Here is a 54,577-nt window from a genome sequence, read left to right as displayed (position 1 = left end):
CACGTCCCTGGCGATCTGGTACTGCCTGACCAGGCGGCGGCCGAACAGCAGCGGGTCGTCGGCGCCGAGCGCCACGGGGACGCCCGCCCCGAACAGCCGCCTGACGGGCACGGCCGCCTCGTCGGGCGCGACGCCGAGCGAAACGTTGGAGGACGGGCAGACCTCGCAGGCGACCGATTGCGCGGCAAGGCGGTCGACGAGCAGCGGATCCTCCGCCGAGCGGACGCCGTGACCGAGCCGGCTCGCGTGCAGCACGTCGAGGGCCGCGGTGACGCTCGCGGGACCCACGAGTTCGCCGGCGTGCGGTACGAGAAGCAGCCCAGCGCGTTCGGCGATGCGGAAGGCCGGCGCGAAGTCGGCGGCGGGGCCGCGCCGCTCGTCGTTGGACAGCCCGAACCCGGTCACGCCCTGGCCGGCGAACTGCGTGGCGAGCCGGGCCAGCGTCCGCGCGTCCATCGGGTGCCTGGTCCTGTTGGCCGCGATGATGATGCCGATGCCGATGTCCGCGGCACGGGCCGCCTTGGCCGCGGCGTCGAGCAGCAGCTCGGTGAAGGCGGTGATGCCGCCGTACATCGAGGCGAATCCTGACGGGTCTGCCTGCAGCTCGAGCCAGCCTGACCCCTCGGCCCGCTCGTCCTCGGCGATCTCCCTGACGAGCCGGCACAGGTCGTCGGGGGTGCGCAGCACCGATCTCGCCGTGTCGTAGAGGCGCTGGAAACGGAACCAGCCCCGTTCGTCGGCGGTGGACAGTTGCGGCGGCCATTCCTCGGTCAGCGCCGCGGGCAGCGACACTCCGTGCGTCTGGGCAAGCTCGACCATCGTCGAGTGGCGCATGGCGCCGGTCAGATGCAGGTGAAGATGAGCCTTAGGGAGTTCGGCCAGATCATGCGCCATAGTCGATTATCGCAGGGGGGACGACCCCGCGGGCCCCGATAGCGGGGGCCCGCGGGAGCCCTGAGCTACTTCGCGTCCGCGAGGAGCTTGGCGATCCTGGTCACGCCCTCTTCGAGGTCGGCGTCGCCGAGCGCGTAGGACATGCGGAAGTACCCGTCGGTGCCGAACGCCTCACCGGGTACCACCGCGACCTCGGCCTCGTCGAGGATGATGCTGGCCAGCTCGGACGAGGTCTGCGGCCGCTTGCCCGCGACCTCCTTCCCAAGCACGCCCTTGACGCTCGGGTAAGCGTAGAACGCGCCGAGCGGCTCGGGGCACACCACGCCCGGGATGTCGTTGAGCAGCCGCACGATGGTCTTGCGGCGGCGGTCGAACGCGGCCCGCATCTCAGCCACGGCAGACAGGTCGCCGGACACCGCGGCGAGGGCCGCGACCTGGGACACGTTAGCCACGTTTGAGGTAGCGTGCGACTGGAGGTTGGTCGCGGCCTTGATGACGTCCTTCGGGCCGATCATCCAGCCGACCCGCCAGCCGGTCATTGCGTACGTCTTCGCCACGCCGTTAAGCACGACGGTGCGGTCCGCGATCTCCGGCGCCTGGACCGGGATCGAGGAAAACTTGGCGTCGCCATAGATGAGGTGCTCGTAGATCTCGTCGGTGACAACCCAGATGCCCTTGGCCGCGGCCCATTCGCCGATCGCCTTTACCTGCTCCGGCGGGTAGACCGCGCCGGTCGGGTTGGAGGGCGAGACGAACACCAGCAGCTTGGTGCGGTCAGTGACGGCAGCGTCGAGCTGTTCGACGGAGGCCAGGTACCCGGTGGACTCGTCGGTAGGCACCGTCACCGTCACGCCGCCGGCCAGCGCGATCGCCTCGGGGTAGGTGGTCCAGTACGGGGCGGGCAGCAGCGCCTCGTCGCCCTCGTCGAGCAGCGCGGCGAACGTCTGGTACACGGCCTGCTTGCCGCCGTTGGTGACGAGCACCTGGTCGGCCGTGACCGCGTAGCCGGAGTCGCGCAAGGTCTTCGCGGCGATGGCCGACCGCAGCTCGGGCAGGCCGGCGGCGGGCGTGTACTTGTGCATCTTGGGGTCGGCGGCAGCGCGCTGCGCCGCCTCGACGATGTAGGAAGGAGTCGGGAAGTCGGGCTCGCCGGCGCCGAACCCGATGACCGGCCGTCCGGCCGCCTTCAGCGCCTTGGCTTTCGCATCAACGGCCAGGGTCGCCGATTCGGAGATGGCGGACACGCGGGCCGATATTCTCGTGGTTGGCATGCTTCCATGGTGTCACCTCCGGTCTGGCGCCTACCAACTGGTTTGCAACTTGCGCCTTCGGTTCGACGCAGGAGCGGGTTCGGCATAGACTCTGGGGGTTGCACCCGAAGGGCAGTAGCTCAATTGGTAGAGTTCCGGTCTCCAAAACCGGCGGTTGGGGGTTCGAGTCCCTCCTGCCCTGCAAGTGCGGACAAGCTGGACCGCGCGGTCCTGCCCTTCCGTGCGTGATTTATCCGTTTAGCGCTGCAATAGGTGAGGACATGGCGACCCAGACGCGAGGCCAGAGCGCGGAGCGCCGGAGCGGGTCCGGGGCTGCTGCCAAGCAGGACCGGACTTCGCCCGCCCTGTTCCTCCGGCAGGTGGTGGCGGAACTCCGGAAGGTGATCTGGCCGACCCGCAATGAGCTGGTGACCTATACGGCTGTGGCCCTGGCGTTCATCATCTTCATGACCGTCATCGTCACGAGCCTGGACTACGGGTTCACCAAGCTGTTCTTCTGGGTCTTCGGCTAGCGCCGTACCGGGACGGCGGCGTAATTCGCGCCACGTGCACCTAGCGTGGCACGATGATCACTGGGGCCCCTTGCTTGGCATGCTGCCGGGCGGGCGCTGGCCCAAGCGAGAATACTGAGGAGTGAGTGACCGTGCCCGAGTCCCAACTGCACAGCGATGTCGATGCGGCGGCCGGGGCAGTGGAAGGGGAGGCTGCCGAGATGATCGACGAGACTTCCGGTTTCGCTGACGATCCCGCTGACGAGCAGCTCGCCGCTGATGAGGCGGACGACGCCGCGGCAGAGGTCGCGGACACTGGGGTTGACGACGCTGGCGAGCCCGAGCAGCTTGACCCTGTCGCCGAGTTCACTCGCGAACTGCGCATGATGCCGGGCGACTGGTACGTGGTGCACTCGTACGCCGGATACGAGAACCGGGTGAAGACGAACCTGGAGAGCCGTATCACGTCGCTCAACATGGAGGATTTCATCTTCCAGATCGAGGTGCCCACTCACCAGGTGACCGAGATCAAGAGCGGCAAGAAGCAGACGGTCAACGAGAAGGTGCTCCCTGGTTACATCCTGGTCAGGATGGACCTCACCGACGAATCGTGGGCCGTGGTCAGGAACACGCCTGGCGTCACCGGATTCGTGGGCCTGTCGAGCAAGCCCTCGCCGCTGCCGCTTGGCGAGGTGGCCTCGCTGCTCGCTCCCGCGCCCGCCGAGGGCAGCCCGGCCGCCCAGGCGGCGGCCGCCAAGAAGACGTCTCCGGAGTACGAGGTCGGCGAGTCGGTTACCGTTATGGACGGGCCATTCGCGACGCTCCCGGCGACCGTGAACGAGGTCAACTCGGTCACGCAGAAGCTCAAGGTGCTCGTGTCGATCTTCGGCCGTGAGACGCCTGTCGAGCTGTCGTTCGACCAGGTCTCCAAGATCTGAGAGGAAAGTTAGGCACAATGCCGCCAAGAAGGAAGAAGATCAGCGCCGTCGTCAAGGTGCAGCTGCCCGCTGGCGCGGCCACCCCGGCGCCGCCGGTCGGTACCGCCCTCGGTCCGCACGGCGTCAACATCATGGATTTCGTGCGGCAGTACAACGCCGCCACGGAAGCCCAGCGTGGCAACATCATCCCGGTCGAGATCACGATCTTCGAAGACCGGTCGTTCACGTTCATCACCAAGACGCCGCCCGCGCCCGAGCTGATCAAGAAGGCCGCAGGCGTCGACAAGGGCAGCAAGGAGCCGCACAAGACCAAGGTCGGCACGCTGACCTCGGCGCAGCTCCGGCAGATCGCCGAGACGAAGATGCCCGACCTCAACGCGAACGACATTGAGGCCGCGAAGAAGATCATCGCCGGCACTGCCCGTTCGATGGGCATCAAGGTCGAGGGATAAGAGAAACGGTTGCGGGCGAGAGTCCGCGGCAACCGTTCCTCATAGAGTCTTTCAAAGCAGCAAGTGGCAGGGCCTCGCGCTGGGTCCCGATGACCACGACCTCCACGTCAGGAGTGCACTATGAAGCGCAGTAAGGCGTACCAGAACGCCGACCAGAAGATCGACCACGACAGCCTGTACAGCCCGGGCGACGCGGTCGAGCTGGCCAAGAACACGATCGTGACGAAGTTCGACCCGACCGTCGAGGTGAACCTCCGGCTAGGCGTCGACCCCCGCAAGCAGGACCAGATGGTCCGCGGCACCGTCAACCTGCCGAACGGCACGGGCAAGACCGCCCGGGTGCTCGTGTTCGCCACCGGTGACCGTGCCGAGGCCGCGCGTGCGGCCGGGGCCGACTTCGTGGGCTCCGATGACCTGATCGAGCAGATCCAGGGCGGGTTCCTCGACTTCGACGCGGTGGTCGCCACCCCGGACCTGATGGGCAAGGTCGGCCGCCTCGGCCGGGTGCTCGGTCCGCGCGGCCTCATGCCGAACCCGAAGACCGGCACCGTCACCCCGGACGTGGCCAAGGCCGTGACCGACATCAAGGGCGGCAAGATCGAGTTCCGCGTCGACCGGCACGGCAACCTTCACTTCATCATCGGCAAGGCCTCCTTCGGCAAGAACGCGCTGCTCGAGAACTACGCGGCCGCGATCGACGAGGTGGTCAGGCTCAAGCCTGCCGCCGCCAAGGGCCGTTACCTGAAGAAGATCACCTTCACCACGACCATGGGCCCGGGCATCCCGGTCGACCCGAACAAGACCCGCGGCTTCCTCGACGAAGAGGCTACGGTCGCGTAAGGCTCGTGACTTCGCAGCGGCGGCGTCCCGTACGGGGCGCCGCCGCTGTCGTATATAGTGGACTCTGCCGAAGACCGCTGGATGCCAGTTCGCTGGCCGAAGGTTCCGTACGGACATCCCGCGCAGGTGACCATGTAAGCCTCAAATCCCAGTTAAGCGCGAGACCCCCGCTGCGGGTCAGCTGACTAGGGTCTGTCGCCCCGTGTGCATCTGCGCCCGGGGCGTTTGTCGTCTTCGGGCACACTCCCGTCGCCCTCGGGCGACACCGGGGGGTACGGGGGTCGACCCCCTGGAAGATAACTGCGACACATGGGAAGGAGGCTCATGGCAAACGCCGAGAAGACAGCCGTGATCGAAGAGCTCGCGAGCAAGTTCCAGAACTCGAGCGGCGCTGTTCTCACCGAGTACCGCGGCCTCACGGTCGCCCAGCTCAAGGAGCTGCGCGGCGCTCTGCGGGGCAACGCGACGTTCAACGTCACGAAGAACACCCTCGCGAAGGTCGCGGCGACGCAGGCCGGCGTGGGCGACGAGGTCGCGTCACTGCTGGTCGGGCCGTCCGCGATCGCGTTCGTCGACGGGGATGTCGCCCAGGCCGCCAAGGGCCTGCTGGACTTCGCCAAGGCGAACCCGCTGCTCGTCATCAAGGGCGGCGTGCTCGATGGCAAGGCGCTCACCGCGGCCGAGATCGGCAAGCTCGCCGACCTGGAGCCGCGCGAGGTGCTGCTCGCCAAGCTGGCCGGCGCCATGAAGGCGTCGATGGCCGGCGCGGCAGCGACGTTCAACGCGCTGCCCACGCAGATGGCGCTGCTCGCAGACGCGCTGCGCGCAAAGCTCGAGGCTGGCGCGCCGGCTGTGGCTGAGGACACAGCGGCGGCTCCGGCAGCGGAAGACACGCCTGCTGACGACACGCAGGCCGAGACTCAGGACTAAGGAAAGAAGGGAAAACGATCATGGCGAAGCTCAGCAGCGCTGACCTGCTTGACGCGTTCAAGGAGATGACCCTCCTTGAGCTGTCCGAGTTCGTGAAGGCTTTTGAGGAGACCTTCGACGTCAAGGCTGCCGCGCCGGTCGCGGTTGCCGCCGCCGGTGGCGGCGCGGCCGCCCCCGCCGAGGAGGCCGCCGAGGAGCAGGACGAGTTCGACGTCATCCTTGAGGCCGCTGGCGACAAGAAGATCCAGGTCATCAAGGAGGTGCGCACGCTCACCAGCCTGGGCCTGAAGGAGGCCAAGGACCTGGTCGACGGCGCGCCGAAGACCGTACTTGAGAAGGTCAACAAGGATGCCGCGGAGAAGGCCAAGACTGCCCTCGAGGGCGCCGGCGCTTCCGTCACGGTCAAGTAGTTCCACCGCTCCGCTAGCCCTCCGGGGCTCCGGGGGTCATTCCCCGGACTAGCGGAGCGTGACGCGCTGAACGCCGTCCGGGAACATCCCGGGCGGCGTTCGCGTTGGAGCTGAACAGAAATAGAAAGACCGGCAACGGCGTGCCGGCTGGGCTGTCCCGTGACGAGCGGGAATAATGGTCGTACCCGGCAACGTTGTCAGCTACACCTGCCCGCACCTGTGGCATCGATCACGCGGGAAACGTGCGTATACGCGGCGGTTTAGGCTTGACGTTTGGTCTCCGACAGGAGATGCTGCGAAGCAAGGTGAACCACATACAGGCGTACCGTTGACAGGCAGTGCAGTCTTAGACTACACTGGCTATTTGCGCTGCACTCTCTAACGTCCTCGGTGCCTTCTCTGCCTCTCCGGCAGCCTCTATGGGGTATTGCCGTGGGGCGTTTGGCGTGCGTGCGGTGATAGTTCCGCGACAAGTTCGGAAGGACCCCTGTTGGCAGCATCGCGCAGCGCCTCCGCCACAAATCTTGGTCCAAACCGCGTGTCCTTCGCGCGAATCAGTGAGCCTCTGAAGGTTCCGGATCTGCTGGCCCTGCAGACCGAGTCGTTTGACTGGCTGCTCGGCAACGAAAAGTGGAAGGCGCGTATCCAGGCCGCCAAGGAAGCCGGAAGCAAGAACATCGCCGAGCAGTCCGGCCTCGAAGAGATCTTCGAGGAGATCAGCCCGATCGAGGACTTCTCCGGCACGATGTCCCTGTCGTTCCGCGACCACCGGTTCGAGCCGCCAAAGTACTCCGACGAGGAGTGCAAGGACAAGGACATGACGTACTCCGCGCCGATGTTCGTGACGGCGGAGTTCATCAACAACACCACCGGTGAGATCAAGAGCCAGACGGTCTTCATGGGCGACTTCCCGCTCATGTCCCGCAAGGGCACGTTCATCATCAACGGCACCGAGCGTGTGGTGGTCAGCCAGCTCGTCCGTTCGCCAGGTGTGTACTTCGACCGGCAGGTCGACAAGACCAGCGACAAGGACATCTACTCCTGCAAGGTGATCCCGAGCAGGGGCGCGTGGCTCGAGTTCGAAATCGACAAGCGCGACAGCGTCGGTGTGCGCATCGACCGCAAGCGCAAGCAGTCGGTCACCGTGCTGCTCAAGGCCCTCGGCTGGGACGACGCACGCATCCTCGAGCGCTTCGGCGACTACGAGTCGATGCGCGCCACCCTGGAGAAGGACCACACGGCGGGCCAGGACGACGCGCTGCTCGACATCTACCGCAAGCTGCGCCCGGGCGAGCCGCCGACGCGCGAGTCGGCGCAGGCGCTGCTCGACAACCTGTACTTCAACCCGAAGCGCTACGACCTGGCGAAGGTCGGCCGGTACAAGGTCAACCGCAAGCTCGGCCTCGAGCAGCCGATCCGTCAGGGCACGCTGACCGAGGAAGACATCGTCTCCACGATCGAGTACCTGGTCAGGCTGCACGCGGGCGAGGAGGAGCAGGCGCGCGGCGAGCGGACGATCGTCATCGAGACCGACGACATCGACCACTTCGGCAACCGGCGGCTGCGTACCGTCGGCGAGCTCATCCAGAACCAGGTCCGTCTTGGCCTTGCCCGGATGGAGCGCGTGGTCCGCGAGCGGATGACCACTCAGGACGTCGAGGCGATCACGCCGCAGACCCTGATCAACATCCGCCCGGTCGTGGCGTCGATCAAGGAGTTCTTCGGCACCAGCCAGCTCTCGCAGTTCATGGACCAGACCAACCCGCTGGCCGGGCTGACGCACAAGCGCCGCCTGTCCGCGCTTGGCCCAGGTGGCCTGTCTCGCGAGCGGGCCGGGTTCGAGGTGCGCGACGTTCACCCGTCGCACTACGGCCGGATGTGCCCGATCGAGACGCCTGAAGGCCCGAACATCGGCCTGATCGGGTCGCTCGCGTCGTACGGGCGGGTCAACCCGTTCGGCTTCGTGGAGACCCCGTACCGCCGGGTCGTCGACGGGGTGGTCACCGACGAGGTCGACTACCTGACCGCCGACGAGGAAGACCGGCACGTTATCGCCCAGGCGAACACGCCGATCGGCGCCGACGGCCATTTCGCGACCAACCGGGTGCTGGTCAGGCGAAAGGGCGGCGAGGTCGACCAGATCCCGCCGGACGAGGTCGACTACATGGACGTGTCCGCACGCCAGATGACGTCGGTCGCGACCGCGATGATCCCCTTCCTCGAGCACGACGACGCCAACCGCGCGCTCATGGGGTCCAACATGCAGCGGCAGTCGGTGCCGCTGCTGCGGTCCGAGGCACCGCTCGTCGGCACCGGCATGGAGTACCGTGCCGCCACCGACGCGGGCGACGTGATCCTCGCGGAGAAGGCCGGCGTGGTCGAGGAGTCCTGTGCGGACTACGTCACCGTGATGAACGATGACGGCACGCGGACCACCTACCACATCCAGAAGTTCCGCCGCTCTAACCAGGGCACCTGCTTCAACCAGAAGCCCATCGTGGAGGAGGGGCAGCGGGTCGAGGAGCGTCAGGTCCTCGCCGACGGTCCCTGCACCGACGAGGGCGAGATGGCGCTCGGCAAGAACCTGCTCGTCGCGTTCATGCCGTGGGAGGGCCACAACTACGAGGACGCGATCATCCTGTCGCAGCGCCTCGTCCAGGACGATGTCCTCAGCTCGATCCACATCGAGGAGCACGAGGTCGACGCCCGCGACACCAAGCTGGGTCCTGAGGAGATCACTCGGGACATCCCGAACGTCTCCGATGAAGTGCTCGCCGACCTCGACGAGCGCGGCATTATCCGGATCGGCGCCGAGGTCGTCAACGGCGACATCCTGGTCGGCAAGGTGACGCCCAAGGGCGAGACCGAGCTCACGCCCGAGGAGCGCCTGCTGCGCGCAATCTTCGGCGAGAAGGCCCGCGAGGTCCGTGACACCTCACTCAAGGTGCCGCACGGCGAGGAGGGCAAGGTCATCGGCGTCCGCGTGTTCACCCGCGAGGACGGCGACGAGCTTCCGCCCGGCGTCAACGAGCTGGTCCGCGTCTACGTGGCCCAGAAGCGGAAGATCACCGACGGCGACAAGCTGGCCGGTCGGCACGGCAACAAGGGCGTCATCTCCAAGATCCTGCCCGTGGAGGACATGCCGTTCCTCGCCGACGGCACGCCGGTCGACATCGTGCTCAACCCGCTCGGCGTACCCGGCCGTATGAACGTCGGCCAGATCCTGGAAACCCACCTCGGGTGGGTGGCCAAGACGGGCTGGCAGGTCGAGGGCGACGACGAAGAGTGGAAGGGCAGGCTCCGCGGCATCGGCGCGGACGCCAGCGAGCCGGACACCAACGTTGCCACCCCGGTCTTCGACGGCGCGCACGAGGAGGAGATCACCGGCCTGCTCAGCTCCACGCTGCCTAACAGGGACGGCGACCAGATGATCGGCTCGAGCGGCAAGACCAAGCTGTTCGACGGCCGCACCGGCGAGCCGTTCAAGGACGCGATCTCTGTCGGCTACATCTACATCCTCAAGCTGCTGCACCTGGTGGACGACAAGATCCACGCCCGGTCCACCGGCCCGTACTCGATGATCACCCAGCAGCCGCTCGGTGGTAAGGCGCAGTTCGGCGGCCAGCGGTTCGGTGAGATGGAGGTGTGGGCTCTCGAGGCCTACGGCGCCGCCTACGCCCTGCAGGAGCTGCTCACCATCAAGTCCGACGACGTGCTCGGCCGCGTGAAGGTCTACGAGGCCATCGTCAAGGGCGAGAACGTCCCTGAGCCCGGCATTCCCGAGTCCTTCAAGGTGCTCATCAAGGAAATGCAGTCGCTCTGCCTCAACGTGGAGGTGCTGTCAAGCGACGGCGCCGCCATCGAGATGCGGGACACCGACGAAGATGTCTTCCGCGCAGCGGAGGAACTCGGCATCGACCTGTCGCGGCGTGAGCCGAGCAGCGTCGAAGAGGTCTGACTTCCGAAGGGGGAACTCACACAGTGCTAGACGTCAACTTCTTCGACGACCTTCGCATCGGGCTCGCTACCGCCGAGGACATCAGGCAGTGGTCGCACGGCGAGGTTAAGAAGCCAGAGACGATCAACTACCGCACCCTCAAGCCGGAGAAGGACGGGCTCTTCTGCGAGAAGATCTTCGGTCCCACCAGGGACTGGGAGTGCTACTGCGGCAAGTACAAGCGTGTCCGGTTCAAGGGCATCATCTGTGAGCGCTGCGGCGTCGAGGTCACTCGCGCCAAGGTGCGCCGTGAGCGGATGGGGCACATCGAGCTGGCCGCGCCTGTCACGCACATCTGGTACTTCAAGGGCGTGCCGAGCCGTCTCGGCTACCTGCTCGACCTCGCGCCGAAGGACCTGGAGAAGGTCATCTACTTCGCGGCGTACATGATCACCTACGTGGACGACGAGGCACGGCAGCGTGACCTGCCGTCCCTCGAGGCGCGGATCACGGTCGAGCGGACTCAGCTTGAGCAGCGCCGGGACAACGACATCGAGACCCGGCAGAAGAAGCTCGAGGCCGACCTGGCCGAGCTCGAGGCGCAGGGCGCCAAGGGCGACGCGCGCCGCAAGGTGCGCGAGTCGGCCGACCGCGAGATGAAGCAGATCCGCGACCGCTCCGCCAAGGAGATCGACAGGATCGATGAGGTCTGGTCCAGGTTCAAGGGCCTGAAGGTTCAGGACCTTGAGGGCGACGAGATGCTCTACCGCGAGATGCGCGACCGGTTCGGCCGGTACTTCCGCGGCGGCATGGGCGCGCAGGCCATCCAGGACCGGCTCGCTACGTTCGACCTGGACGCAGAGGCCAACGACCTGCGCGAGATCATCCGCACCGGCAAGGGCCAGAAGAAGGCCCGCGCGCTCAAGCGGCTCAAGGTCGTCTCGGCGTTCCTGAACACCAGGAACAGCCCGATGGGCATGGTGCTCGACTGCATCCCGGTGATCCCGCCGGACCTGCGGCCGATGGTCCAGCTCGACGGTGGCCGGTTCGCGACGTCCGACCTGAACGACCTGTACCGCCGGGTCATCAACCGGAACAACCGCCTCAAGAGGCTCCTTGACCTGGGCGCGCCCGAGATCATCGTGAACAACGAGAAGCGGATGCTCCAGGAGGCCGTGGACAGCCTCTTCGACAACGGCCGCCGCGGCCGCCCGGTCACGGGCCCAGGCAACCGTCCGCTGAAGTCGCTGTCCGACATGCTCAAGGGCAAGCAGGGCCGGTTCCGCCAGAACCTGCTCGGCAAGCGAGTCGACTACTCCGGCCGTTCGGTCATCGTCGTCGGCCCGCAGCTCAAGCTGCACCAGTGCGGCCTGCCCAAGCAGATGGCGCTCGAGCTGTTCAAGCCGTTCGTCATGAAGCGGCTCGTCGACCTGAACCACGCGCAGAACATCAAGTCCGCCAAGCGGATGGTCGAGCGCGCCAAGCCGGTCGTGTGGGACGTGCTCGAAGAGGTCATCACAGAGCACCCGGTGCTGCTCAACCGGGCGCCGACGCTGCACCGCCTCGGCATCCAGGCCTTCGAACCGCAGCTTGTCGAGGGCAAGGCCATCCAGATCCACCCGCTGGTCTGCACCGCCTTCAACGCGGACTTCGACGGCGACCAGATGGCGGTGCACCTGCCGCTGTCCGCCGAGGCGCAGGCCGAGGCCCGGATCCTGATGCTGTCCACCAACAACATCCTCAAGCCGTCCGACGGCAAGCCGGTGACCATGCCCACCCAGGACATGATCATCGGGCTCTACTCCCTGACGCTTCTCGCAGAGGACGTGACCGGTGCCGGGCGGGCTTTCTCCAGCATGTCCGAGGCGCAGATGGCCTACGACAGGGGCGAGCTCGACCTGCAGGCGCGGATCCAGATCCGGCTGACCAACGTGGTCCCGCCGGAGGGCGCCGAGGTGCCGGAGGACTGGCAGCCAGGCCAGCCGCTGCGGATGGAGACCACGCTCGGCCGCTGCATCTTCAACGAGACGCTGCCGGCGGACTTCCCGTTCGTCAACTACGGCGTCGGCAAGAAGCAGCTCACCGTCATCGTCAACTCGCTCGCGGAAACGTATCCGAAGGTGCAGGTGGCCGCGGCGCTCGACGCGCTCAAGGACGCCGGCTTCCACTGGGCGACCCGCTCGGGCGTGACGATCGGCATCGAGGACGTCGTGGCTCCGCCGAACAAGGCGGCCATCCTTGACGGCTACGAGCGCCGCGCCGACAAGGTGCAGCGCGAGTACGAGCGCGGCCTGATCACCGACGACGAGCGCCGTCAGGAGCTCATCGAGATCTGGACGCACGCGACCGCCGAGGTTGCCCAGGACATGGAGAACGCCTTCCCGGCCACCAACCCGGTCTGGATGATGGTCAACTCCGGCGCCCGTGGTAACCCCATGCAGGTCCGGCAGATCGCTGGCATGCGTGGCCTGGTGTCGAACCCAAAGGGCGAGACGATCCCGCGCCCGATCAAGTCCTCCTTCCGCGAGGGCCTGACCGTGCTCGAGTACTTCATCTCCACCCACGGAGCCCGCAAGGGCCTCGCCGACACCGCCCTGCGGACTGCCGACTCCGGGTATCTGACGCGCCGTCTGGTCGACGTCGCGCAGGACGTCATCGTCCGCGAGGAGGACTGCGGCACCGACCGCCGGTTCCCGATGCAGATCGCGGAGAAGGGTGCCGACGGCACCCTCCGCAAGCTGGACAACATCGAGAACACCGGCACCGGCCGTAGCCTCTCCGAGGACGTGGTGGGCCCGGACGGCACCGTGCTCGCGCAGGCCAACGACGACACCACCGAGTCGCTCATCGAGCAGCTCGTCGAGGCGGGCGTCGAGATGGTCCGGGTGCACAACGTCCTGGTCTGCGAGGCGAAGGTCGGTGTCTGCGCCAAGTGCTACGGCCGCTCGCTTGCCGCTGGCAAGCGGGTGGACGTGGGCGAGGCGGTCGGCATCGTCGCCGCGCAGTCCATCGGCGAGCCCGGCACCCAGCTGACGATGCGTACCTTCCACACCGGCGGTGTGGCGGGTGCCGACATCACGCACGGCCTGCCGCGAATCACCGAGCTGTTCGAGGCCCGCATCCCCAAGGGCATGGCTCCGATCAGCGAGGTGGCCGGCCGGGTCAAGGTCGAGGAGACGGAGAAGACCAGGAAGATCGTCATCGTCCCCGACGACGGTGCCGACGAGGTCGCCTACCAGGTCCCGATGCGGTCCCGGCTGTTCGTCCAGGACGGCGGTCACGTCAACGTCGGCGACCAGCTCATCGCCGGCGCGGTCAACCCGCACGAGGTGCTCCGCATCCTCGGTTCCCGCGAGGTGCAGAAGCACCTGGTGGCCCAGGTGCAGGAGGTCTACCGGTCGCAGGGCGTGTCGATCCACGACAAGCACATCGAGATCATCATCCGCCAGATGCTCAAGCGGGTGAACGTCCTGGAGTCCGGCGACACCGAGATGCTGCCGGGCGAGCTGGTGGAGCGGCTGCGCTTCGAGGAGCAGAACCGCGCCGTGGTGAACGACGGCGGCACCCCGGCCTCTGGCCGCCCGGTGCTCATGGGTATCACCAAGGCGTCGCTCGCCACCGAGTCGTGGCTGTCCGCCGCTTCCTTCCAGGAGACGACGCGGGTGCTCACCGACGCGGCGATCCACGCCAAGTCGGACTCGCTGCTCGGCCTGAAGGAGAACGTGATCATCGGCAAGCTCATCCCGGCCGGCACCGGCATGCAGGTGTACCGGAACATCCGGGTCGAGCCCACCGATGACGCGCGCTCCACTGCCTACCCGGCCACGGCCTACCAGGAGGCGGAGAGCTACCCGTTCGGTCAGGGCACCGGCGAGGCGGTTCCGCTCGAGGACTACGACCTGGGCGCCTACAACAGGTAGCCAGGGACGGAAGTCAGCCGCGAGCGGCCGGGTCCTTCGGGTCCGGCCGCTCGCGGCGTTTGGCGGGAATGCCGCGGCGGACCCCCGTGTTACAAGATTTCGGGCACACGTAGGGGTAGTCTGCGCGTGCTTCGGGGAACCGGTAGACTTATCAACGGAAAGCCGTGCGGGTAGGCCAAAGCTGATTTGGTCGGCGAGCATACGGGTGGTACCTTTAACATTCGTGCCCGTCTCCGCGCGGGCGCCTGCGTGCCAGCAGATCGGCGAGACGTTGGGGTCGATGAGATCCGAGACGGGTGGCCGGACAGCTGGCCGTGTGGACTCTCTCCCTTTGCGGTCCAGATTCAGCTGAGTGTGGACTGCTGACCCGTGAGATGGTGTTCGCCGTCGGCCGGAGGCCAAGCGCGACACACCCGACCTCGGGGGTCGGCGGAGAGCGAAAACTTGCAGGTCAAACGGGTGAAATTGGCGGGAAACCGGCGATTTTCTAGCTCGGCACTGTGCGCCCGTTAGCGGGAAAGCCTGTGGCGAGTCCGCGAGCTTGACAGTAGGAACACGACGGGAAGACGGAGACTCGGTTGCCCACGATCCAGCAGCTGGTCCGCAAGGGCCGGCAGGACAAGGTGTCGAAGAACAAGACGCCGGCGCTCAAGCAGAGCCCGCAGCGCCGTGGTGTGTGCACGCGCGTCTACACGACCACGCCCAAGAAGCCGAACTCGGCGCTGCGCAAGGTCGCCCGCGTCCGGCTGACGAGCCAGATCGAGGTCACCGCCTACATTCCGGGCGTGGGGCACAACCTCCAGGAGCACTCGATCGTGCTGGTTCGCGGCGGGCGTGTGCGTGACCTGCCGGGTGTCCGCTACAAGATCATCCGCGGTTCGCTGGACACCCAGGGTGTCCGCAACCGCAAGCAGGCTCGCAGCCGCTACGGCGCGAAGAAGGAGAAGAGCTGAGATGCCGCGTAAGGGCCCCGCGCAGAAGCGGCAGCTGGTCACCGACCCGGTGTACGGCTCGCCGCTCGTTACCGCGCTCGCCAACAAGATCCTCAAGGACGGCAAGCGCTCGCTTGCCGAGCGCACCGTGTACGGCGCACTCGAGGGCTGCCGCGAGAAGAACGGCAACGACCCGGTGGTCACCCTCAAGCGCGCGCTTGACAACGTCAAGCCCACCCTTGAGGTCCGCAGCCGCCGCGTCGGCGGCGCCACCTACCAGGTTCCTGTGGAGGTGCGCGCATCGCGCAGCACCACCCTGGCCCTGCGCTGGATCGTCCTGTACGCGCGCCAGCGCCGCGAGAAGACGATGACCGAGCGGCTGATGAACGAGCTGCTCGACGCCAGCAATGGCCTTGGCGCGAGCGTCAAGCGCCGCGAGGACACTCACAAGATGGCGGAGTCCAACAAGGCCTTCGCGCATTACCGCTGGTAACACCCAGAACTAGTATGAAGGACGCTTAACGTGGCCACCCAGACCGCCGCAGACCTCGCCAAGGTCCGAAACATCGGGATCATGGCGCACATCGACGCGGGCAAGACGACGACGACCGAGCGGATCCTCTTCTACACCGGCATCAACTACAAGATCGGTGAAGTCCACGATGGCGCGGCCACCATGGACTGGATGCCGCAGGAGCAGGAGCGCGGCATCACGATCACGTCCGCCGCGACCACCACGTCGTGGCTGGACCACACCATCAACATCATCGACACGCCGGGACACGTCGACTTCACCGTCGAGGTGGAGCGTTCCCTGCGCGTGCTCGACGGTGCCGTCGCAGTGTTCGACGCGGTGGCCGGCGTTGAGCCCCAGTCGGAGACGGTCTGGCGGCAGGCGGACAAGTACGACGTGCCGCGAATCTGCTTCGTGAACAAGATGGACCGGGTGGGCGCGGAGTTCCACCGCTGCGTGGAGATGATGATCAGCCGCCTGGGCGCGACCCCGGCTGTCATTCAGCTCCCGTGGGGCGTCGAGTCCGACTTCCGCGGCGTGATCGACCTGGTGCGCATGCGCGCGCTGCAGTGGACGACCGAGGGCAAGGGCGACAAGTACGACGTCGTCGACATCCCGGCCGACCACGCGGAGGCGGCCCGCGAGTGGCGGGACCGGCTGCTTGAGACCGTCGCGGAGAACGACGACGAGATGATGGAGCTTTATCTCGGCGGCGAGGAGCCCACCGAGGACCAGCTCGTCGCGGCGATCCGCCGGGCGACGCTGGCCAGCGCCATCAACCCGGTGCTGTGCGGCACGGCCTTCAAGAACAAGGGCGTGCAGCCCATGCTCGACGCCATCGTCGCCTACCTGCCGTCCCCGATCGACATCCCGTCGATCAAGGGCCACGCTCTTGGCCACGAGGACCAGGTCGTCGAGCGGCACGCCGACCCGGACGAGCCGTTCTCCGCCCTGGCCTTCAAGATCATGGCGGACCCGCACCTGGGCAAGCTCACCTACATCCGCATCTACTCGGGAACCCTCGAGACCGGCACGCAGGTGCTGAACTCGATCAAGGACCGCAAGGAGCGGATCGGCAAGATCTACCAGATGCACGCGAACAAGCGCGAGGAGCGCCCGTCCGCGGTCGCCGGGTCGATCGTCGCCGTGATGGGCCTCAAGGACACCACGACCGGTGACACGCTGTGCGCGCAGAACGCGCCGGTGATCCTCGAGTCCATGACCTTCCCCGCGCCCGTCATCAACGTGGCGATCGAGCCGAAGACCAAGGGCGACCAGGAGAAGCTGGGCACCGCTATTCAGCGGCTCGCCGAGGAGGACCCGACCTTCCAGGTCAGGACCGACGAGGAGACCGGGCAGACCATCATCGCGGGCATGGGCGAGCTGCACCTTGAGGTGCTTGTCGACCGGATGCGCCGCGAGTTCAAGGTCGAGGCGAACATCGGCCGCCCGCAGGTGGCCTACCGCGAGACCGTGCGCAAGCTGGTCGAGAAGGTCGAGTACACGCACAAGAAGCAGACCGGCGGTTCCGGTCAGTTCGGTCGCGTGATCATTAACCTGGGGCCGACGGGCGGTGACGGCGGCGGTTATGAGTTCGAGAACAAGGTGACCGGCGGCCGGATCCCGCGGGAGTACATCCCGTCGGTCGACGCCGGATGCCAGGAAGCCGCCGAGTTCGGCGTGCTGGCTGGGTTCCCGATGGTCGACGTCAAGGTGACGCTGACCGACGGTGCCTACCACGAGGTGGACTCCTCGGAGCTCGCCTTCAAGATCGCTGGCTCGATGGCCTTCAAGAAGGCCGCCGCGCTGGCCAACCCTGTCCTGCTCGAGCCGGTCATGAGCGTCGAAGTCACCACACCCGATGAGTACATGGGTGACGTGATCGGCGACCTCAACAGCCGGCGCGGTCAGATGCAGGCCATGGAGGAACGAACCGGGGCCCGGGTTATCAAGGCCCTCGTTCCGCTCTCGGAGATGTTCGGTTACGTCGGCGACCTGCGTTCTAAGACGCAGGGACGGGCGAACTACAGCATGCAGTTCGACTCGTACGCCGAGGTGCCGCCGGGCATCGCCAAGGAGATCATCGCCAAGGCGCGCGGCGAGTAGCAGTCACCGCAGCGCGCAACAGCAGGCATTAGGAACCCAGAATCACTCCAGACCCACCGCGGTGGGCCGGATCGCAACGAGGAGAAACCAGTGGCGAAGGCAAAGTTCCAGCGGACTAAGCCGCACGTCAACATCGGCACCATCGGGCACATCGACCACGGTAAGACGACGCTGACCGCGGCGATCACCAAGGTGCTGCACGACAAGTACCCGGATGTCAATCCTTTCTACGCGTTCGACCAGATCGACAACGCGAAGGAGGAGAAGGAGCGCGGCATCACGATCTCGATCTCGCACGTCGAGTATCAGACCGAGAAGCGGCACTACGCGCACGTTGACTGCCCGGGTCACGCGGACTACGTCAAGAACATGATCACCGGTGCCGCCCAGATGGACGGCGCGATCCTCGTGGTCGCGGCCACCGATGGCCCGATGCCGCAGACCCGCGAGCACGTGCTGCTCGCCCGCCAGGTCGGCGTGCCGTACATCGTCGTCGCGCTCAACAAGTGCGACATGGTGGACGACGAGGAGATCCTCGAGCTCGTCGAGCTTGAGGTTCGCGAGCTGCTCACCCAGTACGAGTTCCCGGGCGACGACCTTCCGGTCATCCGGGTGGCGGCCGCCCCGGCCCTCCAGGGCGACGAGAAGTGGGGCGAGTCGGTCCTCGAGCTGATGAACGCCGTGGACGACGCCATCCCCGAGCCGGTGCGCGAGGTCGAGAAGCCGTTCCTCATGCCCGTCGAGGACGTGTTCTCGATCACCGGCCGCGGCACCGTGGTGACCGGCCGGATCGAGCGCGGTGTCATCCACACCGGCGAGACCGTGGACATCATCGGCATCAAGGAGAAGCACACCTCCACCACCGTCACCGGCGTGGAGATGTTCCGCAAGCTCCTCGACGAGGGCCAGGCCGGCGACAACGTGGGCCTGCTGCTCCGCGGCATCAAGCGCGAGGACGTGGAGCGCGGCCAGGTCATCATCAAGCCGGGCACCAACACCCCGCACACCGAGTTCGAGGGCCAGGTCTACATCCTGTCCAAGGAGGAGGGCGGCCGCCACACGCCGTTCTTCAACAACTACCGGCCGCAGTTCTACTTCCGTACCACCGACGTGACCGGCGTGGTCACGCTGCCGGAGGGCACGGAGATGGTGATGCCGGGTGACCGCACCGACATGTCGATCTCGCTGATCCAGCCGATCGCCATGGAAGAGGGTCTGAAGTTCGCGATCCGCGAGGGTGGCCGGACCGTCGGCGCCGGCCGGGTCACCAAGATCAACAAGTAGCTAGGCCGTTGCGGCGGCCCGGGCCGCCTAAGGCTCAGGCCGCCGCAACAATCATGTCTGGCCCGGAGGGCTCGTCCTTCCGGGAACCCCGGCTGCGGGGCCATCCCGGCCCCGCGGTTGCGGTTGCTTCAGGGGCTCGCCCCTGTGCGTCCGTGACTGCGGGGCGGAGCGCCGCCGCAAACGATGACAGCGGCACGAGACAGAAGTAGAGGAACCGAGGCCACAATGGCGGGACAGAAGATCCGCATCCGGCTCAAGGCATATGACCACGAGATCATCGACAGCTCGGCGCGCAAGATCGTCGACACGGTGACTCGTACCGGCGCTAAGGTTGCCGGGCCCGTGCCGCTGCCTACCGAGAAGAACGTTTACTGCGTCATCCGCTCGCCGCACAAGTACAAGGACTCGCGCGAGCACTTCGAGATGCGGACGCACAAGCGGCTGATCGACATCATCGACCCGACGCCGAAGACCGTCGACTCGCTCATGCGACTCGACCTCCCGGCCGGCGTCTACATCGAGATCAAGCTCTGAGGAATCACTGATCATGGCACTGACAGGGATCCTGGGCACCAAGCTTGGCATGACCCAGGTCTTCGACGAAACCGGACAGGTAGTGCCTGTCACGGTGGTGCAGGCTGGCCCTTGTGTGGTCACGGCCGTGCGCACCCCGGACAACGACGGCTACTCCGCTGTTCAGATCGGCTTCGGGGAGATCAACCCCCGCAAGGTCACCAAGCCCGTGGCTGGCCTGTTCGAGAAGGCCGGCGTGACTCCGCGACGCTACGTCGCGGAGATCCGCACCGAGGGCGCCTCCGAGTACACGCTCGGCCAGGAGCTGACCGCCGCGCTGTTCGAGGCCGGCCAGCGGGTCGACGTGACCGGAAAGTCCAAGGGCAAGGGCTTTGCCGGCGTCATGAAGAGGCACCACTTCAAGGGCCTCTCCGCCTCCCACGGCACGCAGCGCAAGCACCGCTCGCCCGGCTCGATTGGCGCGTGCGCCACGCCGTCCCGCGTCTTCAAGGGCGTGCGGATGGCCGGCCGGATGGGCGCCGAGCGCACCACCGTGCAGAGCCTGACCGTGTACGCCGTGGACGGCGACAAGAACCTGCTGCTGATCAAGGGCGCAGTTCCCGGCCCACGCGGCGGGCTTGTCGTGGTGCGCTCCGCGGCGCGAGGAGGGAACTGATGCGCATCAACGTCGTCTCGCCATCAAGTGAGAACGCTGGCACCGCCGAGCTGCCCGACGCGATCTTCGCGGCCAAGATCAACGTGCCGCTGATGCACCAGGTGGTGGTCGCGCAGCGTGCCGCCGCAAGGCAGGGCACGCACGCTACCAAGACCCGCGGCCAGGTCCGGGGCGGCGGCAGGAAGCCGTACCGGCAGAAGGGCACCGGCCGGGCCCGTCAGGGCTCGACCCGTGCGCCGCAGTTCACCGGCGGCGGCGTGTCGCACGGCCCGGTGCCGCGCGACTACTCCCAGAAGACGCCGAAGAAGATGAAGGCCGCCGCGCTGCGCGGCGCGCTGTCCGACCGGGCCGCCAGCGAGCGCGTGTACGTGGTCTCCTCGTTCGTCGAGGGCGACGTGCCGCGGACGAAGGACGCCCTCGCCGTGCTTGCCACGGTGACCGGCGGCGCCGAGAAGAACATCCTGGTCGTCACGCTGCACGAGGACGAGCTGACCTGGAAGTCGCTGCGCAACGTCCCGGCCGTGCACCTGCTCGCCGCGGACCAGCTCAACACCTACGACGTGCTCGCCAGCGACTATGTGGTCTTCACCAAGGCCGCGCTGGACGCGTTCACGGAGAGGGGCTCGGAGTGAGCAGGATCTACAACCCCCGCGACATCCTGCTGCGGCCGGTTGTCTCCGAGAAGAGCTATGGCCTTCTCGACGAGGGCAAGTACACGTTCGTCGTCGCGCCTGACGCCAACAAGACGCAGATCAAGCAGGCGGTCGAGGAGGTGTTCCGGGTCAAGGTGACCGGCGTGAACACCCTGAACCGCCAGGGCAAGCGGCGCCGGACCCGGTTCGGCTGGGGCAAGCGAGTAGACACCAAGCGTGCCATCGTGACCCTGGCCGATGGCGACCGGATCGACATCTTCGGCGGACCGGTTAGTTAAGGAGAAGCAGGTGGCAATCCGCAAGTACAAGCCGACCACCCCAGGCCGGCGTGGCGCCAGCGGCTCCGACTTCTCCGAGATCACCCGGAGTGAGCCGGAGAAGTCGCTGGTCCGTCCGCTGCACAGCAAGGGCGGCCGGAACGTTCACGGCCGGGTCACCGCCCGGCACCAGGGCGGCGGGCACAAGCGCGCCTACCGTCTGATCGACTTCAGGCGGCACGACAAGGACGGTGTTCCGGCGAAGGTCGCGCACATCGAGTACGACCCGAACCGCACGTCGCGCATCGCGCTGCTGCACTACGCGGACGGCGAGAAGCGTTACATCCTCGCCCCGCAGGGCCTGCAGCAGGGTGACCGGGTGGAGAACGGCCATGGTGCCGACATCAAGCCCGGCAACGCGCTGCCGCTGCGGTCGATCCCGACCGGCACCGTGATCCACGCGATCGAGATGCGCCCCGGTGGTGGCGCGAAGATCGCGCGGTCGGCGGGCGCGGGCGTTCAGCTGCTGGCCAAGGAGGGTGGCTACGCGACCCTGCGCATGCCCTCCGGTGAAATCCGGCGGGTCAGCGTGGAGTGCCGCGCGACCGTCGGTGAGGTCGGCAACTCCGAGCACGGCAACATCAAGCTCGGCAAGGCGGGCCGCAACCGCTGGAAGGGCAAGCGGCCGTCGGTCCGTGGCGTCGCCATGAACCCGGTCGACCACCCGCTCGGCGGTGGCGAGGGCAAGAGCTCTGGCGGTCGCCACCCGGTCAGCCCGTGGGGTAAGCCGGAAGGCCGTACCCGCCGGGCCCACAAGCCCAGTGACCGGCTGATCAGCCGCCGCCGCGGCAAGAACAAGCGGTAGGGAGCAAGCCTCGATGCCTCGTAGCCTTAAGAAGGGGCCCTTCGTCGACGACCACCTGATGAAGAAGGTGGACGTGCAGAATGAAAAGGGCACCAAGACTGTTATCAAGACCTGGTCCCGCCGGTCCATGATCGTTCCGGCGATGCTCGGTCACACCATCGCGGTCCACGACGGCCGCAAGCACATCCCGGTGTTCGTCACCGAGTCGATGGTTGGCCACAAGCTCGGCGAGTTCGCGCCAACGCGGACCTTCCGCAGCCACGTCAAGGATGACCGGCGCAGCCGGCGATAAGCCTGAGAAGAGGGAAACACCAATGGAAGCCAGGGCTAGGGCGCGGTACGTACGCGTCACGCCGATGAAGGCGCGCCGGGTGGTGGACCTGATCCGCGGGCTGCCCGCCGACCAGGCGCAGGCGGTGCTCCAGTTCGCACCGCAGGCCGCGAGCGAGACCGTGGGCAAGGTACTTGCCAGCGCGATCGCCAACGCCGACCACATCGGCGGACGGGACCGGGGCATGCTCTGGGTCTCCACCGCATACGTCGACGAGGGTCCCACGCTCAAGCGGTTCAGGCCGCGGGCGCAGGGCCGCGGATACCGGATCAACAAGCGGACGAGCCACATCACCGTCGTGGTCTCCGACGAGACTGAGGGAGGGAACCGCTAGTGGGACAGAAGGTTAACCCGCACGGGTTCCGCCTGGGCATCACCACGGACTTCAAGAGCCGCTGGTACGCGGAGAAGAAGTACAAGGACTACGTTGCCGAGGACGTCGCGATCCGCCGCATGCTGCAGAAGGGCATGGAGCGGGCGGGCATCTCCAAGGTCGAGATCGAGCGGACCACGGACCGGGTGCGGGTGGACATTCACACTGCGCGTCCCGGCATCGTGATCGGCCGCCGCGGCGCGGAGGCGGACAGGATCCGCGGCGACCTGGAGAAGCTCACCGCCAAGCAGATTCAGCTGAACATCCTCGAGGTGAAGAACCCCGAGGTCGACGCCCAGCTTGTCGCGCAGGGCGTGGCGGAGCAGCTGTCCAGCCGGGTCTCCTTCCGGCGGGCCATGCGCAAGGCCATGCAGAGCGCCACCAAGGGCGGCGCGAAGGGCATCCGGGTGCAGTGCTCCGGGCGCCTGGGCGGCGCCGAGATGTCGCGCAGCGAGTTCTACCGCGAGGGCCGGGTTCCGCTGCACACGCTGCGTGCGGACATCGACTTCGGGTTCTACGAGGCGCGCACGACCTTCGGCCGGATCGGCGTCAAGGTCTGGATCTACAAGGGCGACGCGGCTCCCACCAGGGCAGGCCGCGAGGCACAGCAGGCCGCTCTTCGCGCCGCGCAGCAGCGCGCAGGCGGCGGCGGCCGCGAGCGCCCGCAGGCGCGGCGGCCCCGTCGCGGCGACCGCCCGGACAACCGTAGCGACCGTCCCGAGCGGACCTCCGCTCCGGCGGAGCCGCAGGCTGAGACCTCTGGGGAGAGCTGAGACCAATGCTGATTCCGCGTAAGGTCGCGCACCGCAAGCAGCACCGTCCGCACCGGACCGGCGCCGCGAGCGGTGGCACCAGGGTTTCGTTCGGCGAGTTCGGCATCCAGGCCCTTGAGCACGCCTACGTGACCAACCGCCAGATCGAGGCGGCCCGAATCGCGATGACCCGGCACATCCGCCGTGGCGGCAAGGTGTGGATCAACATCTACCCGGACCGTCCGCTGACCAAGAAGCCGGCCGAGACGCGAATGGGCTCAGGCAAGGGATCGCCCGAGTGGTGGATCGCCAACGTCAAGCCCGGCCGGGTCATGTTCGAGCTGTCCGGTGTCGCAGAGCCGGTGGCCCGCGAGGCGCTGCGCCGCGCGATCCACAAGCTGCCCATGAAGTGCAAGATCGTGACGCGAGAGGTGGGTGAGGGCTGATGGCCACGAGCTTGACCGCCTCAGAGCTTCGCTCGTCCTCCCCGGAGGAACTGACCAGCAAGCTGGCCGAGGCCAAGGAGGAGCTGTTCAACCTCCGCTTCCAGAGCGCAACCGGTCAGCTGGAGAGCCACGGGCGCCTGCGTGCCGTGCGCAAGGAGATCGCCCGCATCTACACGGTGCTGCGGGAACGAGAGCTCGGCATCATCATCGATGTCGAGGATGAGAGTGGCGCGGACGTCGAAGGGAGCGCGAAGTGAGCACCAATCCGGCCGAAGCTGTAGCCGAAGAGGCTGCCGAGCAGCGCGGCTACCGGAAGACCCGCGAGGGCCTCGTGGTCAGCGACAAGATGGACAAGACCGTCGTCGTCGCCGTCGAGGACCGCGTGAAGCACCCCAAGTACGGCAAGGTTCTGCGCCGTACCAAGAAGTACAAGGCACATGACGAGAAGAACGAGTGTGGCGTCGGTGACCGCGTACTGCTGATGGAGACCCGGCCGCTCTCCGCCACCAAGCGGTGGCGCGTTGCCGAGATTCTCGAACGAGCCAAGTAGCAATAAGGACGAATCGCCGGCGGAACACACCGGCGTGACGAAGCAGGAGTTGACGTGATCCAGCAGGAGTCGCGGCTTAAGGTCGCCGACAACACGGGTGCCAAGGAGATCCTGTGCATCCGCGTGCTCGGCGGCAGCGGCCGGCGATACGCGGGCATCGGTGACGTCATCGTGGCGACCGTCAAGGACGCGCTGCCCGGGGCTGGCGTCAAGAAGGGCGACGTCGTCAAGGCGGTCGTAGTACGTACCCGCAAAGAGCGCCGCCGCGCAGACGGTTCCTACATCCGCTTCGACGAGAACGCCGCCGTCCTCATCAGGGACGGCGGGGATCCGCGTGGCACCCGCATCTTCGGCCCGGTCGGCCGTGAGCTGCGGGAAAAGCGCTTCATGCGGATTATCTCGCTGGCGCCGGAGGTGCTCTAGATGAAGATCAAAAAGGGTGACCACGTCATGGTCATGGCCGGCAAGGACAAGGGCGCTACCGGGACGGTCATCGCGGCCTACCCGACGGCGAACAAGGTCCTCGTCGAGGGCGTGAACATGATCAAGAAGAACAAGAAGGTGACCAACCAGGGATTCCGCGGTGCCAAGGAAGGCGGCATCGTGACCCAGGAGGCGCCGATTGACGTGAGCAACGTACAGCTGGTCGACCCGGAGACCAAGCGCCCGGCGCGGGTGGGTTACAAGATCAACGAGGACGGCACGAAGGTCCGCGTTCTGCGTCCGAGCGGGAAGGAAATCTGATGGCGACCGAGGCGTCGGCTCTGCCGCGGCTCAAGGAGAAGTACCGCACCGAGATCGCGCCCGCGCTGAAGGACGAATTCGGTTACGCCAACGTGATGCAGATCCCGGGGCTGACCAAGATCGTCGTCAACATGGGTGTCGGCGAGGCGGCGCGGGACGCGAAGCTGATCGACGGAGCCGTCAGGGACCTGGCCGCGATCACCGGCCAGAAGCCGGCTGTGGCGCGCGCCAAGAAGTCCATCGCCCAGTTCAAGCTGCGCGAGGGCATGCCGATCGGCGCGCACGTCACGCTGCGCGGCGACCGGATGTGGGAGTTCCTCGACCGGCTGCTCGCGATCGCGCTGCCCCGCATCCGTGACTTCCGCGGGCTGAACCCCCGCCAGTTCGACGGTCAGGGGAACTACACCTTCGGTCTCACCGAGCAGGTCATGTTCCACGAGATCGACCCGGACAAGGTGGACAGGCAGCGGGGGATGGACATCACCCTCGTCACCACGGCGACCACCGACGACGAGGGCCGCGCGCTGCTTCGCCAGCTCGGCTTCCCGTTCGCCGAAATGAGCTCCGTGCCACCGAAGCCGAAGAAGAAGTCCGGTCCGCGCACCGGGAGGAGGTAGAACATGGCTAAGAAGGCCCTGGTCGTCAAGGCCAGCCGCAAGCCGAAGTTCGAAGTGCGGGCATACACGCGGTGCACCCGCTGTGGCCGCCCGCGTGCCGTCTACCGCAAGTTCGGCCTGTGCCGCATCTGCTTCCGGAGCATGGCGCACCGCGGCGAGCTGCCCGGCATCACGAAGTCCAGCTGGTAAGAAGATTCTCTACGCGCCGAAGGTCCGTCCGCTGAGCCCGCACAGGGCGAACAGGGGCGGAAACCGCGGCGAGGAAGGCCAAGACGGCCATGTCAATGACCGACCCAATCGCGGACATGCTTACTCGTCTGCGCAACGCCAACTCGGCTTACCACGACACCGTGGGCATGCCGTACTCAAAGATCAAGTCGCACATCGCGGAGATCCTCCAGCAGGAGGGCTACATCGCGGGCTGGCGCATCGAGGACGCCGAGGTCGGCAAGGACCTCGTGGTCACGCTGAAGTACGGCAACTCGCGTGAGCGCTCGATCGCCGGGATCAAGCGGGTTTCCAAGCCCGGCCTGCGCGTGTACGCGAAGAAGGACAACCTGCCCCGGGTGCTCGGCGGGCTCGGCGTCGCGATCATCTCGACGTCCGGCGGCCTGATGACCGACAAGCAGGCCAAGAAGAGTGGAGTGGGCGGGGAAGTCCTCGCCTACGTCTGGTAAGGGAGGGGAGGAACAAAATGTCACGCATCGGACGTCTCCCCATTCCCGTTCCCAGCGGAGTGGACGTGGCCATCGACGGCCAGGCGGTCAGTGTCAAGGGGCCCAAGGGCGCCCTGAGCCTCACCGTCGCCGAGCCGATCATCGTGGTCCAAGAGGACGGTCAGCTCAAGGTCACCAGGCCGAGCGACGAGGGTAAGGTCCGTGCGCTGCACGGCCTGTCCCGGACGCTCATCGCCAACATGGTGACCGGTGTCACCACCGGGTTCAGCAAGACCCTCGAGATCGTCGGCGTTGGTTACCGGGTTGCCGCCAAGGGCAAGGACCTCGAGTTCTCCCTCGGCTTCAGCCACCCGGTTCTCGTGACGCCGCCCGAGGGGATCACCTTCCGCGTCGAGGCGCCGACCAGGTTCGTGGTCGAGGGCATCGACAAGCAGCTGGTGGGCGAGACCGCGGCCCGGATTCGCAAGATCCGCAAGCCCGACCCGTACAAGGCCAAGGGCGTGCGGTACCAGGGCGAAGTCATCCGCCGCAAGGTCGGGAAGGCTGGTAAGTAGTCATGGCTGGTACCCAGGCCAAGAGGTCATCCATCGAATACGCGACCGGACGGGTGGGGCCGCGCACCGCGGCGAAGACTCGCGCCCGCATTCGGCGTCACCTGCGAGTTCGCAAGAAGGTCACCGGCGACGCGGCGCGTCCGCGCCTGGTGGTCAACCGCTCCGCGAAGCACATCTTCGTGCAGGTCGTGGACGACACCGCGGGTCGCACCCTGGTGTCCGCGTCCACCCTGGACGAGTCGATCAAGTCCGCCGATGGCGACAAGACCGCCAAGGCCAAGCTGGTCGGTGCGCTCGTCGCCGAGCGGGCGAAGACCGCGGGCATCAGCGCCGTGGTCTTCGACCGTGGCGGCTACCAGTACCACGGCCGCGTGGCCGCGCTCGCGGACAGCGCGCGGGAAGCCGGGCTGACGCTGTGATGGACGATAGGAAGGAAAGCTAATGCCAGGAGCTCCGCGGCGCGGCGGCCAGGGCGGCGGCGAGCGGCGCGAGCGCCGCGACGACCGCCGCGGCGGTCAGACCGAGAAGCAGAACGTCTACCTGGAACGCGTGGTTGCCATCAACCGCGTGGCCAAGGTGGTCAAGGGCGGTCGCCGGTTCAGCTTCACCGCGCTCGTCGTGGTGGGTGACGGCAACGGCATGGTCGGTGTCGGCTACGGGAAGGCCAAGGAGGTGCCCGCGGCGATCGCCAAGGGCGTCGAAGAGGCCAAGAAGCACTTCTTCCGGGTGCCCCGCATCGCCACCACCATCCCGCACACTGTCCGGGGCGAGGCGGCGGCCGGCGTGGTGCTGCTCAAGCCGGCCAGCCCCGGTACCGGCGTCATCGCCGGCGGCCCGGTCCGCGCCGTGCTTGAGTGCGCCGGGATCGGCGACGTGCTGTCGAAGTCGATGGGCTCGTCCAACTCGATCAACGTCGTGCACGCCACCGTGGCCGCGCTCAAGGACCTGAGCCGTCCGGAGGAGATCGCGGCCAAGCGCGGCCTGCCGATCGAGGACGTGGCGCCGAAGGCGATGCTCGCGGCGCGTGCCGCGGCCAGCGCGTAGAGGAGGGGAACCCAATGACTCAGCTCAAGGTGACCCAGGTCAAGTCGAAGATCGGCGGGAACAGCACGCAGCGGGGTACGCTGCGGTCGCTTGGCCTGCGCAAGATCGGCCAGTCGACGGTCCGGCCGGATACCCCCGTCTTCCGGGGCATGATCCACACGGTCCGCCACCTGGTCCGGGTAGAGGAAGTGGACTAGCCATGCTGAAGCTGCATGACCTGCGGCCGGCCCCCGGTGCCCACAAGGAAAAGCAGCGGCTCGGCCGTGGCGAGGGCTCCAAGGGCAAGACGGCGGGCCGTGGCACCAAGGGCACCAAGGCCCGCTACCAGGTGCCGATCGGGTTCGAGGGTGGCCAGATGCCGATGCACCGGCGGCTGCCCAAGCTCAAGGGCTTCTCGAACGCCAAGTTCAAGACCGAGTACCAGGTCGTCAACATCGGGCGGCTCGCCGAGCTGTTCCCGTCTGGCGGCGAGGTGACTCCCGAGTCCCTGGCCGACGGCGGCGCGGTGCGCCGTGGCGAGCTCGTCAAGGTGCTCGGCAACGGTGACCTGTCCGTGGCGTTGCGCGTGAGCGCGCACGCTGTCTCGGCTTCTGCTCGGCAGAAGATCGAGGCAGCGGGCGGAACGGTCACGCTGCTCGGTTAGGCTCAGGTAAGCCACCACATAGTGGACACTGAGTCCGCACCCAAGGCTGGCTCGTCCAGGGGGAGGCCCCTCGGACGAGCTAGCTGCATGGGTGCGCCTCCGGGTAGGATACGGAAGCCGCTGATACGCAGGTTCCGCCGATGAAGAGGGATCACGCATGCTGACCGCGTTCATCCGGGCGTTCAGGACGCCCGACCTGCGCAAAAAGCTGCTTTTTACGCTTGGCATTATCGCGCTGTTCAGGTTCGGCTCGTCGCTGCCCGCCCCGGGCATCGACCAGTCCAACGTGTCGCACTGCGCAGGCGTCGCGGCCCAGTCCGGCCTGGCGAGCACACTGCAGATCGTCGACCTGCTGAGCGGAAACGCGCTCAAGTACATGTCGGTGTTCGCGCTCGGCATCATGCCGTACATCACCGCGAGCATCATTCTCCAGCTGCTCACCGTGGTCATCCCGCGGCTCGAAACGCTGAAGAACGAGGGCCAGGCCGGCCAGGCGAAGATCACGCAGTACACCAGGTACCTGACGATCGGCCTGGCGGTGCTCCAGTCCACCGGGTACATCGAACTCGCCCGCAGCGGCACGCTCTTCCCGAACTGCGACATCAACACCTACCCGATCATCCCCCACGCGTCGGTCTTCAGCATCGCGACGATGGTGACCACCATGGTGGCGGGCACCGCGGTCATCATGTGGATGGGCGAGCTCATCACCGACCGCGGCGTCGGCAACGGCATGTCGGTCATGATCTTTACGCAGGTCATCGCGGTCATCCCCGGCGAGCTGCTGACGATCTTCCAGACGAAGAAGGCGTTCACCGGCATTCTCTCGGTGCTCGTGGTCTTCGTGGTTATCGCGTTCGTGGTCTTCATGGAACAGGCGCAGCGGCGCATCCCCGTACAGTACGCCAAGCGCATGGTGGGCCGGCGGATGTACGGCGGCACGTCCACCTATATCCCGATGAAGGTGAACCTGGCGGGCGTCATCCCGGTCATCTTCGCGTCCAGCCTGCTGTACATCCCGCAGCTCGCGATATCGCTGTTCGGCAGCCAGACCCACCCGCAGGGCTGGGTCTCCTGGGTGCAGCGCTACCTAGAGGTCGGCAACTCAGGGACGCTGTCCACGATGTGGATCTACCTGCTCGCCTTCTTCGTGCTGATCATCGCGTTCACGTTCTTCTACGTGTCGATCACGTTCAACCCGGTCGAAGTAGCCGACAACATGAAGAAGTACGGCGGCTTCATCCCCGGCATCAGGCCAGGACGGCCCACCGCCGAGTACCTCAGCTACGTGCTCACCAGGCTCACCGCTCCCGGGTCGCTCTACCTCGGCCTCGTCGCGCTCTTCCCGCTCGTCGCGCTCGCTCAGCTCGGCGTGGGTAACCAGTTCCCGTTCAGCGGCGTGAGCCTGCTCATCATGGTCGGCGTCGGCCTGGACACGGTCAAGCAGATCGAGAGCCAGCTGCAGCAGCGCAATTACGAAGGTTTCCTGCGGTAGTGCGCATCGTCCTTGTCGGGCCCCCCGGAGCGGGCAAAGGGACTCAGGCCCACTTCATCGCGTCCCACCTGGCGATCCCGCGCATTTCGACAGGTGACATCTTTCGGTACAACGTCGCGAACAACACCGACCTTGGCGTGAAGGCCAAGGAGTACATGGACCGCGGTGACCTCGTGCCCGACGAGGTCACCGTGGCGATGGTCAGGGACCGGCTTGCCGAGGCGGACGCCAAGGCGGGCTTCCTGCTCGACGGCTTTCCGCGGAACGTCCCCCAGGCCGATACGCTGAAGAAGATGCTTGCCGAGCTCGACCAGCGGCTGACGGTCGTGCTCGAACTCGTCGTTGACGAGGAGGAGGTCGTCCGGCGGCTGTCCGGGCGGCGCACCTGCCGGCGCTGCGAGCGGGTCTGGCACCTGCTTTACGACCCGCCGTCGCAGCCCGGAATCTGCGACGACTGCGGCGGCGAGCTGTTCCAGCGAGACGATGACAAGGAAGAGGTCATCAGGCACCGCCTCGTGGTGTACAGCTCACAGACGTCGCCGCTGATCGCCTTCTATGCCGACGAGGGAATCCTGGTCGGCCTTGACGCGACAGGGCCGGTTGAAGAGGTCACTGCGCGCGCGCTTTCCGCGCTGCAGCCGTATGTTCACTGAAAGACCAGGCGCGCGGCTCTGCGGGTAGCGTGGAATCTGGAGGTGCGGCATGCGGCTGCGGAAGGAACCGGCTATTCAGGTCAAGTCGCCTGAGCAGATTGACCGCATGCATGCGGCCGGCCAGGTCGTCGCGCGGACGCTGACGGTGCTCAAGGAGGCCGTGCGGCCGGGGATCAGCACGGCCGAGCTTGACTCGATCGCCGAGCGCGAGATCCGGGCGGCCGGGGCCGTGCCGTCGTTCCTCGGCTACTTCGGCTTTCCCGCTTCGATCTGCACGTCGCTCAACGAGCAGGTGGTGCACGGCATCCCGAGCTGGGATCAGGTGCTGCGGACCGGCGACGTGATCTCCATCGACTGCGGCGCCATTCTCGACGGATGGCACGGGGACTCCGCCCTGTCCCTCGGCGTGGGTGAGATCGATCCCGCCGACCAGGCGCTGCTCGACGCCTGCCAGGCATCGATGTGGGCCGGGATAGCTCAGGCGGTCCCCGGCGGCCGCCTGAGCGACATCTCGCACGCGGTCGAGCGGTCGGTGCGCGCCTCAGGCAGCTACGGGCTGATCCAGGAGTACACCGGCCATGGCATCGGGACGGAAATGCACATGGACCCGGCCGTCCGCAACTACGGGCCACCCGGGCAGGGGCCGCGGCTGCGGGCGGGGATGGCGCTGGCGATCGAGCCGATGATCACCCGCGGCAGCCGGCACGTCGCCGAGCTTGACGATGGGTGGACCGTCGTATCCGTGGACGGGTCGCGTTCGGCGCACTTCGAGCACACGGTGGCCATCACCCCCGAGGGTCCGTGGGTACTGACGGCACGCGAAGAGGAAAAATCAGAAACAGGCCATTCCGAACGGGTGCGGCTGACTCTGCGGGGGCCCGCCGTTTCTGTCACCGATGGCGGGCCCGATGCCGGGTGACCCGCGGCTGCGTGCCTCCGACGCGGACCGCGACCGGACGGCCGCGCTGCTGCGCGAGCATCATGCGGTTGGCAGGCTGACCGGCGAGGAGTTCGAGGAGCGGCTCGGCAAGGTGTTCGCCGCGCGGACGCTCGGCGAACTCGACGCGCTGCTCGCCGACCTGCCCGCTATCGACCTGTACCAGCTTCCCTCGGCAGGCATCCGCCCGGCGCCGCCCGGCGCGGTGCGCCGCCGCGGCGGCCCCGGGCTGAACAGGCGCGGCGATGGCCCGCCGCTGCAACGGATCACCTCCTGGCTGACCTGGACGGCTGCCAGCGGGCTGCTGCTGATCATCTGGCTCGGTGTCGGCATCGTCGCGGGCGGCGCGGCCTGGCTGCCGTGGTTTCTGCTCATCGTCATTCCGTGGGCGCTCACCATCGCCAGGCGTCCGCCGGGCCAACTCTGAGCGCGGAAGTCCGAGAGGCGTGTCAGCGGGCCTGACCTTGGCATGAAGATCCCCGACGATCCCTACCAGGTAGCAGCGGGTTACCCTTAGTGCACCTGACGGCGGGGGGTCGTGATGGCTCGTTCCAATCCCGGGACGACAGTAGAAAACGAGTTTGAGCGCGTACTGCACGATCGCTTGCTGCGAACGGTGTTCCAGCCGATCGTCAGGGTCGAGTCGGGGAAGGTGGCCGGGTACGAGGGCTTGATCCGTGGCCCGGCGGGGTCCATCTTGGAGTCGCCGGACGCGCTGATCAACGAGGCATACCGGCAGAACCGCGTCGCGGAGCTCGACTGGATCGCGCGCGCCTCGGCGAGCCGAGCCGCTCTTGCCGCCCGCCTGGCACCGAACGATCTGCTGTTCCTCAACATCGAGCCGGTGGCACTGACTTCGCACTGCCCGCCGGATCTTTGGCCGGATATCGAGGAAGCGTTCCGCAAGTTCCGTATCGTCCTGGAGATCACCGAACGGTCGCTGGACCACGATCCGCGTACCCTGCTCGAAGGCATCGCCCGGCAACGGCCGACCATCACCGGCCTGGCCCTCGACGATGTCGGCGCGGATGTCCGGGCAATGTCCTTGCTTCCGGTAGTCCGGCCAGACGTCATCAAGCTCGACTTGAAGGTGACCCAGGGTACCCCGAGCCCGGAGGCGATGACGGTCCTCCACCTTGCCTACGAGGAGGTCGAGCGAACGGGCGCCACCATCCTCGCCGAAGGCGTCGAAACCAAGCAGCACGACGAGGTGGTCCGCGCGTTCGGGGCTCCGCTGGCGCAGGGGTGGCTCTACGGGAAACCGACCGACGATCCCACGCCCGCCGAAGAACACGAGGCCCACATGTCGATCCGGTCCGAGTTGGGACTAGAGGACGTGCGCTCGCCGTTTGAGGTGCTGGGCGGCCAGCAGATCAGTCGCGCGCCCCGTGACCTGGTGCGCTGCCTGGCTGATGAGGTCTTCCGTCACGGGCAGCATCTCCAGCCTCCCGCACTCCTGCTCGTGCTCGTCCCCGACCCCCAAGTGCTAACGAAGGACCACCTGCGCGCTTTGAGCGAGATGGCCCGCCGCCAGGTAATGACCGGCGTAATCGGCGTGGGCATGCCGCCTGAGCCCGCGCCCGGCGTGCGGGGTTCACAACCACACGACCCGGCGCTAGACGGGCAGTACGCGATCATCGCGGTCAGCCCAAGCACAGCCGTGGCGGTGGTGGCGCGACAGACACATACGACCCAACCCGACTTTTACTTCGGCCTAATCCACGACCGCCCGCGGATCACGACCGCCGCCCGCTGCCTGCTGCGGCAGCTAGGACCTCAGCCTGCCAGCGGCTGACGGTGTCCGCTGACGGCGGGCGGCGGGCGGCCGGGAAGGCAGCAGCGTCAGAGGAAGTGCGCCGACTGGCTGTCACTGGACGGCGTCGCTGGCGGGGTCGGCGAGTCCGTGGGGTCCGCGGACCCGCTGGGCGCGGGGGTCGGCGCGGGGCTCGACGGGCCGGTCGGCGACGGGGTGGCGCCAGGCGGCGCGGAGCCCGTCGGCGACGGGCTGCCAGAGTCGGTCGGCGTCGGCTGAGCCGTGATCGTCGTTGTCGGTGACGGCATCGAGGTCAGTGTCGGCGACGGGCTTGGGCCACCGATGATCGTGGCACCAGTGGTGTGCTTGGCGCGCGGCACCCACAGGGCGGCGCCCGGCACGCGGAAGCCCGCGATGAGCACCACGCCGCGGTAGTGGTGCGCGGCCGCGGTCTTGGCCGGGACAACGAACGACGCCTGGTAGGCGGCGCCGAGCGCCCGACTGTTCACCCGGGTCCAGTTGCCCGCGACGAGTTCCTCGAGCACCGCCATATCGCCGGGACGTGCGGCACGCGCGATGACGATCAGGTGGTCGTTGACCTTGCCCGCGACGAGCTTGAGCCGGACGCGCGCGCCGACCGTCACCCTGACCCCGGTGCTGTGCGAGCTGCCAGGGCCGGACACCCGGAACGCGGAGGTCGTCGTCAGTCGTGGTGTCAGCAGGCGGAATCCGCCGTGCGGACCTGTCTTGCCGCTGGCCGCGAGCCGCCACGTGGTCGATCCCGCGGGGCGCTCGAGCAGCTTGACCCTGATCCCGGCGGCGGCGTGCCCGTGCTGGGTGACCCGCCCGGTGAACACGTCGACCGCGTAGGCGGGGACGTGCACGCGGGCCGCGAACAGGGTGAGCGCGAGGTGCCCGCCGGCCGTTGGCGAGGGTGTCGCGGACGTGCTGGCCGGGCACGGGCAGCCGGCCCCCTGCGGACCGCTGCCCGGAGTGCTCGCCTGGCCGGTGGCAGTGGCGGTGCGGTGCGCGTGGCCAGGGTTGGCCGGCTGCTGCTGAATGTCCGGCACGCCGAGCGGCGCGAACATGGTGTGCGCGATCTGCTGCACGGGAGCGGGCAGCGCCTGCGCGTAGGCCGCGGCGGTCACCCCGGCGAGCGCGGCGGCTCCGGCGGCCAGGACGGCGGCGAGCCTGGCGGGCAGCAGGCTGAGCGGGCTGCGCCGGGGGGCGCGGCGCGGCGACTGGCTGGCCGCGCGGAACGCGGCGAGCGCAGCATCGCGGCCCGCGAGCTCTGCGGGATCGCCGTCCGTGGTCAGCGCCATGATGAGACGGTCGAGGCCAGGTTCGCGAGGCATGCTCACTGGTCCACCCTCTCTATCTGGTGAATGCGCGGATCATCGGACAGGGCGCGCAGTCCGCGGTGGAGCGCGACCCGGACCGCGCCGGGAGACTTGCGCAGCAGTTTGGCGACGGCCTCGGTGTCCAGCCCGGCGATTACTCGCAGCGCGACTACCTCGGCCTGGTCCTTGGACAGCCCGGCGACCAAGGCGATGGCCTGCCGGGTTGACAGCCGGTGAAGCACCTCTTCCTCTACTGAACCTGCGGGTGTCGCCGCCGGCGGCATCGCCTCGGCGGTCAGTACCTTGTCACGGAATCGCGTGCGTGACCTGGCGGCGTCGACGGCCCGGTGCCTGCCGATGGTGAACAGCCAGGCCCGGAACTCATCCGCGCCGCCCTTCTTGAACTTCGGCAGGTCGCGGACCACCTGGAGCCAGGTCTCTCCGGCCACGTCGTCGACGTCATCGCAGCCGATGACCTGCAGGTAGCGGAGGAGCCGTGGCTGCAGGGCCTCCCAGAGCACCAGGAAGCCGGTCTCGTCGCCGCACCTGGCGCGGACGAGCGCATCGTCGAACGCGGTCCCGCCCGCTTCGGTCACCATCGCGTCAGCATGCTCCCACATTCGCCGCCCCGAATGCTGACATATCCCGTCTACGCCGCCTTCGCGCGCGGACAGTACGGCCGGCGGACCCGGCTCAGTGAGCCAGGCCCGCCGGCGTGTCCCCGCGCTGCGGAGGGTGGTGCCGTACGTTAGCTGTTGACCGTGACCGTCACCGGGGCGCTGTGCGCGGCCGCCAGCTTCGGCGAGCCGAAGAACACGAGCTCGAAGGTGACCGAGCCGACCGGCGGCTTGCGTACGAAGGACACCCCGCCCTTCGGGCCGGTGACGTTCACCGAGACCTTGTCCCAGTGCTTGGTGGTCGCGTTCCAGCGGTAGAGGTAAACGAGCCGCTTCGGCAGCGCCGTGGTCCCGGCGGTCAGGTCACCGCTGATCGTGGTGGTGCTTCCCACCTTGATGGTGCTCGGGTTCGCGGCGATGGTCAGCTGGGTCGCGGTCTTAGCCGGCCTGACGTGGATGGTCACCACGCCGCTGTGGCTGCCGGCAAGCGTCTTGTTGCCGGGGAAGACGAGCTCGAACCTGCTGGTGACGGAGGGCTTGACGGTGAACCGGACCCAGCCGTTCTTGCCGGTCAGGTTGGCCTTCTCCAGCACCCACTTCTTCAGCTTGACGTTGTACCGCTTCAGCTCAACAGTCTTCTTGGCGGTCGACGACTTGTCGGCGGCCCTGAGCGCGCCGCTGACCGTGTCCGTCTGCCCGGCCGTGATGGTGGACCTGCCCGCCACGATGGACAGGGTGGTGTGGGTCTTCGCCGTCGCGCCGGCGGCGCCGGCCGTGCCGACTGCCGTGCCGACCGCGGTCGCCGCGATGGCCGCGCCGACCAGGATCCGCGTGAGGGTTGAACGCATGATCTGCCTTCCGTCAGCCCCGTGCATCCGTGCCCGGGTTTACATGCCGACAGCGCACGACTGCCGAGATTCGTTACTCGCCCAGCTCACAGAGCCTGTGGCGGGCCGGATCGCGTTATCGGGTACACTTGATATGCGGATGCATCCATTCAGCCGCGCGATCCCCTGCTTGGCGTGGAGCGCCTAGTTCCACAGGGGGAATAGGTCGCGCGGTCTTGGTGTTGTGCAGCCGGTTCGCGTTCGTGGGATGGGTACAGTAGACTCTGCTGCGGCCCGTCGGCTGGCTTTCCGTCAGGTGCCGTGCTCCTTGAGAGGCACGGTGACCACGGGGGAGTGCGTCACGTTCAGCCCAGCGCTTCTCGCCTGGGCTGCTGCGGACAGCGGCGATACCAAACCATGACTACGCAGAATGAATCGCGGAGGATATGCCCAAGAAAGACGGCGCCATCGAGATCGAGGGCACGGTGGTCGAGACGTTGCCGAACGCCTTCTTCCGAGTGGAGCTGGACAACGGGCACAAGGTACTCGCCCACATCAGCGGGAAGATGCGGATGCACTACATCCGTATCCTGCCGGATGACCGGGTGGTCGTTGAGCTCAGTCCTTATGACCTGAGCCGCGGTCGCATCGTCTACCGGTACAAGTAAGGGCACCTGTCCGGGCACGTTCCCGGAGCCCAGCAAAGAGGAGAAGTTTGCCGTGAAGGTCAAGCCGAGCGTCAAGAAGATCTGCAGCAAGTGCAGGATCATCCGTCGCCACGGCCGCGTCATGGTGATCTGCTCGGACCCCCGGCACAAGCAGCGCCAGGGCTAAGCAGCGCCAGTCGCGCCTGTTTACTACTGACAACCGAATAAGCGAAGCAATACGCGCACCGCGCGCGGCCGCTGCTCCCTGCGGGGCAGCGCCGTCACCCCCGGTTGGAGGCCGGGGCCGCCTCGGGCAGGGGCGGGAGCGGGGCGGAGGACCTCCACCACACGAAGGAGAACTGCCCAAGATGGCACGTCTCTCTGGCGTCGACCTGCCGCGTGAGAAGCGGCTTGAGATCGCGCTGACATATATCTACGGCATCGGCCGCACCCGGGCCACCGAGACTCTCTCGGCAACCGGCGTGAGCGGCGACATCCGGGTTCACGCTCTCGGCGACGACGACCTGCAGAAGCTACGCGAATGGATCGACGCCAACTACCAGGTCGAGGGTGACCTCCGCCGCGAGGTGGCCGCCGACATCCGGCGCAAGATCGAGATCGGCTGCTACCAGGGCATCAGGCACCGCAGGGGGCTTCCGGTGCACGGTCAGCGGACGCAGACCAACGCGCGCACCCGTAAGGGCAAGAAGAAGACCGTCGCCGGCAAGAAGAAGGTCGGGAAGAAGTAGTAGTCCCCTTCGGGATCGATCACCTCCTAAGGAATCAGGAAGCAGATGCCGCCTCGCAAGAGCAGCCAGCAGGGCGCAGCCAAGAAGGTGCGCCGCAAGGAGCGGAAGAACGTAGCTCACGGGCACGCCCACATCCGGTCTACGTTCAACAACACCATCGTCTCGATCACCGACCCGACAGGGAACGTGATCTCGTGGGCGTCCTCAGGGCAGGTTGGGTTCAAGGGTTCGCGCAAGTCGACCCCGTACGCCGCCCAGCAGGCCGCGGAGGCCGCGGCGCGCCGTGCCATGGAGCACGGGATGCGCAAGGTCGACGTCTTCGTCAAGGGGCCGGGCTCCGGCCGGGAGACCGCCATCCGGTCACTGCAGGCGACCGGCCTTGAGGTCGGCTCGATCCAGGACGTAACCCCCGTTCCGCACAATGGCTGCCGCCCGCCGAAGCGCCGGCGCGTCTGAGGAGACATAGACAGATGGCTCGTTACACCGGGGCGGACTGCAAGCTGTGCCGCCGTGAGAAGGTCAAGCTTTTCCTCAAGGGCGCCAAGTGCGACTCGCCGAAGTGCCCGATCGAGATCCGTCCCTACCCGCCGGGTGAGCACGGCCGGATCCGCCAGAAGGACAGCGAGTACCTGCTGCAGATCCGCGAGAAGCAGAAGGCTCGCCGCATCTACGGGGTGCTCGAGAAGCAGTTCCACGGCTACTACGTCGAGGCCACCCACAAGTCCGGCCGTACCGGCGAGGCGCTGCTCCAGATCCTGGAGAGCCGTCTCGACAACGTGGTCTACCGCGCCGGCTTCGCCAAGAGCCGAGACATGGCCCGGCAGCTAGTTGGGCACGGCCACATCCTGGTCAACGGCCGCCGGGTGGACATCCCGTCCTACCGGGTGAGCGAGAACGACGTCATCGAGGTCACGGCCAAGTCGCTTGAGCTGACCCCGATGGTCGTCGCCCGCGCGGAGGCCGGCGAGCGCACCGTCCCGGCGTGGCTTGAGGTCATGCCCGACCAAATGCGCATCCTCGTCCACTCGCTCCCGGCCCGGGCTCAGATCGACACCCTGGTCCAAGAGCAGCTCATCGTCGAGTACTACTCCAAGTAGTCGGCAAAACGGCGGGGCGACAGCCGCCCTGCCGCCGTTCGCCGGTCATATAGCGGTCCGGCGGAAAGGAAAGTGTCATGCTCATCGCACAGCGCCCCTCCCTGGGGGAGGAGCAGGTCGGCGACTACCGGTCGAAGTTCACGATCGAGCCGCTGGAGCCAGGCTTCGGCTACACGATCGGCAACTCGATCCGGCGGACCCTGCTGTCTTCCATTCCGGGGGCAGCGGTCACCTCGATCCGCATCGAGGGCGTCCTGCACGAGTTCACCACGGTGCCCGGGGTCAAGGAGGATGTCACCGACGTCATCCTCAACCTCAAGCAGCTTGTCGTCTCCTCCGAGCACGACGAGCCGGTCGTCATGTACCTGCGCAAGCAGGGCCCTGGCGCGGTCACCGCGGCGGACATCGCGCCGCCCGCGGGCGTCGAGGTGCACAACCCCGAGCTGCACATCGCCACGCTCAACAGCAAGGGCAAGCTGGAGATGGAACTCACGGTCGAGCGCGGCCGCGGTTACGTCTCCGCGACGCAGAACAAGCAGCCGGGCCAGGAGATCGGCCGGATTCCGATCGACTCCATCTACTCGCCGGTGCTCCGCGTGACCTACAAGGTAGAGGCCACCCGAGTCGAGCAGCGCACCGACTTCGACCGGCTCATCCTCGACGTCGAGACCAAGCCGTGCATGCGTCCGCGGGACGCCGTAGCCAGTGCGGGCAAGACGCTGACCGAGCTGTTCGGCCTGGCTCGCGAGCTCAATGTCGACGCCGAGGGCATCGACATCGGCCCGTCGCCGAGTGACGCCGCGCTAGCGCAGGACCTGGCACTGCCGATCGAGGACCTCAACCTCACGGTCCGGTCTTACAACTGCCTCAAGCGCGAGGGCATCCACACCGTGGGTGAGCTCGTCGCCCGCAGCGAGCAGGACCTGCTCGACATCCGCAACTTCGGCGCCAAGTCGATCGAGGAAGTCAAGCAGAAGCTGGTCGACATGGGCCTGGCGCTCAAGGACTCGCCGCCCGGGTTCGACCCGAGCAGCGCCGTCGACTCCTTCGCCGGAGACGACGACGAGAGCTACGTCGAGACCGAGCAGTACTAGATCAATCAGTTAGACCCTGGCGCTAGCCGGGGGGAACAAGGGGCTTGTCCCCCCGGAAGACACGAAAGAGGGTTTCAATGCCCACGCCTACCAAGGGTGCCCGGATGGGGGGCAGCCCGGCTCACCAGAGGCACATGCTGGCGAACCTGGCTAGCTCTCTGTTCGAGCACGGGAAGATCACCACGACCGAGGCTCGTGCACGCCGCCTGCGCCCGTACGCGGAGAAGTTGATCACCCTCGCCAAGCGCGGCGACCTGCACGCCCGTCGGCAAGCGGAGACGGTGATTCTGCCTAATCACCGGAGTGCGGGATCGGGTGACCGCATCGTGCACACCCTGTTCGCCGAGATCGGCCCGGCCATGGCAGAGCGTCCAGGCGGGTACACGCGGATCACCAAGATTGGTCCCCGCAAGGGCGACGCCGCCCCGATGGCGGTCATCGAGCTGGTCAGGGAAGAGGCTGGCACCAGCAAGCCTCGCCGGCGCACTCGCCGCGCGGCCGCCCCGGCCGCGTCCGCCGCCCCGGCGGAGGCGGTCGAGGAGACCACCGACTCGGCCGCCGAGGCCGAGGAGGCCGAGGTCGTCGACACCGAGACCGCTGAGGTCGAGGACAGCGCGGCCGAGGAGACCGAGGCCGACGACGCCGAGGACACCGAGGACACCGAGGCGGACGCCGAGGCTGAGCCGGAGAAGTAACAGCTCCGTCTTGTGGCTGACGAGTACGGGCAGCTCGCGGTTGACACCGCGGCTGCCCGTTTTCGTCTTTCCTGTGAGGAGGTTGCCCTGGTGGCCGGCTCGGACGTGGTGCGGGTCAGGGTTGATCTCGCCTATGACGGCGGCGGGTTCTCCGGGTGGGCGGCGCAGCCGGAACGCAGGACCGTTGAGGGGGTGCTCTCCGAGGCGCTCGGCCACGTGCTGCGGCTGCCCGAAGCGGCCCGGCTGACCGTGGCGGGGCGGACCGACGCCGGAGTGCACGCGCGCGGGCAGGTGGCGCACGCCGACGTGCCGTCATATGCCTGGGCGGCGCACGCAGACGCGGCGCTGCGCCGGCTGTCGCGGGCACTGCCGCCCGACGTGCGGGTGCGCGCGATAGCGCAGGCGCCCGACGGATTCGACGCGCGGTTCTCCGCGCTGTGGCGACGGTACGCCTACCGGATCTGCGACGATCCGGCCCGCGCGGATCCGCTGCGGCGGCACGACACGCTGTGGAATCCGCGGCCGCTCGACCTTGCCGCGATGAACGAGGCCGCCACGGCGTTGACCGGCGAGCACGACTTCGCCTCGTTCTGCCGCAAGCGGGAGGGCGCGACCACCGTGCGGGCGCTGCGCAGGCTCGACTGGGAGCGTGGCCCGGACGGTGTGGCCACCGGCCGGGTGATCGCGGACGCCTTCTGCCACAACATGGTCCGCGCCCTCGTCGGCGCGCTGCTCCCGGTCGGTGAGGGCAGCCGTCCAACGTCCTGGCCGGCCGAGGTGCTCGCCGCCGGGGCCAGGGATCCGGCCGTCCGCGTCGTGCCGCCGCACGGCCTGTCGCTCGAAGAGGTCGGCTACCCGCCGCCGGATCAGCTGGCGGACAGGGCAGCCCTCACCCGGCGGGTTCGGACCGCGGACGCACCGGGCGAGGGCGATGCCGACGGCTTAGGCGGCGTTCTCCGTGCTGTTGTAGGCGATGACCTGGAACGAGCCGGACTTAGTGAGCCACTTTTCTGCCCTGGTGGCCGGGTTGAACCAGACGAGCTGGCCGCCCAGGCCATCGCAGCCGCGCTGCCAGACGAGGAGCCGTGACGTGGTCGCGGTGACCACCACCGGGCTGTCGGTGGCGCCGGGGACGGTGACCCGGGTGACTGAGCCGTTCTTCGCCTGCTTGTTGAGCTCGAGCGTGCCGCAGGCGCCGAGGGACTGCAGGTACAGGCCGGATGACAGTTTCCAGGCGCCGATGTCGCCGAGGTCGAATCCTGTCTTGCGGACGGGGGTCAGGGCGACTGGCCTTGCGCCGTTGGCCGGCGTCAGCCACAGCTGCGGCCCGAAGCCGGTCTTCGGCATGCACTCCAGGAGAAGGGTGCTCTTGGTCCACCAGCGAACGGGGGAGCAGCCATATCTCGTATCCGCGCCTGGCACTGGCAGCTTCTTCAGCACCCCTCCTGCGTTGCTGATGAGATGCACGCCGTTCGCCGCGCCCACCGCGATCTCCGTCCCGTCCACCGAGTACACGGACGGGGGAAGGCCGAAGCCGCCGAGGTACTTGATGCTCTCCGTGACCAGCTTCTTCACCAGCCCGCCAGCCTGGGTGTAGCGGGCGATCGTGACGCTGTTGCCGCCGCTAACGTAGCCGCCGAGTATCTGCTGCCCGGTCGGTCGCGTGAAGCCGATGGGCGAGGCCTTGCCGAACGTGACGACGGTGGTCTTTCCCGTCCGCAGGTTCATCTCGCCCCACTCGGCAATGGGCCCGGTCTTGGCAGAGACGAGCTGGAACAGCGCCTCGGTCTTGCTGCCCGCCCACGCGATCAGCACTGGCGGTGCCTGCGTTGCCTTCCACATGTGCAAGGCGTATTTCGTGCCGGCCGGGCTGACCAGGTACAGCGTGGTCGGCGCCTTCTTAGTCCCTGGCGCCTTCGAGTACATGTCAAGGACCCAGCCCGGCCCAACGGACGCCCACGGCACGCTCGCCGCTGCCGTGGTCGCCTGCGTCCCCGCCGACGCGACCGCCGTACCGATGGCTCCCCCGCCGAGCACAACCGACGCGCTTATCCCGGCGATCATCGCGGCCCTGGTGCGCCGCCTTACGCTGCTGAACATCGAGCACCCCTTCGCTAAGCCCCTGTAGCGTCTCTTTGGACACCGTTGTCGCCGCGATGGTTGCGCTCGTTATAGCTTCTTAACTATTGGCCACCTAATTAGAGGTGCCTGGGGCGGACGGCGCACCAGTGACCATGCGCTGGGTGAGGCTGATGTTCGCGGTTCCCGACACCAGGTCGTTGCCGAACTGTTCCAGCTGCTTGTCCTGCGCGGACGTCGACGGCGTGGTGCCGTCAACGAACTCGGACCAGGTCAGGATCAGATAGTGGCCCTTGAACTGGGCCTCCACCACGCCCGTGCCCTTGCCGAGCTTCTGCGCGACGCCCTTGGATGCCGTCAGCGGCGCGATGAAGTCGCCCTGTCCGACGACCTTCCCGGCGTAGTGCGCCTGGTTGGTCGTCTCCAGGTTGACCACGCCGATGGTGCCCATGATCTTGCCGTCGTCCGACAGATAGGTGGCGCGCAGCACCTGCGTGCACTTGCCGGCCTTCAGCGCCTTGCTGAGGTCGGGGCCGATCACCGCGTTCGAGCAGGTCTTGTCCAGCTTCGTGGTGACGAGCTGGTAAGAGATCTTGTCCGCCTCGATCTTGAACGCGGGCGGGAACAGTTCGGTCGTCGTCAGTGCCGTCGGGTCGTCCTGGCGCAACTCGATGTGACAGTACATGCCGAGTTGCTTGTCGCACGCCTGCTGCGATGACTGTGCGCTGCCGGTGGGCAGCGGTCCAGTCACGCTCGCGGTGGTAACCGGAGACTTCGGCTTAAGGACGAAGACATAGGCCGCGGCCCCGGCGACGCCGACAACAACGACCGCGAGCGCGGCGAGCAGCAGCCGCTTGCCGCCGGACCCTCTGCCCTTGCCGCCCCTGGCCGCTCCGCGACCGCCGCGATCTCCGCCGCGCGAATCCATCTCGTCGTCGTAGCGCTCGCCGTAGGGATCGGGGGCCATGCCGTAATCGCCGTAGTCGTCGTAGCCCTGGCCGCCGCCGGGCGCGCCCTCGTACGGGGCGGGCTGACCGTAGTCGTCCTGTCCGTATCCCGGGTCTTGCCTCGGGTAGCCGCCGTCGCGGTAGTCGTCGTATTCGCTGCCGCCGACGGGGTAGCCGCCGCTTGTCCCGGGTGCCTGCTGGCTGTGTCCTTGCCGGCCGGGGGCCGGCGGGTAGCCGCGGTCGAGATCGTCGTCGCGCAGCGCGCCGCGCGGTCCCGTGCCGTACTCGTCGATGATCCGGCCGTTAAGCCGGTAGGTGCCGGTGTCCGCGAAGCTCGCGCCGTTCGCGGCCGCGGGCTGGCCGCCGTACCAGTCGTTTCCCGCGTCCTGTGCTGGGTATCCGCCTGAGCCCTGCGGCTGGGCCGGGTACCCGCCCGAGCCCTGCGGCAGTGCCGGGTATCCGCCGGACTGCTGGTAGCCGCCGTCCATCCGCGGCTGGCCGCCCGAGCGGTATCCGGGCTGCTGTGCGTAGCCGGCATTGCCGCCCCAGCCCGGCTCGGGCCCCGCGCCGTACTGACCGTCGTACTGTCCGTTGTTCTGCCCGTATCCCGGGTCCTGCCCGGGGTAGCCGTCTTCCGGCCCGTGGCCGTACCCTGCGCCGCCCGCGGCGGCATAGTCGTCGTCCTGCCAATAGCCGCGTGACCTGTCGTCCCACGCTCCAGCGGCTCCCGCTCCAGTGCCCGACGACGATTGCCGCGGCGGTTGGCGCCCCCAGGCCCCGTTCTGGCGGGAGGCGTCCTCACCCCGGTTTCCCATATCATTGAGACTAGCGTCGGTTCCACTATCGACACGGGTAGATCAGCCTTTTTGCGGCACCACGGGCCGGCCGGGCCCCGCGGCGCACGAGTCGCTGCGCGGGTGCGGTAGGCTAGTGCGGTACACGGCAGGAGGGTCTGCGCGCACTTTGGCAGCGGGCGTGGATTAGAGTATGCTGCATTGGCGTCATCCGCGACGAGCAGCATTTCCGGCTGCGATGACCCAGCTCTTGGATTGCCGGTAACTGGGTCCTGAGGATCACGAACCACATGCGAAGGCTTAACGACTGTGCGCACTTTCAGCCCGAAGGACAGTGACATCACGCGTCAGTGGCATGTCATCGACGCCACCGACGTCGTGCTCGGCCGCCTGGCCAGCCATGTGGCAGTGCTGCTGCGGGGCAAGCACAAGCCCATTTTCGCTCCGCACGTCGACACCGGTGACTTCGTCATCGTGATCAACGCGGACAAGATCGCCCTCAGCGGTGCCAAGCTGGAGGACAAGAAGGCCTACAGGCACTCCGGTTACCCGGGCGGCCTGACCGCGGTTAGCTACAAGGACATGATGGCCAAGCACCCGACGCGGGCCGTCGAGAAGGCGGTCAAGGGGATGCTTCCCAAGAACTCCCTCGGCCGCAAGACCTTGGGCAAGCTCAAGGTCTACGCGGGTCCGACGCACCCGCATCAGGCGCAGCAGCCGCAGCCGTACGAGATCCGGCAGATTTCCCAGTAGCGCCGCAAGGAAGCGTGAGGAAGAGCAACGTGGCCGAGCCCACTGGCGTAGAGACGCCCGCAGACGACACGGCTTACTTCGATCCGGAGTATGTCGCCGAGGAAGAAACCGACGGCGAGGACGCCCCGTCGGAGTACACCACCGAGTCCTCGGAGGCCGCCGCGCCGCGCGCCGCGCGCCGTCCGGTGGTCACCGGTCACGCAAACGGCCTGGGCCGCCGCAAGGAGGCCATCGCCCGCGTGCGCATCGTCCCTGGCACGGGCCAGTGGAAGATCAACGGCCGGACGCTTGAGGTCTACTTCCCGAACAAGGTTCACCAGCAGATCGTCAGCGAGCCGTTCGTGACGCTCGGCGCGGAGGGCCAGTTCGACGTCATCGCGCGCATTGGCGGCGGCGGCGTTTCCGGTCAGGCGGGCGCGCTGCGCCTAGGCGTGGCCCGCGCCCTGACGCTTGTGGACCCGGAGAACCGCCCGCCGCTGAAGAAGGCCGGCTTCCTCACCAGGGACGCCCGGGCTACGGAGCGGAAGAAGTACGGACTCAAGAAGGCCCGTAAGGCGCCTCAGTACTCCAAGCGTTAGTCTCGGCTGGCCACCCAGGTTTACCGATATGGGCCGAATCTTCGGTACTGACGGTGTACGCGGGGTCGCCGGCGTCGAACTGACGGCCCAGCTTGCCATGGACCTAGCGGTCGCGGCGGTGCCTGTACTGGCACCGGCCGCGGCCGTTGCCAGTTCTGACCGCCGTCCCGTCGCGATCATCGGGCGCGACTCACGCGCGTCGGGGGACTTTCTCGAGGCGGCCGTCGTGGCCGGGCTCGCGAGCTCCGGTGTCGACGTGCTCCGGCTTGGCGTCATCCCCACGCCCGGCGTCGCCTACCTTACCGGCGCGCTCGACGCGGACTTCGGCGTCGTCCTGTCCGCTAGCCACAATCCCGCCGCGGATAACGGCATCAAGTTCTTCGGGCGCGGCGGCGTCAAACTGCCCGATGAGACGGAAGACGAGATCGAGGCCGTTATGAACGGCGGTGAGCGGCCGGCATCCGCTTCCCCCGTCTTCGGCAGGGTCACCGACGCCTACTCCGCGCACGAGACCTACCTCGACCACCTGCTCGCCACCCTGCCGTCCGCCGATGGGCAGCCGCCGCTGCGCGGACTTCGGGTAGTGGTGGACTGCGCGCACGGCGCCGCGTACAGCATCGGCCCGCGCGCGCTGCGCAGGGCGGGCGCCGAGGTGATCGCGATCGGCGCCGCGCCTGATGGCGACAACATCAACGCGGGCGTCGGGTCTACCCACATGGACGCACTGGCGGCGGCGGTGCTTGAGCACGCGGCCGACGCCGGCCTCGCCTTCGACGGCGACGCGGACCGCTGCCTGGCGATCGACGGCGACGGCAAGACCCTCGACGGTGACCAGATCCTCACCGTGCTCGCGTCCAGGCTCAAGCAGGACGGCCAGCTCACCGGCGATGCCGTGGTGGTGACCGTGATGTCTAATCTCGGCTTCCACGCCGCGATGCGGGAGTCGGACATCAGGGTGGTGGAGACCCCGGTCGGCGACAAGCATGTCTACGCCGCGATGACGGAGGGCGGCTACGTGCTCGGCGGCGAGCAGTCGGGGCACATCATCCAGATGGGCCACGCGACGACCGGGGATGGCGTGCTGACCGGCCTGCACCTGCTCGCCGCGGTGAACAGCATGGGCATTCCGGTGTCTGCCGCCAGGAAGATGATGACCAAGTACCCGCAGGTGCTCCTCAACGTGCGCGGTAACAAGGACCGGGCGATGGCCGATGAGGCGGTGGCCGACGCGGTGCGCGCGGCCGAGTCCCGGCTTGGTGACGCGGGCCGGGTCCTGCTGCGGCCGAGCGGGACCGAGCCGGTCATCAGGGTCATGGTCGAGGCGCGCGAGTCCGTGCTCGCCGAGGAGGTCGCCGGGCGGCTGGCGGACGTGGTTCGCCAGGCAATGGCATGATCATTGGCGTCGGCATCGACGTCGTCGACGTGGCTCGCTTCGAGCAGTCACTCACCCGGGCTCCGAATATGGCCAGCCGCCTGTTCACCGAAGGCGAACGAGGCCTGCCGCTGCGTTCCCTGGCGGCCCGGTTCGCGGCGAAGGAGGCCCTCGCCAAGGCGCTCGGCGCGCCGCGCGGCCTGCTCTGGACCGACGCCGAGATCGTCTCTGGCCCGGACGGGCGCCCGCGCCTCCAGGTCAGCGGCACCGTGGCGGCCGCGGCGGACAGCCTCGGCGTCATCGGCTGGCACATCTCGCTCAGCCATGACGGGGGCATCGCGAGCGCGGTTGTGATCGCGGAGGGCAGCGCGGGAGGCGGCAGGCCGGCCGGGCTCGGCTGGGTCTGACCTGAAGAGGGCGCGTCGCCGGTGCCCGTCCCCGGGCAACGGGGGAGACTAGGCAGCATGCGTGATGCCTACTCGGTTGCCAAGGTGCGGGCGGCGGAAGCCGCGCTGATGTCGATTGTCCCGGACGGCGCGCTCATGCAGCGGGCGGCAGCGGGGCTCGCCTCGGTCTGCGCCGGCCTGCTCCGCGATAGCGCGGGCCGCGTCTATGGCGCTAGGGTGGTGATCCTCGCCGGGACGGGTGACAACGGGGGCGACGCACTCTACGCGGGCGAACGGCTGGCCAGGAGGGGCGCGTCGGTGACGGTCATCCAGGCGGGGCCGCGACTGCACGCGGGAGGCGGACGGGCGCTCACCGCGGCGGGAGGCAGGATCATCCGCGTGGCAGAGCCGGACGATCCGGACGCGACACGGCCGGATCTCGCGGGGACTGACCTGCCAGGGACTGGACAGGCGAATGGCGGCGGGCACGACATCGGGTACGAGGTGCGCAGCGAGATCGGGCATGCGGACCTGATCATCGACGGGCTACTCGGCATTGGCGGCAGTGGCGGTCTCCGCGAGCCCTATGCCACCCTCGCAGCCCTCGCGGACAACACGAGGGGCGCGCTCATCGTCGCGGCCGACCTGCCGTCGGGCGTGGACGCGGACTCCGGTGCGGTCGACGGCCCCGCGGTACGCGCCGACGTGACGGTGACATTCGGGACGATGAAGCCCGGGCTGCTCATTGACCCGGCCGCCAGGCATGCCGGGGTGGTCGAGCTCGTCGACATCGGGCTCGGCCCGTTCCTCGACAAGCCACCGGATGCCCGCGCCCCGCAGGCCGGTGACATCGCGGAGCTGATTCCCCGGCCCACCGCGGAGTCGGACAAGTACCGGCGCGGCGTGCTCGGCCTGCTTGTCGGCAGTGACCGGTACACGGGGGCGGCGCTGCTCGCGACCGGCGGTGCGGTGCACGGCGGAGCGGGCATGGTCCGGCTCGTCACCTTCCCCGTCGCCGCGGCGGCGGTTAGGCAGGTCCACCCCGAGGTCGTCATCACGGAACTGAGCGGGGCGGGCGGCCCGCGGTTCCCGCAGGACGTGGGGCGGGTACAGGCGTGGGTGGCCGGACCTGGGATGGGAACCGACGAGGAGGCGGCGCGGCGGCTGGCTGCCGTGCTCGCGACCAGCCTGCCCGTCCTGGTGGACGCGGACGGGCTGACCCTGATCGCCAGCCATCGGGAGATGCTGCCGCGGGCCGCGCCCACGCTGCTCACCCCGCATGCGGGGGAACTCGGCAGGCTGCTCGGCGCTGACCCGGCTGACGTCGAGGAGCGGCGGCTCGAGCACGCGCGGCGGGCGGCCATCTCGTTCGGCGCGTGCGTTCTGCTCAAGGGCTCCACGACAGTGGTGGCGCCGCCCGGCGGCATCGACCCGGTGCTCGTGAACACCACGGGGACCCCGTGGCTCGCCACCGCGGGGACCGGGGACGTCCTTGCCGGGCTGGCGGGTGCGCTGCTCGCCCAGGGGATGCTGCTGCCGCAGGCGGCCATCACCGCCGCGTACCTGCACGGGCTGGCCGCACGGCTAGCCGCGGCCGGCGGCAGTGCTGACGGGGATTGGGCTGGCCGGCATTGGGCTGGCCGGCATTGGGCTGGCCGGGACGGGGCGGCCGGTGATGGAGACTGGACGGCTGGGTCGGCGCCGATCGGCGCCGCCGACGTGATCCGCGCACTCCCGCGCGCGTTCCGCCTAGCATGATGTCCATGGACAGCCACGCGGAAGCCACCGTCGAACTGAGCACCATCAGCGGGAATGTCGAGGCGCTCTGCGAGCATGTGGCGCCCGCCGCGGTCATGGCGGTCGTGAAGGCCAACGGCTACGGCCATGGGGCGGTCCCCGCGGCGCACGCCGCCGTCGACGGCGGCGCCGCCTGGCTCGGCGTGGTGCACGTGGCCGAGGCGCTCGAACTGCGCCGGGCGGGCATCGACACCCCGCTGCTTTGCCTGATGGCCATCGGCTCCGATCAGCACGCGGATGCCATCGCCGCCAGTGTGGATCTGTCGGCGGGCTCGGCAGGCATGGTGCGGCGAATCGCCGCCGCGGCGGCGGGAGCAGGCCGTCGCGCGCGGGTGCACCTCAAGGCGGACACCGGGCTGAGCAGGGGCGGCGCCACCCTGGCCGACTGGCCGTCGGTGCTCGAGACGGCCCGGCAGGCGGAGGCCGCGGGCAGCATCGTGGTCGCGGGCGTCTGGTCCCACTTCGCCTCGGCGGACGATCCGGGCAATCCCTCCATCGAGGCGCAGCTTGCCGCGTTCAAGGAGGCGCTGGCCGTCGCCGAAGGCGCGGGCATCACGCCGCAGGTGCGGCACATCGCCAACACGGCGGCCGCCCTCGACGTGCCGGATTCCCGCTACGACCTGGTGCGGGTCGGCGGCGGTACCTACGGCCTCGCCACGCTTCCCGGTGGACCGCCGCCCTGGCTGCGCCCCGCGATGACGCTGCGGGCGAGGCTGGCGCTCGTGAAGCGGGTTCCCGGGGGAACGGGTGTGTCCTACGGGCACCGGTACACGACGTCCCGCGAGACGACGCTCGGCCTCGTTCCCGTCGGTTACGCCGACGGGATACCGCGCGCCGCGATCGGCCTGCCGCTGGTGTGGGCGCGTGGCCAACGGTGGCGGATCGCCGGTACCGTCTGCATGGATCAGCTGATGATCGACTTCGGCGACGAACCGGTGGCGGAAGGAGACGAAGTGGTGATCTTCGGACCGGGCGATAACGGTGAACCGACGGCACAGGAGTGGGGAGACACCCTGGGCACGATCTCGTACGAGATTGTCACCGGGATCGGCGCGCGCGTGCCGAGGGCGCACCGTGCCTAGCGCCGGCTCGGCGGAGCTGCCTGTCACCCTCACCGTCCCGGCGGCAGCGCAGATGCGCGCGCTCGGCAGGGCACTCGCCACCCAGTTGCGCGCCGGGGACCTGGTCATACTGAGCGGCGGGCTCGGCGCGGGTAAGACCACGCTGACCCAGGGCATCGGGGACGGGCTTGGCGTCCGCGGTCCGATCACCTCGCCCACCTTCGTGATCGCCCGGGTGCATCCGCCGTTGCGCGGTAACGGCGCCGCGGTTTCGCCGGCCGGCCAGCGGCCGGCCCTGGTGCACGCCGACGCCTACCGGCTTGGCAGCGCGCTCGAACTCGACGACCTTGACCTGGACACCGACACCTCCTCCTCGGTGACGGTGGTGGAGTGGGGCGAAGGACTTGCCGAGGGACTCGCGGCGGACCGGCTGGAAATCGCCATTGCACCGGAGCCAGGCGGGAGCGGCGAACTGGACGACATGACGGCGGACAGGGCACGCACGGTGCGCATTTCCGCCGTTGGCGAGCGCTGGGAAGGCATCAAGTTGCCCCTCGCGGACCTCGCAGATCGTCTATAGTTCGGCTTTGTACCGCTCCTTTTCGTACGTTCTGCCTGGTCTTAGGTCACAAACCCCCCGGAGGCATTGCCGTGACTGAGCATGGGTCATTCCCCGGCCGGCCGCGCGGCCGCCGGGCGCGTCAGGACAACGACGTGCCCGAGTGGCAGGGGTATGACGCCACACCGCAGGATCAGCGGGAATTCCCTGATCTCGCGCCGATCCGCCCCAGGGAGGCCCGGGCGCGCGATGGTCGCGCGCAGGGGGGCTGGCAAGGACAGCAGGGTCAGGCGGCGCAGCAGGGCGGTTACGGTTACCCCGAGCCGTCCGCTGGCGGCGGCTACCCGCAGGGCGGCCAGCAGGCGCCAGGCGGCTACGGCGGCGGTCAGTACGGCAACGGATACCCGAGCGGCGGGCCGGCCGCACCGCAGACATGGCCCGGGCAGGCCGGCCAGGACCAATCCTGGCCCGGACAGGCGGCGCAGCAGGAGCAGGACTGGCCTGGGCAGGCGCCCTGGCCGGGATTGCAGGCGCCGTCGGGGCCGCAGGCACAGGCTCCGCAGCAGCAGGCCCCGCAGCAGCAGGCTCAGCAGCCATCCCAGCAGATGGACCCGCAGGACGAGGACGTGCCGTCCTGGGCCGAGCCCGACTCGGTTGAGGCGTTCTCCGCGCGCTGGCACCGGCGCGGGCTTGACTCGCGCGGCGAGCGCCGGGCCGGCCGGCGCAAGCGGCGGCGGCTGTGGATCGCCGTCGGCAGCGTGGTGGCCGTCCTTGCCGCCGGGCTCGGCTACTTGCTGAGCGGCGGTCCTGGGGCCGCCAACCTCGGCTTCGGCAGCTTCGTGACCCAGTTCCTGCCCGGTGAACTCCAGCAGGTGCCAAACCCGTGCACGGCGGTCCCCTCCGCGACGCTCGGCAAGTACCTGCCGGGCAAGCTCAAGCAGGCCTCGCCGCCGCTGAACTCCGGCGCGAACACCGAGTGCACCTGGACGCTCGACGCGGCACCGACGTACCGGGTCCTCCAGGTGCAGTTGGTCGCCTACTCGCCGAGCGGGCTCGCCTCGGGGAACGGCAGTGCCACGTTCGCGGCGCAGGACGCCTACGAGTCGTTCCAGAACGGCTTTACCTCCCCTGGGCCGAAGAGCGGGCAGCCGAAGGCCGTCGTCAAGGACCTGACGGGGATGCCGGGCGGCAACGAGACCTCCGCCTTCCAGGCCACCCAGGTGTTCGACCGCGGCGGTGCGACCATGGACGTGGCCAACGTCCTTGTCCGCTACCGCAACGTCATCGTCACGGTCGTGGTGGACGGACTTCAGCAGTCGAGCAAGGGCAAGAACTACGGGCCCGTCTCGATGAGCGACCTCACCGCGGCCGCGACCACGGTCGGCCAGGAGATGGCGGCCAAGATCGTCGGCTGAGGCGCCGCCACGATGCCCGCACGGGCCGCGGCTTCGACTACCCTCATTGGTCGTGCTGCTGCTCGGACTTGACACCGCGACGCCCGCAGTAACTGTTGCGTTGCATGACGGCGGTCAGCCGCTGGCCCAGCTTGTCACGGTGGACGCGCACCGCCACGCGGAGCTGCTCGCGCCGGCGATCGCGAAGGCCGTCGCCGATGGAGGCGCCTCGCAACGTGACCTGACGGGCATCGTGGTCGGGGTCGGCCCCGGCCCCTACACCGGCCTGCGGGTCGGCCTGGTGACCGCGCGGGTGCTCGGCGCCGCGCTCGGCATCCCGGTATACGGCCTGTGCAGCCTCGACGTGATCGCCGCCGATGTGGTCTCTGGCGGCCACGACGCTGAAGTCAGCCGGCCCGCGGGCGACTTCCTTGTCGCCACCGACGCGCGGCGGCGTGAGCTGTACTGGGCGCGCTACGACAGCGCTGGGACGAGGCTGTCCGGCCCGGAGGTGTCGCGGCCCGCGGAGATCCCCGCGGCGGGACTGCTCGCGGCCGGCGAGGGACCGATGCTCTATCCAGAGGTGCTCCCCGACGCGGTCGGCCCCGCCTACCCAGCGGCCGCGACCCTGTGCCGGATCGCGGTGGCGGCCCTGGCGGGGGGCGACCCTGGCAGCACCCTGCTCCCGCCGGAGCCGCTGTACCTACGGCGGCCCGATGCCCGTGAGCCAGGCGCGCCGAAGCGGGTGACGCCGTGATGACCAGCACGCCGGGCAACGCGGCGGGAACTCGCCTGCGCGCTCTGGAACAGGCGGATCTGGTGGACGTGCTCGCGCTTGAGCACGAGCTGTTCCCCGAGGACCCGTGGACGGCGGAGATGTTCGCCGGCGAGATCGCCCAGCCGCCGGAGAGCCGGCTCTACCTGCTCGCGGAGGCGGACGCGGGCGACGGCGGCGTCGAAAGCAAGGAGAGCGTCAGCGGGCGCGGTGCCCCGGGTGGCACGGCCATGGCCGGCTACGCCGGGATGATGTTCCTGCCCGATGGCACCCAGGCCGACGTGCTGACGATCGCGGTCCGCGCCGCTTTCTGGGGCAGGGGAATCGGCTCCGCACTGCTCGGCGCGCTGCTCGCCGCGGCGCGCGACCGTGGTTGCGCCGAGGTCTTCCTTGAGGTCCGTGCGGACAACCCGCGGGCACGGGGACTGTACCTGCGGCGCGGATTCGAGGAGATCGGCGTGCGCCGCGGCTATTACCAGCCATCGGGCACGGACGCGATCGTGATGCGGAAGGACCTGCATCCATGAGCGAGCTTGCGAGCGAATCGGTAAGTACAGTGCGTCCGCGAATGCGGACTCCGAGCGCCAGCGAGGTGTCCTCATGAGCGTTCCGGCCGGCGGCCCGCTTGTGCTAGGCATCGAGACGTCATGCGATGAGACAGGCGTCGGCATCGTGGCGGGCCGTGAGCTGCTCGCCGACGAGGTTGCCTCGTCGATGGACCAGCACGCCCGCTTCGGCGGCGTGGTGCCGGAGGTGGCGAGCAGGGCTCACCTGGAGGCCATGGTGCCCGTGCTTGACGGCGCCTTCGCCAAGGCGGGGGTGCGGCCGTCAGACATCGACGCTGTGGCGGTGACCGCGGGCCCTGGACTTGCCGGCGCGCTCATGGTGGGCGTCGCTGCGGCGAAGGCCTACGCCTACGCGCTCGGCAAGCCCCTCTACGGCGTCAACCACCTGGCGGCGCACGTGGCAGTCGACCAGCTTGAGCACGGCCCGCTTCCGGCGCCGTGCGTGGCGCTGCTCGTCTCTGGCGGCCACTCGTCGCTACTGCTGGTGCCGGACGTGACCGGCGAGATGACCTCGCTAGGCTCGACGATCGACGACGCGGCGGGTGAGGCCTACGACAAGGTGGCCCGGGTCCTTGGCATGCCCTTCCCCGGCGGTCCGCCGATCGACAGGGCGGCGAAGGAGGGTGCGGCCGACGCGATCAGGTTCCCGCGCGCCAAGCTGCACGACGGCACGCTTGACTTCTCGTTCGCGGGGCTGAAGACAGCCGTGGCCCGCTGGGTGGAGGCTCGCGGCGATGCGGGAGAGCCGGTTCCGGTGGCGGACGTGGCCGCCTCCTTCCAGGAGGCCGTCGCTGACGTGCTGACCCGCAAGGCGGTGAGCGCCTGCCGCGAGCACGGCGTCACGGACCTGGTGATCGGCGGCGGGGTGGCGGCCAACTCCCGGCTGCGGGCCCTGGCAGCCGAACGCTGCGCTTCGGCGGGCATCCGCTTGCGGGTGCCGCGGCCGGGCCTGTGCACCGACAACGGCGCGATGGTGGCGGCGCTCGGCGCCTCGATCG

Annotated in this window: 63 protein-coding genes, 1 tRNA gene and 1 pseudogene (2 of these 65 only partly in view); 58 read left to right on the top strand and 7 right to left on the bottom strand. The window is 68.2% G+C overall.

Features of this window, described 5'->3' with window-relative positions; genetic code table 11:
* A protein-coding gene (locus tag EAS64_RS08560; RefSeq protein WP_145852160.1) for an adenosine deaminase crosses the window boundary here: on the bottom strand, window positions 1-894 show its 5' portion. The gene continues 120 nt to the left of window position 1, outside the view; 894 of the gene's 1,014 nt are visible here — the first part of the coding sequence; it begins with the start codon at window positions 892-894; the stop codon falls past the left edge of the window.
* A 65-nt stretch (window positions 895-959) separates the two neighbouring features.
* A complete protein-coding gene (locus tag EAS64_RS08555; RefSeq protein WP_145852158.1) occupies window positions 960-2,165 on the bottom strand; it encodes a pyridoxal phosphate-dependent aminotransferase in 1,206 nt (401 codons plus the stop codon).
* Window positions 2,166-2,273: 108 nt separating this feature from the next.
* On the opposite strand from EAS64_RS08555, the gene EAS64_RS08550 reads away from it, so the two are divergent.
* The 39 genes from EAS64_RS08550 to EAS64_RS08360 all read left to right on the top strand — a co-directional run bounded on the left by EAS64_RS08550 (window position 2,274) and on the right by EAS64_RS08360 (window position 33,494).
* A tRNA-Trp gene (locus EAS64_RS08550) sits at window positions 2,274-2,346 on the top strand.
* 79 nt (window positions 2,347-2,425) lie between these two features.
* Window positions 2,426-2,677, top strand: coding sequence for a preprotein translocase subunit SecE (gene secE / locus EAS64_RS08545; protein ID WP_145852156.1), 252 nt, complete (start codon window positions 2,426-2,428; stop codon window positions 2,675-2,677).
* A gap of 131 nt (window positions 2,678-2,808) precedes the next feature.
* Window positions 2,809-3,594 (top strand): transcription termination/antitermination protein NusG, encoded by a 786-nt coding sequence (gene nusG / locus EAS64_RS08540; RefSeq protein ID WP_439333583.1) that lies wholly within the window; start codon window positions 2,809-2,811, stop codon window positions 3,592-3,594.
* 17 nt (window positions 3,595-3,611) lie between these two features.
* Complete coding sequence (gene rplK, locus EAS64_RS08535; protein ID WP_145852154.1) at window positions 3,612-4,046, top strand: 50S ribosomal protein L11; 435 nt, start codon at window positions 3,612-3,614, stop codon at window positions 4,044-4,046.
* 120 nt (window positions 4,047-4,166) lie between these two features.
* Window positions 4,167-4,886, top strand: a complete 720-nt coding sequence (gene rplA, locus EAS64_RS08530; protein WP_145852152.1) for a 50S ribosomal protein L1 — start codon at window positions 4,167-4,169, stop codon at window positions 4,884-4,886.
* A gap of 324 nt (window positions 4,887-5,210) precedes the next feature.
* Entirely contained in the window at window positions 5,211-5,816 is a 606-nt protein-coding gene (gene rplJ / locus EAS64_RS08525) for a 50S ribosomal protein L10 (protein ID WP_145852151.1), read from the top strand.
* 20 nt (window positions 5,817-5,836) lie between these two features.
* Entirely contained in the window at window positions 5,837-6,226 is a 390-nt protein-coding gene (gene rplL, locus EAS64_RS08520; protein ID WP_145852149.1) for a 50S ribosomal protein L7/L12, read from the top strand.
* Window positions 6,227-6,716: 490 nt separating this feature from the next.
* The gene (gene rpoB, locus EAS64_RS08515) at window positions 6,717-10,184 is read left to right on the top strand and encodes a DNA-directed RNA polymerase subunit beta (protein ID WP_145852147.1); all 3,468 of its coding nucleotides are present in this window, start codon (window positions 6,717-6,719) and stop codon (window positions 10,182-10,184) included.
* A gap of 23 nt (window positions 10,185-10,207) precedes the next feature.
* The gene (locus EAS64_RS08510; protein WP_145852146.1) at window positions 10,208-14,083 is read left to right on the top strand and encodes a DNA-directed RNA polymerase subunit beta'; all 3,876 of its coding nucleotides are present in this window, start codon (window positions 10,208-10,210) and stop codon (window positions 14,081-14,083) included.
* A gap of 578 nt (window positions 14,084-14,661) precedes the next feature.
* On the top strand, window positions 14,662-15,036 hold the full coding sequence (gene rpsL, locus EAS64_RS08505; RefSeq protein ID WP_145852144.1) for a 30S ribosomal protein S12: 375 nt from the start codon (window positions 14,662-14,664) through the stop codon (window positions 15,034-15,036).
* 1 nt (window position 15,037) lies between these two features.
* Window positions 15,038-15,508: a 30S ribosomal protein S7 gene (gene rpsG / locus EAS64_RS08500; RefSeq protein WP_145852142.1), complete on the top strand. Its 471-nt coding sequence runs from the start codon at window positions 15,038-15,040 to the stop codon at window positions 15,506-15,508.
* A gap of 81 nt (window positions 15,509-15,589) precedes the next feature.
* Window positions 15,590-17,635, top strand: a complete 2,046-nt coding sequence (fusA, locus tag EAS64_RS08495) for an elongation factor G (protein WP_439333589.1) — start codon at window positions 15,590-15,592, stop codon at window positions 17,633-17,635.
* A 90-nt stretch (window positions 17,636-17,725) separates the two neighbouring features.
* Window positions 17,726-18,919: an elongation factor Tu gene (gene tuf, locus EAS64_RS08490; RefSeq protein WP_145852138.1), complete on the top strand. Its 1,194-nt coding sequence runs from the start codon at window positions 17,726-17,728 to the stop codon at window positions 18,917-18,919.
* A 225-nt stretch (window positions 18,920-19,144) separates the two neighbouring features.
* Entirely contained in the window at window positions 19,145-19,453 is a 309-nt protein-coding gene (gene rpsJ / locus EAS64_RS08485) for a 30S ribosomal protein S10 (RefSeq protein WP_145852137.1), read from the top strand.
* Window positions 19,454-19,466: 13 nt separating this feature from the next.
* A complete protein-coding gene (rplC, locus tag EAS64_RS08480; RefSeq protein ID WP_222849083.1) occupies window positions 19,467-20,108 on the top strand; it encodes a 50S ribosomal protein L3 in 642 nt (213 codons plus the stop codon).
* Complete coding sequence (rplD, locus tag EAS64_RS08475) at window positions 20,105-20,740, top strand: 50S ribosomal protein L4 (RefSeq protein WP_145852432.1); 636 nt, start codon at window positions 20,105-20,107, stop codon at window positions 20,738-20,740. Before rplC ends, rplD begins: the two co-directional genes overlap by 4 nt.
* Window positions 20,737-21,039, top strand: coding sequence for a 50S ribosomal protein L23 (gene rplW, locus EAS64_RS08470; RefSeq protein WP_145852133.1), 303 nt, complete (start codon window positions 20,737-20,739; stop codon window positions 21,037-21,039). The genes rplD and rplW overlap by 4 nt, the downstream gene beginning before the upstream one ends.
* Window positions 21,040-21,049: 10 nt before the next feature.
* Entirely contained in the window at window positions 21,050-21,883 is an 834-nt protein-coding gene (gene rplB / locus EAS64_RS08465) for a 50S ribosomal protein L2 (protein WP_145852131.1), read from the top strand.
* Window positions 21,884-21,896: 13 nt separating this feature from the next.
* Window positions 21,897-22,175 carry a 30S ribosomal protein S19 gene (gene rpsS, locus EAS64_RS08460; protein WP_145852129.1) on the top strand — a complete coding sequence of 93 codons (279 nt, stop codon included), beginning with the start codon at window positions 21,897-21,899 and terminating at the stop codon, window positions 22,173-22,175.
* Window positions 22,176-22,197: 22 nt separating this feature from the next.
* Window positions 22,198-22,548 carry a 50S ribosomal protein L22 gene (gene rplV / locus EAS64_RS08455; protein WP_145852127.1) on the top strand — a complete coding sequence of 117 codons (351 nt, stop codon included), beginning with the start codon at window positions 22,198-22,200 and terminating at the stop codon, window positions 22,546-22,548.
* On the top strand, window positions 22,548-23,360 hold the full coding sequence (rpsC, locus tag EAS64_RS08450) for a 30S ribosomal protein S3 (RefSeq protein ID WP_145852125.1): 813 nt from the start codon (window positions 22,548-22,550) through the stop codon (window positions 23,358-23,360). The genes rplV and rpsC overlap by 1 nt, the downstream gene beginning before the upstream one ends.
* A 5-nt stretch (window positions 23,361-23,365) precedes the next feature.
* The gene (gene rplP, locus EAS64_RS08445; protein ID WP_145852124.1) at window positions 23,366-23,785 is read left to right on the top strand and encodes a 50S ribosomal protein L16; all 420 of its coding nucleotides are present in this window, start codon (window positions 23,366-23,368) and stop codon (window positions 23,783-23,785) included.
* Complete coding sequence (gene rpmC / locus EAS64_RS08440) at window positions 23,785-24,042, top strand: 50S ribosomal protein L29 (protein WP_145852122.1); 258 nt, start codon at window positions 23,785-23,787, stop codon at window positions 24,040-24,042. Before rplP ends, rpmC begins: the two co-directional genes overlap by 1 nt.
* The gene (gene rpsQ, locus EAS64_RS08435; RefSeq protein WP_145852120.1) at window positions 24,039-24,335 is read left to right on the top strand and encodes a 30S ribosomal protein S17; all 297 of its coding nucleotides are present in this window, start codon (window positions 24,039-24,041) and stop codon (window positions 24,333-24,335) included. The genes rpmC and rpsQ overlap by 4 nt, the downstream gene beginning before the upstream one ends.
* Window positions 24,336-24,389: 54 nt before the next feature.
* Window positions 24,390-24,758 carry a 50S ribosomal protein L14 gene (rplN, locus tag EAS64_RS08430; protein ID WP_145852118.1) on the top strand — a complete coding sequence of 123 codons (369 nt, stop codon included), beginning with the start codon at window positions 24,390-24,392 and terminating at the stop codon, window positions 24,756-24,758.
* Window positions 24,759-25,079, top strand: a complete 321-nt coding sequence (rplX, locus tag EAS64_RS08425; protein WP_145852116.1) for a 50S ribosomal protein L24 — start codon at window positions 24,759-24,761, stop codon at window positions 25,077-25,079.
* Window positions 25,079-25,696, top strand: coding sequence for a 50S ribosomal protein L5 (rplE, locus tag EAS64_RS08420; protein ID WP_145852114.1), 618 nt, complete (start codon window positions 25,079-25,081; stop codon window positions 25,694-25,696). The genes rplX and rplE overlap by 1 nt, the downstream gene beginning before the upstream one ends.
* Before the next feature lie 3 nt (window positions 25,697-25,699).
* Window positions 25,700-25,885, top strand: a complete 186-nt coding sequence (locus EAS64_RS08415; protein ID WP_145852112.1) for a type Z 30S ribosomal protein S14 — start codon at window positions 25,700-25,702, stop codon at window positions 25,883-25,885.
* Window positions 25,886-25,974: 89 nt separating this feature from the next.
* A complete protein-coding gene (gene rpsH / locus EAS64_RS08410; RefSeq protein ID WP_145852110.1) occupies window positions 25,975-26,373 on the top strand; it encodes a 30S ribosomal protein S8 in 399 nt (132 codons plus the stop codon).
* A 17-nt stretch (window positions 26,374-26,390) separates the two neighbouring features.
* Window positions 26,391-26,927, top strand: a complete 537-nt coding sequence (rplF, locus tag EAS64_RS08405; RefSeq protein WP_145852108.1) for a 50S ribosomal protein L6 — start codon at window positions 26,391-26,393, stop codon at window positions 26,925-26,927.
* A 2-nt stretch (window positions 26,928-26,929) separates the two neighbouring features.
* The gene (rplR, locus tag EAS64_RS08400) at window positions 26,930-27,346 is read left to right on the top strand and encodes a 50S ribosomal protein L18 (protein WP_145852106.1); all 417 of its coding nucleotides are present in this window, start codon (window positions 26,930-26,932) and stop codon (window positions 27,344-27,346) included.
* 22 nt (window positions 27,347-27,368) lie between these two features.
* Window positions 27,369-27,971 carry a 30S ribosomal protein S5 gene (rpsE, locus tag EAS64_RS08395; protein WP_145852104.1) on the top strand — a complete coding sequence of 201 codons (603 nt, stop codon included), beginning with the start codon at window positions 27,369-27,371 and terminating at the stop codon, window positions 27,969-27,971.
* A 14-nt stretch (window positions 27,972-27,985) separates the two neighbouring features.
* Window positions 27,986-28,168, top strand: a complete 183-nt coding sequence (gene rpmD / locus EAS64_RS08390; RefSeq protein WP_145852102.1) for a 50S ribosomal protein L30 — start codon at window positions 27,986-27,988, stop codon at window positions 28,166-28,168.
* Window positions 28,169-28,170: 2 nt separating this feature from the next.
* A complete protein-coding gene (gene rplO / locus EAS64_RS08385) occupies window positions 28,171-28,614 on the top strand; it encodes a 50S ribosomal protein L15 (RefSeq protein WP_145852100.1) in 444 nt (147 codons plus the stop codon).
* Window positions 28,615-28,771: 157 nt separating this feature from the next.
* Entirely contained in the window at window positions 28,772-30,109 is a 1,338-nt protein-coding gene (gene secY / locus EAS64_RS08380) for a preprotein translocase subunit SecY (RefSeq protein WP_145852098.1), read from the top strand.
* Window positions 30,109-30,762, top strand: a complete 654-nt coding sequence (locus tag EAS64_RS08375; RefSeq protein ID WP_145852096.1) for an adenylate kinase — start codon at window positions 30,109-30,111, stop codon at window positions 30,760-30,762. Before secY ends, EAS64_RS08375 begins: the two co-directional genes overlap by 1 nt.
* A 49-nt stretch (window positions 30,763-30,811) precedes the next feature.
* Complete coding sequence (map, locus tag EAS64_RS08370) at window positions 30,812-31,681, top strand: type I methionyl aminopeptidase (protein WP_145852094.1); 870 nt, start codon at window positions 30,812-30,814, stop codon at window positions 31,679-31,681.
* Complete coding sequence (locus EAS64_RS08365) at window positions 31,671-32,126, top strand: DUF1707 SHOCT-like domain-containing protein (RefSeq protein ID WP_187365765.1); 456 nt, start codon at window positions 31,671-31,673, stop codon at window positions 32,124-32,126. The genes map and EAS64_RS08365 overlap by 11 nt, the downstream gene beginning before the upstream one ends.
* Window positions 32,127-32,240: 114 nt before the next feature.
* The gene (locus EAS64_RS08360) at window positions 32,241-33,494 is read left to right on the top strand and encodes an EAL domain-containing protein (protein ID WP_246115588.1); all 1,254 of its coding nucleotides are present in this window, start codon (window positions 32,241-32,243) and stop codon (window positions 33,492-33,494) included.
* A gap of 47 nt (window positions 33,495-33,541) precedes the next feature.
* Here the strand turns inward: EAS64_RS08360 and EAS64_RS43405 are convergent, their stop codons facing one another.
* The 3 genes from EAS64_RS43405 to EAS64_RS08345 form a co-directional block, all read right to left on the bottom strand.
* On the bottom strand, window positions 33,542-34,807 hold the full coding sequence (locus EAS64_RS43405; protein WP_187365764.1) for a hypothetical protein: 1,266 nt from the start codon (window positions 34,805-34,807) through the stop codon (window positions 33,542-33,544).
* 2 nt (window positions 34,808-34,809) lie between these two features.
* A complete protein-coding gene (locus EAS64_RS08350) occupies window positions 34,810-35,391 on the bottom strand; it encodes an RNA polymerase sigma factor (RefSeq protein ID WP_187365763.1) in 582 nt (193 codons plus the stop codon).
* 149 nt (window positions 35,392-35,540) lie between these two features.
* Window positions 35,541-36,257, bottom strand: a complete 717-nt coding sequence (locus EAS64_RS08345; RefSeq protein ID WP_145852087.1) for a hypothetical protein — start codon at window positions 36,255-36,257, stop codon at window positions 35,541-35,543.
* Window positions 36,258-36,682: 425 nt separating this feature from the next.
* On the opposite strand from EAS64_RS08345, the gene infA reads away from it, so the two are divergent.
* The 8 genes and pseudogenes from infA to truA all read left to right on the top strand — a co-directional run.
* Entirely contained in the window at window positions 36,683-36,904 is a 222-nt protein-coding gene (infA, locus tag EAS64_RS08340) for a translation initiation factor IF-1 (RefSeq protein ID WP_145852085.1), read from the top strand.
* Between the two features lie 52 nt (window positions 36,905-36,956).
* Window positions 36,957-37,070: a 50S ribosomal protein L36 gene (gene rpmJ, locus EAS64_RS08335; protein ID WP_145852083.1), complete on the top strand. Its 114-nt coding sequence runs from the start codon at window positions 36,957-36,959 to the stop codon at window positions 37,068-37,070.
* Window positions 37,071-37,251: 181 nt separating this feature from the next.
* The gene (gene rpsM / locus EAS64_RS08330) at window positions 37,252-37,632 is read left to right on the top strand and encodes a 30S ribosomal protein S13 (RefSeq protein ID WP_145852081.1); all 381 of its coding nucleotides are present in this window, start codon (window positions 37,252-37,254) and stop codon (window positions 37,630-37,632) included.
* Between the two features lie 45 nt (window positions 37,633-37,677).
* On the top strand, window positions 37,678-38,088 hold the full coding sequence (rpsK, locus tag EAS64_RS08325; protein ID WP_145852079.1) for a 30S ribosomal protein S11: 411 nt from the start codon (window positions 37,678-37,680) through the stop codon (window positions 38,086-38,088).
* Between the two features lie 14 nt (window positions 38,089-38,102).
* Window positions 38,103-38,729 carry a 30S ribosomal protein S4 gene (gene rpsD / locus EAS64_RS08320; protein ID WP_145852077.1) on the top strand — a complete coding sequence of 209 codons (627 nt, stop codon included), beginning with the start codon at window positions 38,103-38,105 and terminating at the stop codon, window positions 38,727-38,729.
* Between the two features lie 77 nt (window positions 38,730-38,806).
* Complete coding sequence (locus EAS64_RS08315) at window positions 38,807-39,823, top strand: DNA-directed RNA polymerase subunit alpha (RefSeq protein ID WP_145852075.1); 1,017 nt, start codon at window positions 38,807-38,809, stop codon at window positions 39,821-39,823.
* 77 nt (window positions 39,824-39,900) lie between these two features.
* On the top strand, window positions 39,901-40,518 hold the full coding sequence (rplQ, locus tag EAS64_RS08310; protein WP_145852073.1) for a 50S ribosomal protein L17: 618 nt from the start codon (window positions 39,901-39,903) through the stop codon (window positions 40,516-40,518).
* Between the two features lie 105 nt (window positions 40,519-40,623).
* Window positions 40,624-41,433, top strand: a pseudogene (truA, locus tag EAS64_RS08305) (tRNA pseudouridine(38-40) synthase TruA); the annotation flags it as partial.
* Between the two features lie 27 nt (window positions 41,434-41,460).
* Here the strand turns inward: truA and EAS64_RS47940 are convergent.
* Both EAS64_RS47940 and EAS64_RS08300 read right to left on the bottom strand, forming a co-directional pair.
* Entirely contained in the window at window positions 41,461-42,618 is a 1,158-nt protein-coding gene (locus tag EAS64_RS47940; protein ID WP_246115565.1) for a hypothetical protein, read from the bottom strand.
* A gap of 94 nt (window positions 42,619-42,712) precedes the next feature.
* Complete coding sequence (locus EAS64_RS08300) at window positions 42,713-44,359, bottom strand: hypothetical protein (RefSeq protein ID WP_145852070.1); 1,647 nt, start codon at window positions 44,357-44,359, stop codon at window positions 42,713-42,715.
* A gap of 288 nt (window positions 44,360-44,647) precedes the next feature.
* Between EAS64_RS08300 and rplM the strand changes: the two genes are divergently transcribed.
* From rplM to tsaD, 11 genes are all read left to right on the top strand, one after another.
* On the top strand, window positions 44,648-45,091 hold the full coding sequence (gene rplM / locus EAS64_RS08295) for a 50S ribosomal protein L13 (RefSeq protein WP_145852068.1): 444 nt from the start codon (window positions 44,648-44,650) through the stop codon (window positions 45,089-45,091).
* Window positions 45,092-45,120: 29 nt separating this feature from the next.
* Window positions 45,121-45,669: a 30S ribosomal protein S9 gene (gene rpsI, locus EAS64_RS08290; protein ID WP_145852066.1), complete on the top strand. Its 549-nt coding sequence runs from the start codon at window positions 45,121-45,123 to the stop codon at window positions 45,667-45,669.
* 28 nt (window positions 45,670-45,697) lie between these two features.
* Window positions 45,698-47,062, top strand: coding sequence for a phosphoglucosamine mutase (gene glmM / locus EAS64_RS08285; RefSeq protein WP_145852064.1), 1,365 nt, complete (start codon window positions 45,698-45,700; stop codon window positions 47,060-47,062).
* Complete coding sequence (locus EAS64_RS08280) at window positions 47,059-47,448, top strand: holo-ACP synthase (protein ID WP_145852062.1); 390 nt, start codon at window positions 47,059-47,061, stop codon at window positions 47,446-47,448. The genes glmM and EAS64_RS08280 overlap by 4 nt, the downstream gene beginning before the upstream one ends.
* Before the next feature lie 57 nt (window positions 47,449-47,505).
* Window positions 47,506-49,185, top strand: a complete 1,680-nt coding sequence (locus EAS64_RS08275) for an NAD(P)H-hydrate dehydratase (protein WP_145852060.1) — start codon at window positions 47,506-47,508, stop codon at window positions 49,183-49,185.
* Window positions 49,186-49,190: 5 nt separating this feature from the next.
* Window positions 49,191-50,306, top strand: coding sequence for an alanine racemase (gene alr, locus EAS64_RS08270; RefSeq protein WP_145852058.1), 1,116 nt, complete (start codon window positions 49,191-49,193; stop codon window positions 50,304-50,306).
* A 52-nt stretch (window positions 50,307-50,358) separates the two neighbouring features.
* Window positions 50,359-50,865, top strand: a complete 507-nt coding sequence (gene tsaE / locus EAS64_RS08265) for a tRNA (adenosine(37)-N6)-threonylcarbamoyltransferase complex ATPase subunit type 1 TsaE (protein ID WP_145852430.1) — start codon at window positions 50,359-50,361, stop codon at window positions 50,863-50,865.
* A 71-nt stretch (window positions 50,866-50,936) separates the two neighbouring features.
* Complete coding sequence (locus EAS64_RS08260; protein WP_145852055.1) at window positions 50,937-52,259, top strand: hypothetical protein; 1,323 nt, start codon at window positions 50,937-50,939, stop codon at window positions 52,257-52,259.
* Between the two features lie 52 nt (window positions 52,260-52,311).
* On the top strand, window positions 52,312-52,995 hold the full coding sequence (gene tsaB / locus EAS64_RS08255) for a tRNA (adenosine(37)-N6)-threonylcarbamoyltransferase complex dimerization subunit type 1 TsaB (protein WP_145852053.1): 684 nt from the start codon (window positions 52,312-52,314) through the stop codon (window positions 52,993-52,995).
* Complete coding sequence (rimI, locus tag EAS64_RS08250; protein ID WP_145852050.1) at window positions 52,995-53,540, top strand: ribosomal protein S18-alanine N-acetyltransferase; 546 nt, start codon at window positions 52,995-52,997, stop codon at window positions 53,538-53,540. The genes tsaB and rimI overlap by 1 nt, the downstream gene beginning before the upstream one ends.
* Window positions 53,541-53,613: 73 nt before the next feature.
* Window positions 53,614-54,577, top strand: partial view of a tRNA (adenosine(37)-N6)-threonylcarbamoyltransferase complex transferase subunit TsaD gene (gene tsaD, locus EAS64_RS08245; RefSeq protein ID WP_145852048.1) — the 5' portion only. It continues 80 nt past the right edge of the window; 964 of the gene's 1,044 nt are visible here — the first part of the coding sequence; the start codon lies at window positions 53,614-53,616; its stop codon lies off the right edge, out of view.

It is taken from the genome of Trebonia kvetii, assembly GCF_007827045.1.
Classification (GTDB): domain Bacteria; phylum Actinomycetota; class Actinomycetes; order Streptosporangiales; family Streptosporangiaceae; genus Trebonia; species Trebonia kvetii.
The sequence above is the reverse complement of the archived record's forward strand: the minus strand, read 5'-3'. Positions and strand labels throughout refer to the sequence as shown.

What these genes read in the sequence shown, in the direction of transcription:
- EAS64_RS08365 (WP_187365765.1), top strand. Translation starts at nt 31,671, where the DNA reads ATGCCGGGTGACCCGCGGCTGCGTGCCTCCGACGCGGACCGCGACCGG.
- EAS64_RS08280 (WP_145852062.1), top strand. Translation starts at nt 47,059, where the DNA reads ATGATCATTGGCGTCGGCATCGACGTCGTCGACGTGGCTCGCTTCGAG.
- rplL (WP_145852149.1), top strand. Translation starts at nt 5,837, where the DNA reads ATGGCGAAGCTCAGCAGCGCTGACCTGCTTGACGCGTTCAAGGAGATG.
- rplA (WP_145852152.1), top strand. Translation starts at nt 4,167, where the DNA reads ATGAAGCGCAGTAAGGCGTACCAGAACGCCGACCAGAAGATCGACCAC.
- glmM (WP_145852064.1), top strand. Translation starts at nt 45,698, where the DNA reads ATGGGCCGAATCTTCGGTACTGACGGTGTACGCGGGGTCGCCGGCGTC.
- fusA (WP_439333589.1), top strand. Translation starts at nt 15,590, where the DNA reads ATGGCGCACATCGACGCGGGCAAGACGACGACGACCGAGCGGATCCTC.
- secE (WP_145852156.1), top strand. Translation starts at nt 2,426, where the DNA reads ATGGCGACCCAGACGCGAGGCCAGAGCGCGGAGCGCCGGAGCGGGTCC.
- rpsJ (WP_145852137.1), top strand. Translation starts at nt 19,145, where the DNA reads ATGGCGGGACAGAAGATCCGCATCCGGCTCAAGGCATATGACCACGAG.
- rplX (WP_145852116.1), top strand. Translation starts at nt 24,759, where the DNA reads ATGAAGATCAAAAAGGGTGACCACGTCATGGTCATGGCCGGCAAGGAC.
- rplR (WP_145852106.1), top strand. Translation starts at nt 26,930, where the DNA reads ATGGCTGGTACCCAGGCCAAGAGGTCATCCATCGAATACGCGACCGGA.
- rpmC (WP_145852122.1), top strand. Translation starts at nt 23,785, where the DNA reads ATGGCCACGAGCTTGACCGCCTCAGAGCTTCGCTCGTCCTCCCCGGAG.
- EAS64_RS08345 (WP_145852087.1), bottom strand. Translation starts at nt 36,257, where the DNA reads ATGCGTTCAACCCTCACGCGGATCCTGGTCGGCGCGGCCATCGCGGCG.
- EAS64_RS08555 (WP_145852158.1), bottom strand. Translation starts at nt 2,165, where the DNA reads ATGCCAACCACGAGAATATCGGCCCGCGTGTCCGCCATCTCCGAATCG.
- EAS64_RS08275 (WP_145852060.1), top strand. Translation starts at nt 47,506, where the DNA reads ATGCGTGATGCCTACTCGGTTGCCAAGGTGCGGGCGGCGGAAGCCGCG.
- EAS64_RS08300 (WP_145852070.1), bottom strand. Translation starts at nt 44,359, where the DNA reads ATGGGAAACCGGGGTGAGGACGCCTCCCGCCAGAACGGGGCCTGGGGG.
- EAS64_RS08350 (WP_187365763.1), bottom strand. Translation starts at nt 35,391, where the DNA reads ATGGTGACCGAAGCGGGCGGGACCGCGTTCGACGATGCGCTCGTCCGC.
- rplP (WP_145852124.1), top strand. Translation starts at nt 23,366, where the DNA reads ATGCTGATTCCGCGTAAGGTCGCGCACCGCAAGCAGCACCGTCCGCAC.
- rplE (WP_145852114.1), top strand. Translation starts at nt 25,079, where the DNA reads ATGGCGACCGAGGCGTCGGCTCTGCCGCGGCTCAAGGAGAAGTACCGC.
- secY (WP_145852098.1), top strand. Translation starts at nt 28,772, where the DNA reads ATGCTGACCGCGTTCATCCGGGCGTTCAGGACGCCCGACCTGCGCAAA.
- EAS64_RS08360 (WP_246115588.1), top strand. Translation starts at nt 32,241, where the DNA reads ATGGCTCGTTCCAATCCCGGGACGACAGTAGAAAACGAGTTTGAGCGC.
- rpsM (WP_145852081.1), top strand. Translation starts at nt 37,252, where the DNA reads ATGGCACGTCTCTCTGGCGTCGACCTGCCGCGTGAGAAGCGGCTTGAG.
- map (WP_145852094.1), top strand. Translation starts at nt 30,812, where the DNA reads ATGCGGCTGCGGAAGGAACCGGCTATTCAGGTCAAGTCGCCTGAGCAG.
- rpsE (WP_145852104.1), top strand. Translation starts at nt 27,369, where the DNA reads ATGCCAGGAGCTCCGCGGCGCGGCGGCCAGGGCGGCGGCGAGCGGCGC.
- rplJ (WP_145852151.1), top strand. Translation starts at nt 5,211, where the DNA reads ATGGCAAACGCCGAGAAGACAGCCGTGATCGAAGAGCTCGCGAGCAAG.
- rplC (WP_222849083.1), top strand. Translation starts at nt 19,467, where the DNA reads ATGGCACTGACAGGGATCCTGGGCACCAAGCTTGGCATGACCCAGGTC.
- rpsH (WP_145852110.1), top strand. Translation starts at nt 25,975, where the DNA reads ATGTCAATGACCGACCCAATCGCGGACATGCTTACTCGTCTGCGCAAC.
- rplK (WP_145852154.1), top strand. Translation starts at nt 3,612, where the DNA reads ATGCCGCCAAGAAGGAAGAAGATCAGCGCCGTCGTCAAGGTGCAGCTG.
- rpsK (WP_145852079.1), top strand. Translation starts at nt 37,678, where the DNA reads ATGCCGCCTCGCAAGAGCAGCCAGCAGGGCGCAGCCAAGAAGGTGCGC.
- EAS64_RS08315 (WP_145852075.1), top strand. Translation starts at nt 38,807, where the DNA reads ATGCTCATCGCACAGCGCCCCTCCCTGGGGGAGGAGCAGGTCGGCGAC.
- rplO (WP_145852100.1), top strand. Translation starts at nt 28,171, where the DNA reads ATGCTGAAGCTGCATGACCTGCGGCCGGCCCCCGGTGCCCACAAGGAA.
- EAS64_RS43405 (WP_187365764.1), bottom strand. Translation starts at nt 34,807, where the DNA reads ATGCCTCGCGAACCTGGCCTCGACCGTCTCATCATGGCGCTGACCACG.
- EAS64_RS47940 (WP_246115565.1), bottom strand. Translation starts at nt 42,618, where the DNA reads ATGTTCAGCAGCGTAAGGCGGCGCACCAGGGCCGCGATGATCGCCGGG.
- rimI (WP_145852050.1), top strand. Translation starts at nt 52,995, where the DNA reads ATGACCAGCACGCCGGGCAACGCGGCGGGAACTCGCCTGCGCGCTCTG.
- rplQ (WP_145852073.1), top strand. Translation starts at nt 39,901, where the DNA reads ATGCCCACGCCTACCAAGGGTGCCCGGATGGGGGGCAGCCCGGCTCAC.
- rpsG (WP_145852142.1), top strand. Translation starts at nt 15,038, where the DNA reads ATGCCGCGTAAGGGCCCCGCGCAGAAGCGGCAGCTGGTCACCGACCCG.
- rpsS (WP_145852129.1), top strand. Translation starts at nt 21,897, where the DNA reads ATGCCTCGTAGCCTTAAGAAGGGGCCCTTCGTCGACGACCACCTGATG.
- rpsD (WP_145852077.1), top strand. Translation starts at nt 38,103, where the DNA reads ATGGCTCGTTACACCGGGGCGGACTGCAAGCTGTGCCGCCGTGAGAAG.
- tsaE (WP_145852430.1), top strand. Translation starts at nt 50,359, where the DNA reads ATGCGCGCGCTCGGCAGGGCACTCGCCACCCAGTTGCGCGCCGGGGAC.
- rpmD (WP_145852102.1), top strand. Translation starts at nt 27,986, where the DNA reads ATGACTCAGCTCAAGGTGACCCAGGTCAAGTCGAAGATCGGCGGGAAC.
- EAS64_RS08415 (WP_145852112.1), top strand. Translation starts at nt 25,700, where the DNA reads ATGGCTAAGAAGGCCCTGGTCGTCAAGGCCAGCCGCAAGCCGAAGTTC.
- rplV (WP_145852127.1), top strand. Translation starts at nt 22,198, where the DNA reads ATGGAAGCCAGGGCTAGGGCGCGGTACGTACGCGTCACGCCGATGAAG.
- alr (WP_145852058.1), top strand. Translation starts at nt 49,191, where the DNA reads ATGGACAGCCACGCGGAAGCCACCGTCGAACTGAGCACCATCAGCGGG.
- rplF (WP_145852108.1), top strand. Translation starts at nt 26,391, where the DNA reads ATGTCACGCATCGGACGTCTCCCCATTCCCGTTCCCAGCGGAGTGGAC.
- infA (WP_145852085.1), top strand. Translation starts at nt 36,683, where the DNA reads ATGCCCAAGAAAGACGGCGCCATCGAGATCGAGGGCACGGTGGTCGAG.